Origin of the sequence: Enterobacter sp. PTB (genome assembly GCF_051130085.1) — a bacterium.
GTDB lineage: Bacteria > Pseudomonadota > Gammaproteobacteria > Enterobacterales > Enterobacteriaceae > Enterobacter > Enterobacter ludwigii.
The window spans coordinates 1-56364 of record NZ_JBDKEE010000005.1 but is presented as its reverse complement, the minus strand read 5'-3'; the positions used below and the strand labels follow the sequence as shown (position 1 = coordinate 56364).

General features: G+C 55.5%; 53 protein-coding genes, 1 pseudogene and 1 riboswitch (1 of these 55 only partly in view). Of the genes and pseudogenes, 29 read left to right on the top strand and 25 right to left on the bottom strand.

The features are described from left to right. Window positions 1-1538, top strand: partial view of a phosphoethanolamine transferase gene (locus AAIR21_RS08005; protein WP_183516516.1) — the 3' portion only. Its footprint begins 46 nt before the window's first position; only the last 1538 of its 1584 coding nucleotides appear in the window; its start codon lies off the left edge, out of view; the stop codon is at window positions 1536-1538. Between the two features lie 96 nt (window positions 1539-1634). Here the strand turns inward: AAIR21_RS08005 and ompX are convergent, their stop codons facing one another. Beyond that, entirely contained in the window at window positions 1635-2153 is a 519-nt protein-coding gene (gene ompX / locus AAIR21_RS08000; RefSeq protein WP_020884910.1) for an outer membrane protein OmpX, read from the bottom strand. A 354-nt stretch (window positions 2154-2507) separates the two neighbouring features. Between ompX and rhtA the strand changes: the two genes are divergently transcribed. The 6 genes from rhtA to ybiO all read left to right on the top strand — a co-directional run bounded on the left by rhtA (window position 2508) and on the right by ybiO (window position 9110). Then, window positions 2508-3395 carry a threonine/homoserine exporter RhtA gene (gene rhtA, locus AAIR21_RS07995; protein WP_020884911.1) on the top strand — a complete coding sequence of 296 codons (888 nt, stop codon included), beginning with the start codon at window positions 2508-2510 and terminating at the stop codon, window positions 3393-3395. Window positions 3396-3695: 300 nt separating this feature from the next. After that, entirely contained in the window at window positions 3696-4199 is a 504-nt protein-coding gene (gene dps / locus AAIR21_RS07990) for a DNA starvation/stationary phase protection protein Dps (protein ID WP_010428924.1), read from the top strand. A gap of 362 nt (window positions 4200-4561) precedes the next feature. Beyond that, window positions 4562-5305: a glutamine ABC transporter substrate-binding protein GlnH gene (gene glnH / locus AAIR21_RS07985; RefSeq protein ID WP_014883108.1), complete on the top strand. Its 744-nt coding sequence runs from the start codon at window positions 4562-4564 to the stop codon at window positions 5303-5305. Between the two features lie 84 nt (window positions 5306-5389). Continuing rightward, the gene (gene glnP, locus AAIR21_RS07980; RefSeq protein WP_014169254.1) at window positions 5390-6049 is read left to right on the top strand and encodes a glutamine ABC transporter permease GlnP; all 660 of its coding nucleotides are present in this window, start codon (window positions 5390-5392) and stop codon (window positions 6047-6049) included. Beyond that, window positions 6046-6768, top strand: a complete 723-nt coding sequence (gene glnQ / locus AAIR21_RS07975) for a glutamine ABC transporter ATP-binding protein GlnQ (RefSeq protein ID WP_014169252.1) — start codon at window positions 6046-6048, stop codon at window positions 6766-6768. Before glnP ends, glnQ begins: the two co-directional genes overlap by 4 nt. Window positions 6769-6899: 131 nt before the next feature. Then, on the top strand, window positions 6900-9110 hold the full coding sequence (gene ybiO, locus AAIR21_RS07970) for a mechanosensitive channel protein (RefSeq protein ID WP_047366371.1): 2211 nt from the start codon (window positions 6900-6902) through the stop codon (window positions 9108-9110). 46 nt (window positions 9111-9156) lie between these two features. On the opposite strand, the gene rlmF is transcribed toward ybiO, so the two are convergent. Beyond that, window positions 9157-10068, bottom strand: a complete 912-nt coding sequence (gene rlmF, locus AAIR21_RS07965; protein WP_020884914.1) for a 23S rRNA (adenine(1618)-N(6))-methyltransferase RlmF — start codon at window positions 10066-10068, stop codon at window positions 9157-9159. A gap of 243 nt (window positions 10069-10311) precedes the next feature. Here rlmF and mcbA point away from each other — a divergent pair, with 243 nt between their 5' ends. The 3 genes from mcbA to ybiJ all read left to right on the top strand — a co-directional run bounded on the left by mcbA (window position 10312) and on the right by ybiJ (window position 11507). Then, the gene (mcbA, locus tag AAIR21_RS07960; protein ID WP_032677729.1) at window positions 10312-10578 is read left to right on the top strand and encodes a DUF1471 family periplasmic protein McbA; all 267 of its coding nucleotides are present in this window, start codon (window positions 10312-10314) and stop codon (window positions 10576-10578) included. A gap of 116 nt (window positions 10579-10694) precedes the next feature. Beyond that, window positions 10695-10961 carry a DksA/TraR family C4-type zinc finger protein gene (locus AAIR21_RS07955; RefSeq protein WP_014169247.1) on the top strand — a complete coding sequence of 89 codons (267 nt, stop codon included), beginning with the start codon at window positions 10695-10697 and terminating at the stop codon, window positions 10959-10961. Between the two features lie 285 nt (window positions 10962-11246). Then, complete coding sequence (gene ybiJ / locus AAIR21_RS07950) at window positions 11247-11507, top strand: DUF1471 family protein YbiJ (protein ID WP_020884917.1); 261 nt, start codon at window positions 11247-11249, stop codon at window positions 11505-11507. Between the two features lie 115 nt (window positions 11508-11622). Here ybiJ and ybiB read toward each other — a convergent pair whose 3' ends face one another. After that, window positions 11623-12585 carry a DNA-binding protein YbiB gene (gene ybiB / locus AAIR21_RS07945; protein WP_073395792.1) on the bottom strand — a complete coding sequence of 321 codons (963 nt, stop codon included), beginning with the start codon at window positions 12583-12585 and terminating at the stop codon, window positions 11623-11625. Between the two features lie 256 nt (window positions 12586-12841). On the opposite strand from ybiB, the gene AAIR21_RS07940 reads away from it, so the two are divergent. The 5 genes from AAIR21_RS07940 (at window position 12842) to AAIR21_RS07920 (ending at window position 18212) form a co-directional block, all read left to right on the top strand. Then, window positions 12842-13378, top strand: a complete 537-nt coding sequence (locus AAIR21_RS07940) for a fimbrial protein (protein ID WP_079231247.1) — start codon at window positions 12842-12844, stop codon at window positions 13376-13378. Window positions 13379-13446: 68 nt separating this feature from the next. Next, window positions 13447-14121: a fimbrial biogenesis chaperone gene (locus AAIR21_RS07935; protein WP_032677726.1), complete on the top strand. Its 675-nt coding sequence runs from the start codon at window positions 13447-13449 to the stop codon at window positions 14119-14121. 26 nt (window positions 14122-14147) lie between these two features. Next, on the top strand, window positions 14148-16691 hold the full coding sequence (locus tag AAIR21_RS07930; RefSeq protein WP_410379974.1) for a fimbria/pilus outer membrane usher protein: 2544 nt from the start codon (window positions 14148-14150) through the stop codon (window positions 16689-16691). A 22-nt stretch (window positions 16692-16713) separates the two neighbouring features. After that, entirely contained in the window at window positions 16714-17703 is a 990-nt protein-coding gene (locus AAIR21_RS07925; RefSeq protein WP_044866821.1) for a fimbrial protein, read from the top strand. A 5-nt stretch (window positions 17704-17708) separates the two neighbouring features. After that, window positions 17709-18212: a fimbrial protein gene (locus AAIR21_RS07920; RefSeq protein WP_047366379.1), complete on the top strand. Its 504-nt coding sequence runs from the start codon at window positions 17709-17711 to the stop codon at window positions 18210-18212. Here AAIR21_RS07920 and dinG read toward each other — a convergent pair. Together dinG and rhlE are read right to left on the bottom strand one after the other, a co-directional pair. Continuing rightward, window positions 18199-20376, bottom strand: coding sequence for an ATP-dependent DNA helicase DinG (gene dinG, locus AAIR21_RS07915; RefSeq protein ID WP_183516518.1), 2178 nt, complete (start codon window positions 20374-20376; stop codon window positions 18199-18201). The genes AAIR21_RS07920 and dinG overlap by 14 nt on opposite strands. Before the next feature lie 96 nt (window positions 20377-20472). Next, on the bottom strand, window positions 20473-21858 hold the full coding sequence (rhlE, locus tag AAIR21_RS07910; protein WP_063934399.1) for an ATP-dependent RNA helicase RhlE: 1386 nt from the start codon (window positions 21856-21858) through the stop codon (window positions 20473-20475). A gap of 237 nt (window positions 21859-22095) precedes the next feature. On the opposite strand from rhlE, the gene cecR reads away from it, so the two are divergent. The 5 genes from cecR to AAIR21_RS07885 are packed head-to-tail and all read left to right on the top strand — an operon-like array spanning window position 22096 to window position 27736. Then, complete coding sequence (cecR, locus tag AAIR21_RS07905) at window positions 22096-22773, top strand: transcriptional regulator CecR (RefSeq protein ID WP_047743855.1); 678 nt, start codon at window positions 22096-22098, stop codon at window positions 22771-22773. Continuing rightward, window positions 22770-23765 (top strand): secretion protein HlyD, encoded by a 996-nt coding sequence (hlyD, locus tag AAIR21_RS07900; RefSeq protein WP_014169234.1) that lies wholly within the window; start codon window positions 22770-22772, stop codon window positions 23763-23765. The genes cecR and hlyD overlap by 4 nt, the downstream gene beginning before the upstream one ends. Continuing rightward, on the top strand, window positions 23758-25497 hold the full coding sequence (locus AAIR21_RS07895; protein WP_014169233.1) for an ATP-binding cassette domain-containing protein: 1740 nt from the start codon (window positions 23758-23760) through the stop codon (window positions 25495-25497). The genes hlyD and AAIR21_RS07895 overlap by 8 nt, the downstream gene beginning before the upstream one ends. Continuing rightward, complete coding sequence (locus AAIR21_RS07890) at window positions 25487-26620, top strand: ABC transporter permease (protein ID WP_020884927.1); 1134 nt, start codon at window positions 25487-25489, stop codon at window positions 26618-26620. Before AAIR21_RS07895 ends, AAIR21_RS07890 begins: the two co-directional genes overlap by 11 nt. Window positions 26621-26629: 9 nt before the next feature. After that, window positions 26630-27736: an ABC transporter permease gene (locus AAIR21_RS07885; protein WP_014169231.1), complete on the top strand. Its 1107-nt coding sequence runs from the start codon at window positions 26630-26632 to the stop codon at window positions 27734-27736. Here AAIR21_RS07885 and AAIR21_RS07880 read toward each other — a convergent pair. Beyond that, a complete protein-coding gene (locus AAIR21_RS07880) occupies window positions 27698-28108 on the bottom strand; it encodes a YbhQ family protein (RefSeq protein ID WP_014169230.1) in 411 nt (136 codons plus the stop codon). The two genes, AAIR21_RS07885 and AAIR21_RS07880, sit on opposite strands and share 39 nt — an antisense overlap. Window positions 28109-28241: 133 nt before the next feature. Between AAIR21_RS07880 and AAIR21_RS07875 the strand changes: the two genes are divergently transcribed. The 3 genes from AAIR21_RS07875 to AAIR21_RS07865 are packed head-to-tail and all read left to right on the top strand — an operon-like array spanning window position 28242 to window position 31203. Next, window positions 28242-29003 (top strand): endonuclease/exonuclease/phosphatase family protein, encoded by a 762-nt coding sequence (locus AAIR21_RS07875; protein ID WP_014169229.1) that lies wholly within the window; start codon window positions 28242-28244, stop codon window positions 29001-29003. After that, the gene (gene clsB, locus AAIR21_RS07870) at window positions 29000-30241 is read left to right on the top strand and encodes a cardiolipin synthase ClsB (protein WP_014169228.1); all 1242 of its coding nucleotides are present in this window, start codon (window positions 29000-29002) and stop codon (window positions 30239-30241) included. The genes AAIR21_RS07875 and clsB overlap by 4 nt, the downstream gene beginning before the upstream one ends. Then, window positions 30241-31203 carry a lysylphosphatidylglycerol synthase domain-containing protein gene (locus AAIR21_RS07865; RefSeq protein WP_014169227.1) on the top strand — a complete coding sequence of 321 codons (963 nt, stop codon included), beginning with the start codon at window positions 30241-30243 and terminating at the stop codon, window positions 31201-31203. Before clsB ends, AAIR21_RS07865 begins: the two co-directional genes overlap by 1 nt. 58 nt (window positions 31204-31261) lie before the next feature. On the opposite strand, the gene AAIR21_RS07860 is transcribed toward AAIR21_RS07865, so the two are convergent. From AAIR21_RS07860 to moaA, 6 genes are all read right to left on the bottom strand, one after another. Then, window positions 31262-31969 carry a Bax inhibitor-1/YccA family protein gene (locus tag AAIR21_RS07860; RefSeq protein WP_014169226.1) on the bottom strand — a complete coding sequence of 236 codons (708 nt, stop codon included), beginning with the start codon at window positions 31967-31969 and terminating at the stop codon, window positions 31262-31264. A 58-nt stretch (window positions 31970-32027) separates the two neighbouring features. Beyond that, window positions 32028-32480, bottom strand: a complete 453-nt coding sequence (moaE, locus tag AAIR21_RS07855; RefSeq protein WP_014169225.1) for a molybdopterin synthase catalytic subunit MoaE — start codon at window positions 32478-32480, stop codon at window positions 32028-32030. 1 nt (window position 32481) lies between these two features. Continuing rightward, a complete protein-coding gene (gene moaD / locus AAIR21_RS07850) occupies window positions 32482-32727 on the bottom strand; it encodes a molybdopterin synthase sulfur carrier subunit (RefSeq protein ID WP_134178951.1) in 246 nt (81 codons plus the stop codon). Then, complete coding sequence (gene moaC, locus AAIR21_RS07845) at window positions 32720-33205, bottom strand: cyclic pyranopterin monophosphate synthase MoaC (RefSeq protein WP_008501142.1); 486 nt, start codon at window positions 33203-33205, stop codon at window positions 32720-32722. The genes moaD and moaC overlap by 8 nt, the downstream gene beginning before the upstream one ends. 3 nt (window positions 33206-33208) lie before the next feature. Then, window positions 33209-33721 (bottom strand): molybdenum cofactor biosynthesis protein B, encoded by a 513-nt coding sequence (gene moaB / locus AAIR21_RS07840; protein WP_020884931.1) that lies wholly within the window; start codon window positions 33719-33721, stop codon window positions 33209-33211. A 24-nt stretch (window positions 33722-33745) separates the two neighbouring features. Beyond that, a complete protein-coding gene (gene moaA / locus AAIR21_RS07835) occupies window positions 33746-34735 on the bottom strand; it encodes a GTP 3',8-cyclase MoaA (protein ID WP_032677720.1) in 990 nt (329 codons plus the stop codon). Continuing rightward, window positions 34723-34857: riboswitch (molybdenum cofactor riboswitch) on the bottom strand. (Overlaps the previous gene by 13 nt.) Window positions 34858-35083: 226 nt before the next feature. On the opposite strand from moaA, the gene yvcK reads away from it, so the two are divergent. After that, window positions 35084-35992: a uridine diphosphate-N-acetylglucosamine-binding protein YvcK gene (gene yvcK / locus AAIR21_RS07830; RefSeq protein ID WP_434680585.1), complete on the top strand. Its 909-nt coding sequence runs from the start codon at window positions 35084-35086 to the stop codon at window positions 35990-35992. Window positions 35993-36078: 86 nt separating this feature from the next. Here yvcK and uvrB read toward each other — a convergent pair whose 3' ends face one another. Then, complete coding sequence (uvrB, locus tag AAIR21_RS07825) at window positions 36079-38094, bottom strand: excinuclease ABC subunit UvrB (protein ID WP_020884934.1); 2016 nt, start codon at window positions 38092-38094, stop codon at window positions 36079-36081. 751 nt (window positions 38095-38845) lie between these two features. Here uvrB and AAIR21_RS07820 point away from each other — a divergent pair. Beyond that, window positions 38846-39568, top strand: coding sequence for an ABC transporter ATP-binding protein (locus AAIR21_RS07820; protein ID WP_014169219.1), 723 nt, complete (start codon window positions 38846-38848; stop codon window positions 39566-39568). Here the strand turns inward: AAIR21_RS07820 and bioD are convergent. From bioD to bioB, 4 genes are read right to left on the bottom strand one after another with little or no spacing between them, the layout of a single operon-like run. Beyond that, window positions 39531-40232 carry a dethiobiotin synthase gene (bioD, locus tag AAIR21_RS07815; RefSeq protein WP_032670604.1) on the bottom strand — a complete coding sequence of 234 codons (702 nt, stop codon included), beginning with the start codon at window positions 40230-40232 and terminating at the stop codon, window positions 39531-39533. The two genes, AAIR21_RS07820 and bioD, sit on opposite strands and share 38 nt — an antisense overlap. After that, entirely contained in the window at window positions 40225-40980 is a 756-nt protein-coding gene (gene bioC / locus AAIR21_RS07810; RefSeq protein WP_063156240.1) for a malonyl-ACP O-methyltransferase BioC, read from the bottom strand. The genes bioD and bioC overlap by 8 nt, the downstream gene beginning before the upstream one ends. Continuing rightward, window positions 40964-42121: an 8-amino-7-oxononanoate synthase gene (gene bioF, locus AAIR21_RS07805; RefSeq protein WP_063156241.1), complete on the bottom strand. Its 1158-nt coding sequence runs from the start codon at window positions 42119-42121 to the stop codon at window positions 40964-40966. Before bioF ends, bioC begins: the two co-directional genes overlap by 17 nt. Beyond that, window positions 42118-43158, bottom strand: a complete 1041-nt coding sequence (bioB, locus tag AAIR21_RS07800; RefSeq protein ID WP_014169215.1) for a biotin synthase BioB — start codon at window positions 43156-43158, stop codon at window positions 42118-42120. Before bioB ends, bioF begins: the two co-directional genes overlap by 4 nt. A gap of 86 nt (window positions 43159-43244) precedes the next feature. Here bioB and bioA point away from each other — a divergent pair, with 86 nt between their 5' ends. Further along, on the top strand, window positions 43245-44534 hold the full coding sequence (gene bioA, locus AAIR21_RS07795) for an adenosylmethionine--8-amino-7-oxononanoate transaminase (RefSeq protein WP_032677717.1): 1290 nt from the start codon (window positions 43245-43247) through the stop codon (window positions 44532-44534). 72 nt (window positions 44535-44606) lie between these two features. Next, window positions 44607-45083: a kinase inhibitor gene (locus AAIR21_RS07790; protein ID WP_020884938.1), complete on the top strand. Its 477-nt coding sequence runs from the start codon at window positions 44607-44609 to the stop codon at window positions 45081-45083. Window positions 45084-45125: 42 nt separating this feature from the next. Here AAIR21_RS07790 and hutH read toward each other — a convergent pair whose 3' ends face one another. From hutH to hutI, 5 genes are all read right to left on the bottom strand, one after another. Then, window positions 45126-46646 (bottom strand): histidine ammonia-lyase, encoded by a 1521-nt coding sequence (gene hutH / locus AAIR21_RS07785; protein ID WP_183516519.1) that lies wholly within the window; start codon window positions 46644-46646, stop codon window positions 45126-45128. After that, window positions 46646-48331 carry a urocanate hydratase gene (gene hutU / locus AAIR21_RS07780; protein ID WP_183516520.1) on the bottom strand — a complete coding sequence of 562 codons (1686 nt, stop codon included), beginning with the start codon at window positions 48329-48331 and terminating at the stop codon, window positions 46646-46648. Before hutU ends, hutH begins: the two co-directional genes overlap by 1 nt. A 136-nt stretch (window positions 48332-48467) precedes the next feature. Beyond that, window positions 48468-49202, bottom strand: coding sequence for a histidine utilization repressor (locus AAIR21_RS07775; protein ID WP_047743874.1), 735 nt, complete (start codon window positions 49200-49202; stop codon window positions 48468-48470). 19 nt (window positions 49203-49221) lie between these two features. Then, window positions 49222-50160 (bottom strand): formimidoylglutamase, encoded by a 939-nt coding sequence (hutG, locus tag AAIR21_RS07770; RefSeq protein WP_106503846.1) that lies wholly within the window; start codon window positions 50158-50160, stop codon window positions 49222-49224. Further along, a complete protein-coding gene (hutI, locus tag AAIR21_RS07765) occupies window positions 50157-51380 on the bottom strand; it encodes an imidazolonepropionase (protein ID WP_032681397.1) in 1224 nt (407 codons plus the stop codon). Before hutI ends, hutG begins: the two co-directional genes overlap by 4 nt. A 224-nt stretch (window positions 51381-51604) precedes the next feature. Between hutI and AAIR21_RS07760 the strand changes: the two genes are divergently transcribed. Further along, window positions 51605-52888 (top strand): putative acyl-CoA thioester hydrolase, encoded by a 1284-nt coding sequence (locus tag AAIR21_RS07760; protein ID WP_014169207.1) that lies wholly within the window; start codon window positions 51605-51607, stop codon window positions 52886-52888. Between the two features lie 91 nt (window positions 52889-52979). Here the strand turns inward: AAIR21_RS07760 and pgl are convergent, their stop codons facing one another. Then, entirely contained in the window at window positions 52980-53975 is a 996-nt protein-coding gene (gene pgl / locus AAIR21_RS07755; RefSeq protein WP_050737375.1) for a 6-phosphogluconolactonase, read from the bottom strand. A gap of 765 nt (window positions 53976-54740) precedes the next feature. Here pgl and AAIR21_RS07750 point away from each other — a divergent pair. After that, entirely contained in the window at window positions 54741-55481 is a 741-nt protein-coding gene (locus AAIR21_RS07750; RefSeq protein WP_434680575.1) for a hypothetical protein, read from the top strand. A gap of 75 nt (window positions 55482-55556) precedes the next feature. Here AAIR21_RS07750 and AAIR21_RS07745 read toward each other — a convergent pair whose 3' ends face one another. Both AAIR21_RS07745 and AAIR21_RS07740 read right to left on the bottom strand, forming a co-directional pair. Further along, window positions 55557-56057: a tail fiber assembly protein gene (locus AAIR21_RS07745; protein WP_434680573.1), complete on the bottom strand. Its 501-nt coding sequence runs from the start codon at window positions 56055-56057 to the stop codon at window positions 55557-55559. A gap of 10 nt (window positions 56058-56067) precedes the next feature. Next, a pseudogene (locus tag AAIR21_RS07740) lies at window positions 56068-56364 on the bottom strand (hypothetical protein); the annotation flags it as partial.

Sequence of the window (56364 nt, the reverse complement as noted above, 5' to 3'; positions counted from 1 at the left end):
TAAGCCCGTGGACGGGATTTTACTTTTTGCAGTCATTACTGATTAACTTTGCGCTGGGCTATCCCTTTAGCCTGCTTTATGCCGTGGCCTTTACCTGCATATTGCATGTGCTGTGGCGAACGGCTCCGCGTGCGCAAAAAACGTTAGTCGGAATCTGTTCTCTGGTCGCTGCACTCTATTTCCCGTTTGGTCAGGCTTACGGCTCGCCGAACTTTAATACCCTGCTGGCGCTGCACTCGACCAATATGGAAGAGTCGACAGAGATCCTGACGATCTTCCCCTGGTACAGCTACGTGGTCGGCCTCTTTATCTTTGCCCTTGGCGTGATAGCCGTTCGCCGTAAAGCGGAAGAGAAAAAAACGTGGGGAAAAATTGAGCACCTGTGCCTGGCGTTCAGCGTGGTGACATTCTTTGTCGCACCAGTACAAAACCTGGCCTGGGGTGGGGTTTTCAAGCTGAAGGATACCGGCTATCCGGTGTTCCGTTTTGTGAAAGACGTCGTCGTTAACAATAAAGAGGTGCTCGACGAACAGGCACGTATGGCTGAGCTTTCAAATATGAAAGACACCTGGAACGTGCTGGCCGTGAAGCCCAAATATCACACCTATGTGGTGGTGATTGGTGAAAGTGCACGTCGCGACGCCATGGGAGCCTTTGGCGGACACTGGGACAACACGCCGTTCGCCAGTTCGGTCAAAGGCACCCTGTTTACCGATTATGTTGCGGCCAGCGGCTCAACGCAGAAATCTCTCGGCCTGACGCTGAACCGGGTGGTCGATGACAAACCCCAGTTTCAGGATAACTTTGTTACCCTGGCGAACCGCGCAGGTTTCCAGACCTGGTGGTTCTCCAATCAGGGGCAAATTGGCGAATACGATACGGCCATTGCCAGTATCGCCAGACGCGCCGACGAAGTGCAGTTCCTGAAGAACGGTGATTTTGAAGCGGACAAGAACACGAAAGATGAAGCGTTGCTGAAAATGACGGCGCAGGTCTTTGCCTCTCCGCGTACCCAGCCGCAGCTGATTGTTCTGCACCTGATGGGGTCTCACCCGCAGGCCTGCGATCGGACCGGCGGTAAATACGCAGAGTTTGTGCAATCCAAAGAGACCTCATGCTATCTCTACACCATGACGCAAACCGACGACCTGCTGAGCAAACTGTACGATCAGTTACGCAATACGGGTGACAGTTTCTCGATGGTCTACTTCTCGGATCACGGGCTGGCGTTTAAAGAGCGCGGTAAAGAGGTGCAGTATCTGGCGCACGACGACAAGTTCCAGCAGAACTTCCAGGTACCGTTTATGGTTGTGTCGAGTGATGATAAAACGCATCGCATTATTAAAGCGCGGCGTTCGGCCAATGATTTCCTGACCTTCTTCTCGCAGTGGACGGGGATTTCGGCACAGCAGATAAAAAATGCGTACCCGTTTGTCTCTAACAAGAAGGCTCCCCCAGTTTACGTTACCAACTTCAAGTTACAGAAAGTTGACTATAACCATCTGGGAACCGATATCTTCGATATTAAGAGTAAATAATCCGGGCAATCTGCTACCCTCTCCTGCAAGGCGAGGGATTAATGTAAAAAAAAATCCGCCACATTGGGCGGATTTTTTACTGGCTCACCGAAGTGATTAGAAGCGGTAACCTACGCCCGCGATCCAGGTGCCAACGTCAACGTTGCGGATACGGCTCTGCTCATAAGAGAAGTCCAGAGCGACGTCCTGGATTGGGTTGAACTGCAGACCCGCGCCATAGGAGAAGCCGTAGTCGCTGTTGCTTGCAGTGCGGTTCAGACCCTGGTTTTCGGTCTGCTGGAATTTACCGTAGCCAACACCTACAACACCGTAGATGCTTGCCCAGTCGTTCAGACGGTAAGCTGGACCAGCGGTGATGCCGTAGTACTGGCCTTTGTTGTATGCGCCGTTTTCAGAACGATCTTTCTCGGTGTAGGTGAAAGAACCGATCACGCCCAGTGGGTTGTTATCCTGCTCGTAACGATACTTCAGGTTGAAACCGTTAGCTTTGTTCATCACGCCCTGCATATCGCTCTGAGCGTAACCACCAGTTACAGTAGAAGTAGCAGCTACAGCGGTACCTGCGGAAACAGCCAGTACAGCGGCCAGTGCTGAAAGACATGCAATTTTTTTCATAACCACCTCAAATGTGCTTCAAGTAAGTCCGTAAGTTTTAAATATATCAAAAAAATTTGCGAAACTCTTTGTGATTCGTGATGTCTAACTGAACCTTTCCTGTAACAGAACATTTCCAGCGTCAGCTATCTCATTCAAATCACATACAATTTTCGCTATAAAACGCTCATACTGCGCGTCTGCGCAGTTACATTCATCCAGATTATTCCTAATCTGACAGGCGATAAATCCACCAGCGCTTAACCATTTTACGGAATTTACACGTTTTTTTTTCAACGGTCTCTCAACCGTTGCAGCTTATTTCCTTTACACTGCAACCTTTACTTCATTTGACATAAGTTGACAGGAGAAAGGATGCCTGGGTTATCCCGCTCGTCGTCGGTCTGGTTGCCGGTTGTCGTCATACTCATCGCCATGTTGTCCATTCAAAGCGGTGCCTCGCTGGCCAAATCCCTCTTTCCGCTGGTCGGTGCGCCTGGGGTCACGGCCCTGCGTATTGCCCTCGGAACCGCGATCCTGGTGGTGATTTTCAAACCCTGGCGTTTACGCTTTAAAAAAGAACAACGCTTACCGCTGCTTTTTTACGGGCTGTCCCTGGGAGCGATGAACTACATGTTCTATCTCTCCATCCAGACAATTCCGTTGGGGATTGCCGTGGCACTGGAGTTTACTGGCCCGCTGGCGGTAGCGCTTTTCTCGTCCCGTCGTCCCGTTGACTTTATCTGGGTAATTTTAGCCGTTCTTGGCCTGTGGTTCCTGCTGCCGCTGGGCCAGAGCGTCTCAGAGATCGATCTCACGGGCGCGGCGCTGGCTCTGGGGGCGGGTGCCTGCTGGGCTATCTATATAGTGACCGGACAGCGCGCCGGGGAAGAGCATGGCCCGGCGACGGTGGCAATCGGTTCATTGATTGCCGCTATCATCTTTGTGCCGGTGGGTATGGCTCAGGCCACCGAGTCCATCTGGCAATGGTCAGTCATGCCCATCGGGCTGGCGGTCGCCATTCTTTCCACAGCACTCCCCTACTCTTTAGAGATGATAGCCCTTACGCGCCTGCCGACGCGCATTTTCGGCACGCTAATGAGCATGGAGCCCGCGCTCGCCGCCCTGTCAGGGATGGTCTTCCTCGGGGAAACCCTGACCTTCACCCAGACGCTGGCCCTGTGTTCGATTATCGCCGCCTCAATGGGCTCAACGCTGACGATGCGCCCGGAACCTAAAGTTGAGAAAATTGACCTCAATTAGCGCCCTATATTCTGCGTGGCTTTATAGCCATGCAGAATAAAGGCCAGTTTCCCGTTTAAAATATTTTTTTACATACTTTGCACTCTTCGTGAAATATTTCCCCCGCTGTCGATAACGTTTTCCTGAATTAGGATTGATCTGCATCAATTTTAAATAATCCCTTTAATTTCATAGCATTGTAAACACAACGTCCTTCTCACTATTAAACTGATAGGCAGAGCATCCCCACAGTGAAAAAATCCGGTGCTATACTTAATCCCGCAATTACCTGGGACACAAACATCAAGAGGATATGAGATTATGAGTACCGCTAAACTGGTGAAAACGAAAGCGTCTAATCTGCTTTATACCCGTAACGATGTATCGGATAGCGACAAAAAAGCGACCATTGAGTTGCTGAATCGCCAGGTGATCCAGTTCATCGATCTTTCGCTGATCACCAAACAGGCCCACTGGAATATGCGCGGTGCAAACTTTATTGCCGTTCACGAAATGCTGGATGGCTTCCGCACAGCACTGGTTACCCACCTCGATACCATGGCCGAACGTGCCGTACAGTTAGGCGGTGTAGCACTGGGTACCACACAGGTGATTAACAGCAAGACGCCACTGAAAAGTTATCCGCTGGATATCCATACCGTTCAGGATCACCTGAAAGAGCTGGCAGACCGCTACGCGATAGTGGCTAATGATGTGCGTAAAGCTATCGGCGAAGCGAAAGACGAAGATACAGCCGATATCTTCACCGCCGCTTCCCGCGACCTGGATCAGTTCCTGTGGTTTATTGAGTCCAACATCGAATAATTCATAAGAATTTCCTATACAACCCTCGCCCTCCGGTGAGGGTTTTGCACATCTATGGTGCACGTTTTTGGCCTGAGACGCTGCAAAAGTGAAAAAATTGTAATAATCACCTCACACAACCGTTAACGGAAGATTGTTTTTTCGTCAGAATTTACGCTAAATAACGCTTCGTCTGTTGAGCCAAATGACGCGCACCAAAACGGTGCTCCACTTTGGTGCAATAAAAGTTCATTGCCCCGTTTTCTGTGCAATGCATGACATCATCCCCTTTGTAAAACAACAGCTTGTAAAGTTGGCACGATTTTTTCATTGTGCCACTCGTTCTCGCAGGGGATCGCCCCGTGGATATAAAAGGAAATGCTATGAAGTCTGTATTAAAAGTTTCACTGGCTGCACTTACCCTGGCTTTTGCGGTCTCTTCCCAGGCTGCCGACAAACTGGTTGTGGCGACCGACACGGCGTTCGTTCCGTTTGAATTCAAACAGGGTGATAAGTACGTTGGCTTTGATGTTGATCTGTGGGCTGCTATCGCAAAAGAACTCAAACTGGATTACACCCTGAAGCCAATGGACTTCAGCGGCATCATCCCGGCACTGCAAACGAAAAACGTTGATCTGGCCCTGGCCGGTATCACCATTACTGAAGAACGTAAAAAAGCGATCGACTTCTCTGACGGCTACTACAAAAGCGGCCTGCTGGTGATGGTGAAAGCCGATAATAACGACGTAAAAAGCGTGAAAGACCTCGACGGTAAAGTCGTCGCGGTGAAAGGCGGTACCGGTTCTGTTGATTACGCGAAAGCAAACATCAAAACCAAAGACCTGCGTCAGTTCCCGAACATCGATAACGCCTACATGGAGCTGGGTACCAACCGTGCTGACGCGGTGCTGCACGATACCCCTAACATCCTGTACTTCATCAAAACGGCGGGCAACGGCAAGTTCAAAGCCGTCGGTGATTCTCTGGAAGCCCAGCAGTACGGTATAGCGTTCCCGAAAGGCAGCGACGACCTGCGTACGAAAGTTAACGGCGCGCTGAAAACCCTGAAAGAGAACGGCACCTACAACGAAATCTATAAAAAATGGTTCGGTACCGAGCCTAAATAATAATTCTTAAAAATGACGTTCACTCGGGGGCGACCTTTCGCCCCTGCTATTTTAGAAACACGGTAACAGTAACAGGAAACTATCATGCAGTTTGACTGGAGCGCCATCTGGCCTGCCATTCCTATCTTGCTTGAAGGCGCTAAAATGACCCTGTGGATTTCGGTCCTCGGTCTGGTTGGTGGGTTGATTATCGGTCTTGTCGCCGGTTTCGCCCGCACCTACGGCGGCTGGATTGCAAACCACATCGCACTGGTTTTCATCGAAGTGATCCGCGGCACCCCAATTGTCGTTCAGGTCATGTTCATCTACTTCGCCCTGCCAATGGCTTTCACCGACCTGCGCATTGACCCGTTCAGCGCCGCTGTCGTGACCATTATGATCAACTCAGGTGCCTATATCGCGGAAATTACCCGTGGTGCGGTCCTGTCGATTCATAAAGGTTTCAGTGAAGCGGGTCTGGCGTTAGGCCTTTCTCGTCGCGAAACGATCCGCCACGTCATTCTGCCGTTGGCCCTGCGCCGCATGCTGCCACCGCTGGGGAACCAGTGGATCATCAGTATTAAGGATACGTCGCTGTTCATCGTTATCGGCGTTGCTGAGCTGACCCGTCAGGGCCAGGAGATCATTGCGGGCAACTTCCGTGCGCTGGAAATCTGGAGTGCGGTAGCCGTTGTCTACCTGATCATCACTCTGGTTCTGAGTTTCGTTCTGCGTCGTCTTGAAAGAAGGATGAAAATCCTGTGATTGAATTTAAAAACGTTTCCAAGCACTTTGGCCCAACCCAGGTGCTGCACAATATCGATCTGAACATCAAACAGGGTGAAGTGGTGGTAATTATCGGGCCATCCGGCTCCGGTAAATCGACCCTGCTGCGCTGCATCAACAAGCTGGAAGAGATCACCAGCGGCGATCTGATTGTCGATGGCCTGAAGGTGAATGACCCGAAAGTCGACGACCGTCTGATTCGTCAGGAAGCTGGCATGGTGTTCCAGCAGTTCTACCTGTTCCCGCACCTGACGGCGCTGGAAAACGTAATGTTTGGTCCACTGCGCGTACGTGGCGCCAGCAAAGCGGCGGCGGAAACGCTGGCTAAAGATCTGCTGGCTAAAGTCGGCCTCGCGGAACGTGCTCATCACTACCCATCTGAGTTGTCCGGTGGACAGCAGCAGCGTGTGGCTATCGCCCGCGCACTGGCGGTAAAACCGAAGATGATGCTGTTTGATGAGCCAACCTCGGCGCTTGACCCGGAACTGCGTCACGAAGTGCTGAAAGTCATGCAGGATCTGGCTGAAGAAGGGATGACAATGGTCATCGTGACCCACGAAATCGGCTTTGCTGAGAAAGTGGCTTCCCGCCTGATCTTTATTGATAAGGGCCGTATCGCTGAAGACGGTAACCCACAAGCGCTGATCGCCAATCCACCGAGCCAGCGCCTGCAGGAGTTCCTGCAGCACGTCTCCTGATAGCGCTTCAGCTACGCCATTCTGAGCCGGGCATGCCCGGCTTTTTTACGCCAGATTGTTCCCAAAAATCCTCCCGCGCGCCTCGCCCTCTATACTTATCTTTTTGTTCATTATTTTCACCGGAGGATGCCGTGCCGTGGATCTTGCTGTTGCTTAGCCTGTTTTGTGCGCCATCGTTCGCCGTTTCCATCCCCGGCGTCACCACCGGCACGACCGCCACACAGCAAACGACACCGCCCCCAGAGCCGGATGTTGAACAGAAAAAAGCCGCCTACAGTGCCCTTGCCGATGTGCTTGAAAACGATACCTCCCGGCAGGAGTTAATCGGACAGTTGCGAAAAGTCGCCGCCACGCCGCCGCAGGAACCGGTGCCGACAATTACCCCTCCGCAAGTGGAAGAACAAAAAACGGTGCTGGAAAATGTCACCGACGTGAGCCGTCACTATGGAAGCGAGCTCTCCTCGCGCTTTGCCCAACTCTATCGCAACCTGATTGGTTCGCCCCATAAACCGTTTAATCCCCATACGTTTACGACAGCCGCCACGCAGTTTTTGATGCTGGCGGGCGCTGTATTTCTGTTTTACTGGCTGGTACGCCTGTGCGCATGGCCGCTCTACCGTAAGATGGGGCAATGGGGACGCAAGAAGAACCAGCAGAAAAGCAGCTGGTTACACCTGCCGCTGATGATAGCGTCGGCATTTATCATCGATTTACTGCTGCTGGCGCTGACGCTGTTTATGGGCCAGGTCCTGGCCGACAGGCTTAACGCCGGCAATAAAACCATCGCTTTCCAGCAGGCGCTCTTCCTCAACGCCTTTGCGCTGATCGAGTTCTTTAAGGCGCTGCTGCGTTTGATATTTTGCCCGCACGTACCGGATCTTCGCCCCTTCTCAATTCGGGATGAGAGCGCCAGATACTGGGCGCTGCGCCTCAGCGTGCTCAGTGGATTGATTGGTTACGGTCTGCTGGTTGCCGTGCCGATCATCTCCAACCAGGTCAACGTGCAGTTTGGCGCCCTGGCGAATGTGCTGATTATGATCTGCATTACCGTCTGGGCGTTGTACCTTATCTTCCATAACAAAAAGACCATTACCCAAAGCTTGCTGCATCTGGCCGATCGTTCCCTGTCGTTTTTCAGTCTCTTTATCCGCGCCTTCGCGCTGGTGTGGCACTGGCTGGCGAGCGCCTACTTTATCGTGTTGTGCTTCTTCTCGCTGTTCGACCCGGGCAACAGCCTGAAATTTATGATGGGGGCGACGTTCAAGAGCCTGGCCATCATTGGCATTGCGGCATTTGTCTCTGGCCTGCTGTCGCGCTGGCTATCGAAAACCTTCACCCTCTCGCCACAGGTGCAGCGCAGTTATCCGGAACTGCAAAAAAGGGTCAACGGCTGGATCTCGGTATCACTGAAAGTGGCGCGCATTCTCACCGTCTGCGTGGCGATTATGCTGTTGCTTAACGCATGGGGATTGTTTGACTTCTGGAACTGGCTGCACAACGGCGCGGGCGAAAAGACCGTCGATATTTTAATTCGCATCGCGCTGATCCTCTTCTTCTCTGCGGTTGGCTGGACGTTGCTGGCGAGCCTTATCGAGAACCGTCTGGTGTCCGACATTCACGGCCGCCCCCTGCCCAGCGCCCGTGCCCGCACCCTGCTGACGCTGTTTCGCAATGCGCTGGCGGTTATTATCAGCACCATCACCATCATGATTGTGCTCTCGGAAATCGGCGTGAACATCGCGCCGCTGCTGGCAGGTGCCGGCGCGCTGGGGTTGGCTATCTCCTTTGGTTCGCAAACCCTGGTGAAGGATATAATCACCGGCGTCTTTATCCAGTTTGAGAACGGGATGAACACCGGGGATCTGGTCACGATTGGGCCGTTAACCGGCACGGTAGAACGCATGTCCATTCGTTCCGTCGGCGTGCGCCAGGACACCGGGGCGTACCACATAATTCCATGGTCATCGATAACCACCTTCGCTAACTTTGTCCGAGGCATTGGCTCGGTAGTGGCCAACTACGACGTTGACCGTCATGAAGATGCAGATAAAGCGAAACAGGCGCTACGGGACGCCGTGGAAGAGATGATGGCGATGGAGGATATTCGCGGGCTGGTGATTGGAGAGCCGTCGTTTGCCGGTATTGTCGGCCTGACGAACACGGCATTTACCCTGCGCGTGTCGTTCACCACGCAGCCACTGAAGCAGTGGACGGTGCGCTTTGCGCTCGACAGTATGGTGAAAAAACACTTTGACCTGGCCGCGGTGCGGATGCCGGTGCAGACCTATCAGGTATTGCCCTCACCGGCGTCCCCCACACCGCCACAGGAGCCCACCTTATAGCGTGGGGACCGGGTAACGGCGTCGCCTTACCCGGCCTGCCTGTGGGTTATTTACTGCGCTTGTTAGCGTCCATAAAAGACCAGGCGATAAAGCGGCTCTGCTTCTGGCCTTGCGCCATCTCTTTTTTCACCACGTTAACGGCGCCCACGTCGGTCAGTGCACGGTAGAGGGGGGGCAGGTTATCCCCACGGGATACCAGCGTCGTGAACCATTTAACCTGACGGCCAAATACTTTACTTTCCTCAATCATTCGCAGGATGAATGCCACTTCTCCCCCCTCGCACCACAGTTCCTGTTGCTGCCCCCCAAAGTTCAGCGCGGCATCTTCCGCCTGACCGAGATTGCGGCGTTTGCGCTCGCTGCCCGCACGGGCGGTGGCCGCGGAGTCATGGAACGGTGGGTTACACAGGGTGGCATCGTAGCTTTCGTTCTTGTGGATAATCCCGTTGAAGATCGATGCGGCATCTTTCTGCCGACGCAAGCGGACAGACCGGCTTAACCCAGGGTTGGCGTTGATAATCGCCTGTGCGCTGGAAAACGCCTCATTACCGATTTCACTGCCGGTAAAGCGCCAGTGATATTCATGAACGCCAATCAACGGATAAATCAGGTTCGCCCCGGTCCCGATATCAAGCACGGATGCTTGCTCAGGGATGACACCGTTGCGATCGTCAGCGAGAAGATCGGCAAGATGGTGGAGATAATCGGCCCGCCCCGGCACGGGTGGGCAGAGAAAGCCTTCCGGAATATCCCAGTGCGCCACACCGTAATAGTGTGCCAGCAGGGCTTTATTGAGCATTTTAACCGCCTGCGGATCGGCAAAGTTGACCGAAGGTTCACCGGCAGGTGTCTGCACAATGTAGTCCTGCAGCGAAGGACAGCTCTGACACAACGCATTCATGTCATAGCGGTTACGATGGCGATTTCGTGGGTGCAATCCCGGCTTTTGGGAAGTCATGGCTTTCTCCTTTAAACAGCGGCGTAAGATACCCTTTGCAGGCTCAACGGTAAATATTTCTCTGCGACGCTCAAAAACCCGTCATAAATCAAACACCTTTATGTCTATGATCTGTCAGTAAAACGTCAGTTTTTATCGTTCAAAAAATAAGCAGATCATCATCAAATTTTTGCGCTAAATCACACTCGCCAGGCTTCTAAACTTAAAGGGAATCACCTGTTGTTTCCTCATGAGGATGTGATTATGAAAAAATACCTGACCCTTGTTGTTCTCGCGGGTGCACTGGCTACCGCGTCATTCTCTGCCATGGCGGTACAGTCATTGACCGACAATACAGACACCAGCCAGCTTAAGCCTGCGGGCACCGTCTCGGTAAGCCGCGCAAGTAACCTTGACGATCTCCAGAATAAACTCGCCGAAAAAGCCCGCCAGGAAGGGGCTAAAGGTTTCGTGGTTAACGCCGCGGGCGGGGATAACCATATGTATGGCACGGCGACCATTTATAAATAACGTCTCTTTCTATAAACAAACTGCATCTGCCTGACAGATGCAGTTCCTTCTGCCTTGACTGCACGTTTTTTCACCCCATAGTAAAAACAGGGCTTAACAGATCCCAGGAGTAAACCATGGCTTCCGGTTGGGCGAATGATGACGCCGTTAACGAACAAATCAACAGTACAATTGAAGATGCGGTTGCGCGCGCTCGCGGTGAAATTCCGCGCGGTGAAAGTCTCTATGAATGTGAAGAGTGTGGAGAAGTGATCCCGGAAGCGCGGCGCAAAGCCATACCGGGCGTGCGGTTATGCATCGCCTGCCAGCAGGAGAAAGATTCGAAAAATAGCGCGCACTCAGGATATAATCGCAGAGGATCGAAAGACAGCCAGCTACGTTGACTTTCCTTTACCGAAGTTAACGGCGCAAGCGGTTACCTTTACGCTCACGGTTTTTTGTGAACCGCGTAGCAAAATGTGCCCTTCTCGTCGCTTCTGTAAAGCGCAGCTACAAGAAGTGTAAAGTCGTCCTCTGAATTTATTAATATTCAATAAGTTATTTGTCATTCAATTTTTTTGAGCAACCACGTCAATTCTCTTCGATTTTCTCTCGCATAAAAAAACGTGATACTTATCACATCGACGGAACATCGTCCCCTTAACAGAATCACCTGCGAGAGATTAATTATGAAAACCATCAAATATGCTGTTGCTGCTGTTGCCCTGTCCGCTCTGTCTTTCGGCGCTTTTGCTGCAGAACCTGTGTCTCCATCTCAGGCGCAGAGCATGAACAAACTCGGTGTGGTAAGTGCTGAAGGCGCGACCACTCTGGACGGTCTGGAAGCGAAACTGGCTGAGAAAGCTGCTGCTGCCGGTGCAAGCGGATACACCATCACCTCCGCGAACACCAATAACAAACTGAGCGGTACTGCGGTTATCTATAAGTAATTGACTGAATGCTCCACCCTCGCCATACCCTCTGGTGAGCTGCTCCAACCCTCATTGACCCTGTTGTTGTTACCCTTGCTTGCCCGTCCGCCACTGGACGGGCTTTTTTTTGGGCTTAAAACATCTCCCCGACGCGTTCCATCCCTGCCTCTACGGATTCAACTTCACCGGTCGCCAGCAGGCAACAGGCCATCTGCAACTTGATCGCGTGCGGTACCGGAACCTTTCCGGCCAGGCACTGCTCAATCCAGTGGGCGGTGGTATGCGGATCTTTTGCGTCAGGCAGGATCGCGTCGGAACGCTCTTCCCCTCGCTCGAGAATGGCGCGCGTGCCAGCGGAATCAATCAGCATCATCTGTGGGCAGCGCTGCGGGTTAGCATACACCTCGCCTTCCGTGCCGTGCATCAACAAGGCCCTGCCGCCTATGTCTTCAAAGAATTTCCCCACGCGCGTCACGTACTCCGGGTGAGAGACGCTGGAAAGACGCAGCGCCGCGTCTTCGCCAAACGGCGTAGCCAGTTTCGCCAGCGTATGCGCGCTGTTACGCACGCCCATGCGCCAGCGCATATCCAGCTGCTTCTCCAGCGGGGGGCAAAGGGCTCCGACAGGGATATAAACCGGCTGATGGCCATCAAGCTTCGCCTGTGCCTGGCCGGCATGCCGTGTGGGTTCGATACCCAGCATGCCGAAAATCGTTTCGGTCAGCACGCGGGTTGGATCTTCGCTTACACCATGCACCACCACCGGGAAGCCCAGCTTGTGCAATAAAATAGCGAGCAGCGGCGTCAGGTTGGCCTGCTTGCGTGCCCCGTTATAGCTCGGGATCACAATCGGCATCGGTTTTGCCACTGGCGCGTTTAAGCGCAGGGTCTGCGCCTGCATTGCTTCGTAGAAGCCACGCATCTCCGCTTCGCCTTCTCCTTTGATACGCAGCGCTATCAGGATACCGCCCATTTCAAGGTCGGGTACGTCACCGTTGAGCATATGCGTATAGAGCGCACGAGCGGTTTCATGGTCCAGATCGCGGGCATGATTTTTCCCTCGTCCTACCTCTTTGATAATTTTGCGATAATCCACGACATCTCTCCTGACAGCTTCATCTTGTTAACAATATAGCCCTGAAGAACGTCTGGCCGTTAGTGTTTTTGAACCGGATCATCCTTCTGTTTTTATGATGAAAAAAGAAACTCAAGCACTATTTCAATTATTTGTGATTGCCGTTGAAGATTCTTACCCCACCCGTTTCTGATTAAATAACCAACGGAAAATCATTTAAGGTCAACGGTGAAAACGTCCAGGCAACGTTCTCACCAGAAACATACCAGGATTTGTTATGAACAAGGTTGCTATAGGTTTATTTATCGCCACAACGGCAGGATGTTCTGCATCCGCATTTGCGGCAACAAACGGTGAAGGTCAGATTAACTTCACCGGTGAAATTATTGATTCTGCTTGTCAGGTAGTGAACGGGTTAAGTAATCCATTAAATGTTCAGTTAGGCAAAGTGTCTAAAACGGTATTTACCGGGGCTGGATCTACCAGCACATTAACCAAGTTTGATATTCAATTAAAGAATTGCCCGGAGACCGTGACTTCCGCCGCCATTAACTTCGGCGGCACGCCGGATCCGGATAACAACACTACGCTGGCATTAACGCCGGATGTAGATGCTGCAACAGGTGTCGCTATTCAACTGGTGGACGCGTCTGAGCAACCGGTGAGTTTGTATACGCCCTCTCAGCAATATCCGTTAGCCTCCGGTACGGCGGTCAATAACCTGGAGTTTGGAGCCCGTTATATTCAGACCCAGGCCGCAATCACCGCAGGACTGGCAAACGCCGTGTCGACCTTCACCGTTATTTATAACTGATATTATCCATCCTGAGATATTAGCTCTGTTCTGAGAGTTAATATCTCTTCTTTTATTGAGATACCTTTATGCGCCACGGTTATTTACTGAGTGCTCTTTTACTGGTAGCCGCCACTTCCCATGCCGGTGTCGTTATTAATGGCACACGCCTGGTCTATCAGGGCGACAAAAAGGAGTCGTCTCTGGGTCTTTCAAACCCAGATGCCACGGATTATCTGGTACAGTCCTGGGTTGATTCTGGCGGTAAAAACCCGGCTAAAGCCCCCTTCCTGATCACCCCACCGCTGTTTCGTCTCGATGCGAAAGAGGATAACGTCCTGCGTGTCGTGCGCACCGGCGGAAATTTGCCCGAGGATCGTGAATCTCTTTACTGGCTTAATATCAAAGCTATTCCCTCGTCAAAGCACGTCGAAGGGGTAAATACCCTGCAGATTGCCATTAATACACGCATTAAATTGTTGTATCGCCCGTCAGCAATAACAGGCAAACCCGAGGCTGTGGCGGACAAGCTTCAGTGGCATCGTGAAGGTCACGACCTGGTTGTGAATAACCCGACGCCTTTCTATATGAATTTCCAGACGGTGATGCTTAACGGCCATAAAGTGGATAAAGCCACCTGGGCAGTCCCCAAAACGGAAACGCACTTTGCCTTACCCGATAATGCCAGCGGGTCGACCGTCACCTACTCCATTATTACTGATTACGGCAGCATCAGTCAGACCTGGTCGGCATCCGTTCATTAACACCCACTCAGGCTATTAATATCATCATGTACAGCCATAAAAAGCCGTTCATCCATCGCCTTTCTTCAATGCTGGTCATTTTATGTGGCCTGGCACTGGCGATCTTTGCGCAGCAGGTTATGGCTGATGATTATTTCAACCCGGCATTACTGGATATTGATAATCCTCAACAGGGGAAAACCGACCTGTCTGTTTATGAAAAAGGACCGGGACAAGCCCCCGGGAAATATCAGGTCAACATTTTCATCAACAATAATAAAATTGATACCCGTGATGTCACGTTCAAATTAATAAAAGACGCGCAGGGCAATCATTCTCTTCAACCCTGCTTTAGCCTGGATGAGCTAAAAAACCTTGGGATCAAAACCCGGCAGTATCCCGCGCTGATGGCTAAAGGCCAGTGCGCCGATATAAGCGCCATTCCCGCGGCATCCGCAACGTTTCAGGTTCGACATCAGCAACTGTTGCTCAGTATTCCACAAACGGCGCTGGGCCAGGTCCCGCGCGGGTATATCGACCCGAAAACGTTCGACGAAGGGATCACCGCAGGTCTGCTGAACTACAGCGCCACCGCCAGCCAGAGCCATGCCCGTGTGCAGGGAGAGCAGGATAACAGCAGCCAGTACGTTAACCTGCGCCCGGGCCTCAATGTGGGGGCCTGGCGCATACGCAATTATTCCACGTGGAATCGCAGCACAACGGGCAACGAGGAAGAGCACAGGTTCTCCTCCGTCTACACCTATGCTCAACGCGATATCGTGGCGATGAAAAGCGATATGACCGTCGGGCAAAGCACCTCCCCGTCGGACGTTTTCGACAGCGTGCCCTATACCGGGGTTGAGCTGAAATCCGATACCGACATGCTCCCGGACAGTGAAAAAGGCTATGCGCCGATTATTCGCGGCACTGCCCACAGCAATGCGCTGGTGATGGTTCGTCAGAACGGTTACGTCATTTATCAGAACACGGTTGCACCCGGTGCGTTTGAAATTAACGATCTCTATCCCACCGGCAGCAGCGGCGATCTGCAGGTCACCGTGAAAGAGACCGACGGCAGCGAAAGTCACTTTGTCGTGCCTTACGCCTCGGTCCCGGTCCTGCAGCGTGAAAAGAATCTCCGCTACAGCGTGACCGCCGGGCGTTACCGGTCTTACGACAAGGACGTCGAACAAACCCCGTTTGCCGAGGGCAGCGCCATCTACGGCATGCCATTGGGTTTCACCGCCTACGGTGGTGCGCAGCAGAGTCGCCATTATCAGTCCCGGGCGCTGGGCGTCGGGAAAAACCTGGGCGATTTGGGTGCTTTCTCCCTTGATGTCACCCGCGCCAAAGCGCTGCTGAAAAAGCAGCAGGCCAGCAAAGGCCGCTCCTGGCGCGTTCGCTACAGCAAAGATTTTGTCGCCTCGGGCACTCACTTCTCCCTGGCGGGCTATCGCTACAACAGCAAAGGGTTTTACACCCTGGAAGACACGATGGAGTCTTACACCCGTTCAGACAACGGGTCTGCGCCGCAGCAGCGACGTGCCCGAACGGAAGCCACCGTCGACCAGACGCTGCCCGCGGGCTGGGGCTCTGTCACCCTGAGCCTGGTCAAAGAGACCTACTGGAGCCAGAGCCAGGATATGACCTCCATGAGCGTCAGCTACAACAACAGCTGGCACGGCGTCAGCTACAGCCTGAGCTACAGCATGAACAAAAACACCCAGGACAGCGATACGAACGGTGAGGATGTGATGAACGACAACCAGTTCTCGTTAAACGTCTCCGTTCCACTGGATCGCTGGATGCATAACACCTGGGCCACCTACAACCTCAACAACACCAAAGACGGTACGACGCAGAACATCGGCCTTAACGGTACCGCGCTGAAGGGAGACAACCTGAACTGGAATATTCAGGAGGGGCTGAGCAGCACCGGTAGCGGAAGCTCCACAAGCATGAACGCCGATTATAAAGCGACCTATGGCGAAGTGAGCGGCGGGGTAAGCCAGGATAAATATCAGCAAACCGTAAACGTCGGGCTGCAGGGTGGCGCGATCGTGCACGCCAACGGGATAACCCTGAGCCAGCCGCTCGGAGAGACCATTGCGCTGGTGAAAGCACCGGGAACACACGGTACCCATATCGCCAATCAGACGGGCGTTGAGACCGACTTCCGCGGCTATACCGTCGTGCCGTTTGTTACCCCTTATCGCCACAATACCATTGCGCTGGATACCGAAACCCTGCCCGACGAGGCCGACGTGACGCACGCAGCGTACGTTGTTACCCCGACACGCGGGGCCGTGGTGCGCGCCAGCTTTAATACCCGCGTGGGCAGCCGGGTCCTGATGACGCTGACGCACAACGGTAAACCGCTGCCCTTCGGTGCGACGGTAACAACGGAGGATAAGGACAGCGAATTTATTGTCGGCAATGACGGCCAGACCTATCTCTCCGGCCTGCCAAAGCAAGGGCATCTCGCCGTCACCTGGGGACAGGATGCGAGCGAGCACTGCGAGGCCGACTACGTCCTTACGGATGAGACAGAGAAAACCAACATCCTTAACGCTGCTGCGCAGTGCCACTGATTCACCGTTCAGGCAAACCATTATGCAAATGATTAAACAGTGCTTTTTCTTCCTGGTCCTGGGAACCGCCGCGTTATTTATGCCACATGCTAACGCGCTCTGTACCTCCTCCGATCTGCCAAAACAGATTAATGTGGCCTCCGTATCCGTCTCAAGCACGTTGCCGGTAGGTGCCACCATTCCGGGCACCGAGCAGACCGTTCACGTAGCGGGCAACTGCTATAACCCTTCTGACTTCGGGCTTCCGATTGTTGCGTGCTATTACGGCGCAGGTCTGGAGATCCCCGGTCTTTCTGGGGTGTATGAATCAGGGCTGGAAGGAATTGGCGTAGCGCTGATGAATGACAAAGGCCAGCGAATTACCGGTGCCGGGGGAATTTACTGTAATTCAAGCGGCACGCCGCTGGGCTATGTCTCCAACGACATTTCTGAGGCCTTTAACTTTAATGTCACGCTGGAACTGGTGAAAACGAGCAATACGGTCAAATCAGGTTCGCTTTCTCAGGCGGAGTCTAAATTTGGTGTCGGGGTTTATCAGCATGAAGGCATCAGCGATCCTAATACGATTTCCTATGCGGGCAATGTGAATCTCGAAACGGTTACCTGCTCTGTCCTGCCTAAAAATCTCACCGTGAACCTGGGCGATTTTCCCGTCAGTGATTTTATCAGTATCGGGTTGCTATCCAGCCCTGCACAAAACTTTGACGTCACGATTAATTGCGACAGCACCGTCCAGCCTGAGCTAAAGGTGACCAGCGCAAACGGCTACGAAACGGCATTCGAAGGGGTGATCAAATTGACTCAGCAGAACGGCATGGCAACCGGCGTGGGCGTGAGAATGCTCTTTGATGACCATCTCGCCACCTTTGACACCTATGTCAGTACCCGAAGCCAGGCCATCGCCAACGAAACCCTGCGAATACCGTTCGAGGTTCGTTACGAACAGGTCAGCAACGTGGTGACACCGGGGCCGGCCAATACCGTGGCGACGATCACTCTGGCTTATAAGTGACCAACATGAAAAAGACACTTGCGATCCTGATTCTCGGCTTGATTGTCCGGGCACAGGCGGACGATATTCAGATCCAGATGACAGGCAATATTTACGCCAACACCTGCATTATTGACAGCGCCAGCCGCAACCTGACGGTGGATTTAGGCCAGGCGGTAACAGGGGATTTTAAAAATGTGGGCGATACCGGCGCGTGGAAAGACTTTACGCTCTCGGTCTCACATTGCCCTCCCACACTTGCGCTGGCGACCGCCTTTTTCTATGGTCAGGCCGACAGTACGCACCCGACAAAATTCGCCAATATCGGCAGTGCGAAAGGGTTGGCTCTGGAACTGGCAGACCGCCAGGACAATATACTCATTGCCCCGCAGGCAGCCTTTAACGTTCCGGTTAACTCAGTGGACCACACGGCAACGTTTCCTCTGGCTGCCCGCTATTATGCCAGCGCATTGCCCGTCACCGCCGGAACGTTTAACAGCGTGGTCCAGGTGACCTTTACTTACCAGTAGGCCCGCGCCCCTTCGTACGGATGCTTTTACGCCGCCCGGCGGCAGGTTTTGCCGGACGTTTTTTAACGTCGGGCACGTCCGGCTGTTCAATCGGAAAAACAGGCAGAGCGTTGAGTAACCGCTGGCCGTAGTTTTTGGTGAGCAGACGTTTGTCATAAATCACCACCTCTCCCCAGCAGCTGTGGCTACGGATGAGACGCCCCACCTGCTGAATCAGATTAAACGATGCCGCGGGTAAGCTTTGGACCTCGAACGGATAGCGATTGAGGCTTTTGAGCCATTCACCTTCGGTGATGACGACCGGGCTGTCGATGGGCGGGAAGGCGATTTTATGGATATGCACCTGCGTCAGGTAATCCCCCTTCAGATCCAGCCCCTCCGCGAATGACTGCAGCCCGATCAGTACGCTACGTTCCCCGTTATCAATGCGTTTGCGGTGCAGCTCTACCAGCCGGTAGCGGGGCTGATCGCCCTGCACCAGCAACAGCAATCGCAGGTCGGTAACGTGCTCCAGAAAACGCTGCATCGCCCTTCCACTGGCAAACAGGACCAGCATGCCGGGATATTTTTCACTCTCCAGCTGCTCGCGGAAATACGCTGCCATTTCGGCAATGTGCTGTTCTTCGTTGTCGATAAGCGGCTCATACTTCATGCGCGGAATGACCAGCTTGCCCTGTTCACAGTGGTTAAACGGCGAATCCAGCGCCACAAAACGGTCGCCGGCTTTCTCTTTCAGCCCGCTCATCTCCTGTAAACGGGAGAAACTGTTCAGGGAACGCAACGTCGCGGAAGTCACTACCACGTGCGGCACGCTGCGCCAGATAAGCTTTTCCAGCTGATCGGCAACACGAATCCCCACGCAGTGGAAAAACAGGTGCGCCTGTCCGTCTTTCACGTCACGGGTTGCCCATTTGGTGACCGGCGCTCCGGACGCCTGCGCCATCGAGGCCAGACGCCAGAGCTTGCTCTGGGCTTCGAACATGCCCAACGCACGGTTCATCTGCAGCAGAATGCGGTGCAAACGCACCACGTCGTGGCTACCGGTTTTCTCACTGAGATCGTTTAAGAACATCTCCGCCAGCCCGCGCAGCTTTTCAAGGTGCTTCGCCAGCTGCTGGCAGATCTCCATCACCTCGTCGGGCAGCTCTCCCATCGCAAAGCGGTGCTCTGCGTCCTGGGTCGCCGGGAGATAAAGATTGAGGATGTTATTCAGGGAAGCAATAAGGCTGTAGACCGCTTCGCAATGTTCGCTCAGCCGCTCGGGCACCGCCAGCGGCGGCGTGGTTTTCGGGCGGAACTGCTCCATACAGGTCGCCACCAGCTTGCAGAACAGATCCAGCTGCAGGCGGAACCACGGCGCGGTGATTTCGGCGCTCATTTCCAGCGCATCCCGCGCCACATCCGGCAAATGGTGGCCTTCATCGAGCACCAGCAGCAGGTTTTTGGGCTCCGGCAGGACGGCCTCACTCTCCAGCGCGGCCATGACCAGCGCGTGGTTAGCGACAACCACCTCCGCTTCCTGAATCTCCCGCCGTGCGACAAAGAACGGGCACTCGCGGTAGTAGTGGCAGTTGCGGTTAAGGCAACTGGCTTTATCGGTGCTGAGCCTGCGCCATAAATCATCGCTGATGGCATGGCTGGTGTGATCGCGAAGGCCGTCCCACTTGTAGCTGTCGAGCTCGGTTTTTAGCTTCGCGCACTGCTCCTGTTCCGCTTTGTTGTTCGGCGTCAGTTCATCATCCAGGAAGGCCAGCAGATCCTGCTGAGAGGGCTCACTGCTGGCGAGAGCCGCGAGATTGCGCGGACACACATAACGCCCGCGGCCAAAGGCGGCTGTAAATCGCAGTTCAGGGATGATTTTGCGCAGCAGCGGCAGGTCTTTGCTGAAGATTTGATCCTGCAGGGCCACGTTAGCGGTGCTGACCACCAGCGTTTTTTGCTCTTCCCGCGCGATGGCAATGCCCGGGATTAAATACGAAAGGGTTTTCCCGACACCCGTCGGGGCTTCAATCGCCAGATGTCGTCCGTCGTCCCCGGAGAGCGTTTTTGCCACATCAGCAATCATCTGCCGCTGAGGCGCTCGGGGGATAAAATCGGGGATCTGCTGTTGTAGCGCCTTATACCAGGCGCCAATTTGCGCTTTGAGCGCCGCGGTTAAAGCCATCGGAGGACCTGAAATACTGTATAAACAGCCACTATTGTGGCACTTTCTTTCCGCTGCCGCAAAAGAAAAGCCCGGCTTTACGACCGGGCTTCCAGATTACTGCGGGTTAGCAGGTTTACGCGGGCGGCGTCGGCGCTGCCCTTCCCCTGCCGGTTTCCCCTCGCCGCTACGCCATGGGCTTTCACCGCCTGGCTTAGCCTCTGTATTACGACGCGGAGGTTTGCCCGCGGCTTTCGGTGCACCGCCTTCAGAACGACGCGGCTGCTGACTGCGCCCCCCGCCACCCTGACCACGACCGCCGCCGCCCTGACGGCCATTCTGAATAGGCTCCGCCTTGATGGACGGGTCCACGTCATAGCCCGGGGTTTCGATGCGCGGGATCTCTTTTCTTAGCAGGCGTTCGATATCACGCAGCAGTTTGTGTTCATCCACACACACCAGCGAGAGCGCTTCACCGGTTGCCGCCGCACGACCGGTACGACCGATACGGTGAACATAGTCTTCCGGTACGTTTGGCAGCTCGTAGTTGACGACGTGCGGCAGCTCTTCAATATCCAGACCGCGGGCAGCAATGTCGGTCGCAACCAGGACGCGAATGTCACCGGATTTAAATTCAGCCAGCGCGCGGGTACGTGCCCCCTGGCTTTTGTTGCCGTGGATCGCCGCGCTGCGGATACCGTCTTTATTCAGTTGTTCCGCCAGATGGTTAGCGCCGTGCTTGGTACGGGTAAAGACCAGCACCTGCTGCCAGTTGCCCTGACCAATCATATGGGAGAGCAGTTCCCGCTTACGTTTTTTATCAACGAAGTGCACGTGCTGGGTAATTTGCTCAGAGGCGGTGTTGCGGCGCGCCACTTCCACTTCCAGCGGGTTATGCAGCAGTTTTTCCGCCAGCGCCTTGATCTCATCAGAGAAGGTGGCAGAGAACAGCAGGTTCTGACGACGCGGTGGCAGCTTAGCCAGCACGCGACGAATGTCGTGGATAAAGCCCATATCCAGCATGCGGTCAGCTTCGTCCAGCACCAGGATTTCGATGCTATCAAGCTTCAGGGCATTCTGGTGCTCAAGATCCAACAGACGACCCGGCGTTGCCACCAGCACGTCCACGCCACCGCGCAGCTTCATCATCTGCGGGTTAATGCTTACTCCACCGAAAACCACCAGCGAGCGAATGTTGAGATAGCGGCTGTACTCACGCACGTTCTCACCAATCTGGGCCGCCAGCTCACGCGTTGGGGTGAGGATCAGGGCACGCACCGGACGACGTCCTTTGGCATGCGGCTGATTTTTTACCAGCAGCTCTAACAGCGGCAGGGTAAAACCCGCGGTCTTACCGGTACCGGTCTGGGCGCTGGCCATCAGGTCGCGGCCCTGCAGAACGGCCGGAATAGCCTGCTGCTGGATTGGGGTTGGCTCGACGTAGCCCTGCTCTGCGATAGCGCGCAAAATTTCAGGGTTCAGGCCAAGGGAATCAAAAGACATAAAAACTCCGAACCGCCCCGACCATCACAGGTGTAGTTTTCAGGGAGATATAACGAATAGGGAAGGACAAAAACCACAATGTCGTGAAGCAGCGGAGTGTAGCAGGTTTTGTGACGTGGCGCATAAAATATCCCGCGGCGCTGCGTTGACGAAAGATTTCCCACCGTGTGGTCACTGGACAAAATGGGCAACCGGGCATAATGTTAATCAATCGATTGATTAATTTTTAAAACCGCCATGAATACGACCCCAACGACATCGAAAGGTGAACAGGCCAGAAACCAGCTTATTGCCGCCGCGCTGGCGCAGTTTGGCGAATATGGTCTGCATGCCACCACGCGGGACATCGCGGCGCAGGCCGGGCAAAACATTGCGGCTATCACCTACTATTTTGGCTCAAAAGAGGATTTGTACCTCGCCTGTGCCCAGTGGATCGCCGACTTTATCGGTAACCATTTTCGGCCACACGTTGAAGAGGCCAGCGGGCTATTGAGCCAGCCGTCGCCGGATCGCGCCGCCATCAGGCAGCTGATTATCAGCGCCTGCGACAATATGATTCGCCTGCTGACCCACGACGAGACGCTGAGCCTGAGTAAGTTCATCTCCCGTGAGCAGCTCTCCCCTACGGCGGCTTACCAGCGAGTGCACGATCAGGTGATTGCTCCGATGCATACGCACCTGACCCGGCTGATCGCGGCCTATACCGGACGAGACGCCGACGATACCGAGACTATTTTGCATACCCACGCCCTGCTGGGTGAAATTCTCGCCTTCCGTCTTGGGCGCGAAACGATCCTGTTACGCACCGGCTGGACACAATTTGATGAGGATAAAGCCGCGCAGATTAGCCAGGTCATCACCTGTCATCTCGATCTGATCCTGCAAGGCTTAACGCAAAGGAGCCTGAAGTCATGAAAAAACCTGTCGCCATCATTCTGGTGGTCGTTGTTCTGCTTGCCGCAGGTATCGGCGGCTGGCTGTGGTATCAAAGTCACCAGGACAGAGGCCTGACGCTGTACGGTAACGTCGATATTCGCACCGTGAATATGAGTTTCCGCGTCGGGGGGCGCCTGGCCTCCCTCACCGTTGATGAAGGCGATACCATCAAAACCGGTCAGATGCTGGGGATGCTCGACAAGGCCCCGTACGAGAACGCGCTGATGCAGGCGAAAGCAGGCGTTTCCGTGGCGCAGGCGCAATATGACCTGATGCTGGCCGGCTACCGTGACGAAGAGATTGCTCAGGCCGCCGCCGCGGTCAAACAGGCGCAGGCCGCCTATGACTACGCACAAAACTTCTATGCCCGCCAGCAGGGGCTGTGGAAAAGCCGCACCATTTCCGCCAACGACCTGGAAAACGCCCGCTCCTCCCGCGACCAGGCCCAGGCGACGCTGAAATCCGCCCAGGATAAATTAAGCCAGTACCACACCGGTAATCGCCCGCAGGACATCGCCCAGGCAAAAGCCAGCCTGGAACAGGCGCAGGCGCAGCTGGCACAGGCGGAACTGGATCTGCACGATACCACGCTCATTGCCCCGTCTGACGGCACGCTGATGACCCGCGCCGTGGAGCCGGGCAGCATGTTAAGCGCGGGGAGCACCGTCCTGACGCTTTCTCTGACGCGTCCGGTATGGGTGCGCGCCTACATTGATGAGCCTAATCTCGGCCAGATGCAGCCGGGCCGCGAGCTGCTGCTCTACACCGACGGTCGGCCGGATAAACCGTATCATGGCAAAGTTGGCTTTGTGTCACCGACGGCTGAATTCACCCCCAAAACGGTTGAAACGCCGGATCTGCGTACCGACCTGGTTTATCGCCTGCGCATCATCGTGACCGATGCCGACGACGCGCTGCGTCAGGGCATGCCTGTCACCGTAAAAGTCAGCGACGGGGAACGACATGAATGACGCGGTTATTCAGCTCAACAATCTGGTCAAACGCTTCGCGGGAATGGAAAAACCTGCCGTCGCCCCTCTGAACTGTACCATTCAGAAAGGCTATGTGACCGGGCTGGTTGGCCCGGACGGCGCAGGCAAAACGACGCTGATGCGGATGCTGGCGGGTTTGTTAAAGCCCGATGAAGGAACCGCCAGCGTGCTCGGACTCGACCCGATTAAAGACGATGGCGCGCTCCATGCCATGCTGGGCTATATGCCGCAGAAGTTTGGTCTGTATGAAGACCTGACGGTGATGGAAAATCTCAATCTGTATGCTGACCTGCGCAGCGTCACTGGCGAAGCCCGTCAGAAGACCTTTGCCCGTTTGCTGGAATTTACCTCGCTTGGCCCCTTCACCGACCGGCTGGCGGGCAAGCTCTCCGGCGGGATGAAACAAAAGCTGGGGCTGGCCTGTACGCTGGTGGGCGAGCCGAAAGTTCTCTTGCTCGATGAACCCGGCGTGGGCGTCGACCCGATTTCGCGCCGCGAGCTGTGGCAGATGGTGCATGAGTTAGCCGGCGATGGGATGCTGATCCTCTGGAGCACCTCGTACCTTGATGAAGCGGAACAGTGCCGTGACGTTCTGCTGATGAACGAAGGTGAGCTGCTTTATCAGGGAGAGCCGACCACGCTGACGCAGAGCATGGCTGGTCGCAGCTTCCTGTTGCACAGCGCCCAGGCCTCCAACCGTCAGCTGCTGCAGCGGGTGCTAAAGCTACCTCAGGTCAGCGATGGAATGATTCAGGGCCGTTCGGTGCGCGTGATCCTCACGAAAGAGGCGACCGCGGACGATATACGCCGTGCACCGGGTATGCCTGAAATTGAGATGGAGGAGACCGCGCCCCGCTTTGAAGATGCGTTTATCGATCTGCTCGGCGGCGCAGGGACATCAGAATCCCCCCTCGCCGCGATCCTGCACACGGTTGAAGGTACGCCGGGTGAAACGGTGATTGAGGCCAAATCCCTCACCAAAAAATTTGGGGATTTTGCCGCCACCGATAACGTCAATTTCGCGGTGAAACGCGGTGAGATTTTTGGCCTGCTCGGGCCAAACGGCGCCGGGAAATCGACCACCTTTAAGATGATGTGCGGCCTGCTGGTACCGACCTCGGGGAAAGCGCTGGTGCTTGACATGGACCTGAAGGTCAGCTCCGGCAAGGCGCGTCAGCATCTGGGCTATATGGCGCAGAAATTCTCGCTGTATGGCAACCTGACGGTCGAGCAGAACCTGCGCTTTTTCTCCGGCGTGTACGGCCTGCGGGGCCGCGCGCAGAACGAGAAAATCCACCGCATGAGCGAGGCCTTTGGCCTGACGGGCATTGCTTCCCATGCCACCGACGAACTGCCGCTCGGCTTCAAGCAGCGGCTGGCGCTGGCCTGCTCATTAATGCATGAGCCCGATATCCTGTTTCTCGATGAGCCGACGTCCGGCGTTGACCCCCTCACCCGCCGCGAGTTCTGGCTGCATATTAACAGCATGGTGGAGAAAGGGGTCACGGTCATGGTAACCACCCACTTTATGGATGAGGCGGAATACTGCGACCGCATCGGGCTGGTGTATCGCGGCAAGCTGATTGCCCACGGTACGCCGGACGACCTGAAAGAACAGGCCGCCGATGATGAGGTGCCGGACCCGACCATGGAACAGGCGTTTATTACCCTCATCCACGACTGGGATAAGGAGAATGCCCATGCGCAATAACGCCATTTCGTGGCGCAGGGTGCGTGCGTTGTGTATCAAAGAGACGCGCCAGATCGTGCGTGACCCCAGCAGCTGGCTGATCGCTGTGGTGATCCCCCTGCTGCTGCTCTTTATCTTTGGCTACGGGATCAACCTCGACTCCAGCAAACTGCGGGTCGGGATTTTGCTGGAGCAGCAGAGCGAAGAGGCGCTTGATTTCACCCACACCATGACCGGCTCCCCTTACATCGACGCCACCATCAGCGACAACCGGCAGGCGTTAATCCAGATGATGCAGGCCGGGAAGATACGCGGGCTGGTGGTGATCCCGGTGGATTTTGCCGCCAACATGGCGCGCACCGATGCCAGTGCGCCGGTGCAGGTGATCACCGACGGCAGCGAGCCAAACACCGCGAATTTTGTACAAGGCTATGTGGAGGGCATCTGGCAGCTGTGGCAAATGCAGCGCGCCGAAGATCGCGGGGAAACCTTCGAACCGCTGATCGACGTGCAGACGCGCTACTGGTTTAACCCTGCGGCCATTAGCCAGCATTTTATTATCCCGGGTGCAGTGACCATCATCATGACGGTTATTGGCGCCATTTTGACCTCGCTGGTGATTGCCCGCGAGTGGGAACGCGGCACCATGGAAGCGCTGCTGTCTACCGAGGTCACACGGGTTGAACTGCTGCTCTGTAAGCTTATCCCCTACTACTTCCTCGGCATGCTGGCGATGCTGCTCTGCATGCTGGTCTCGGTGTTTATCCTCGGCGTGCCGTACCGCGGATCGCTGGTGGTGCTGTTCTTTATCACCAGTCTGTTTTTACTGAGCACCCTCGGGATGGGGCTGCTTATCTCCACCATCACCCGTAATCAGTTCAACGCCGCGCAGGTGGCCCTGAACGCCGCCTTTTTACCGTCGATTATGCTGTCCGGGTTTATTTTCCAGATAGACAGCATGCCCGCCGTGATCCGTGCCGTGACCTACATTATTCCGGCGCGTTACTTCGTGAGTACGCTGCAAAGCCTGTTCCTGGCGGGGAATATTCCGGTGGTGCTGATCATCAACACGCTGTTTTTGCTGGCATCGGCAACGATGTTTATTGGGCTGACGTGGATAAAGACCAAACGGCGTCTGGATTAAGGAGCGAACATGTTTCACCGTTTATGGACATTGATACGCAAAGAGCTGCAGTCGCTGCTGCGCGAGCCGCAGACGCGCGCCATTCTGGTATTACCGGTGTTGCTTCAGGTGTTGCTCTTCCCGTTTGCCGCCACGCTGGAGGTGACTAACGCCACCATTGCTATCTACAACGAAGATAACGGCAAACATTCTGTCGAATTGACGCAGCGTTTCGCCCGCGCGAAGGCTTTTACCCACATCCTGCTACTGAAAAGCCCGCAGGAGATCCAGCCCACCATCGATACGCAAAAAGCGTTATTGCTGGTGCGTTTTCCGGCCGATTTTTCCCGCAACCTGGATACCTTCCAGACGGCACCAATGCAGTTAATCCTCGACGGGCGCAACTCCAACAGCGCCCAGATTGCAGCCAACTATCTTCAGCAGGTGGTGAAAGATTACCAACAGGAGTTGATGGACGGGAAACCGAAACCCAACAACAGCGAGCTGGTGGTGCGCAACTGGTATAACCCGAATCTGGATTACAAATGGTTCGTGGTGCCATCGCTGATCGCCATGATCACCACCATCGGAGTGATGATCGTAACGTCGCTCTCCGTCGCCCGTGAGCGCGAACAGGGGACGCTCGATCAGCTGCTGGTTTCCCCGCTCGCAACATGGCAAATTTTCGTCGGCAAAGCGGTTCCGGCGCTGATTGTCGCGACCTTCCAGGCCACCATCGTGCTGGGCGTGGGAATATGGGCCTACCAGATCCCGTTCGCCGGTTCGCTGGCGCTGTTCTACTTCACGATGGTGATTTACGGGCTGTCGCTGGTCGGGTTTGGACTGCTGATTTCCGCGCTCTGCTCTACCCAGCAGCAGGCATTTATTGGCGTGTTCGTCTTTATGATGCCGGCGATTTTGCTTTCGGGCTACGTCTCGCCCGTCGAGAACATGCCGGTATGGTTACAGGATTTGACGTGGATAAACCCGATTCGGCACTTCACGGATATCACCAAGCAGATCTATCTGAAGGATGCGAGTCTGGACATTGTCTGGGGAAGTTTGTGGCCGCTACTGATCATAGCGGCCACGACGGGCTCAGTGGCGTACGTGATGTTTAGACGAAACATCGCGTAGCTTTTTCTCTTTGGTCAGTAACGAGACCACGGCAGGCCCTGCGAGGATTGCCAGACCGGCCAGGGCCAGCAGCAGGTTGTTTTGCAGCACACGCGACAGCAACCAAAGCACAATCATCGCCGCACCAAAGTACCAGGTGGTGGTGAGCTCTTCGAGCACATCACCCACCTCACGCCAGCGTGCTTCGTGGTGGCGCTGTAAAAACAGCATCGACAGTACGGTGACGCCATAGAGGACGCATAGCCCTAAGCCGACCCGCACCAGCGTGCCGCTCATCCAGCCCATCACCAGTACGGCCACGACCAGTAAATGCAACATTATCTGCCAGCAACTCAGGCCAGTTGCGACACGAACGCGTTGTTGCCACTTCATGGCTTCTCTCCTGAAGGATTTTTCTCTGCTTAATCAGACTACCGCACTTTACGGAAAATTCCGTAACACCGCATCTTTTTGTGACGCCTACTACACTTTATTTTCATCGGGATAGTCACCCTGGAAGGAACGTATGACCAAAAAAATGCAGCATTTCTCGCTTAAAGTGCTGACGATAAACATTCATAAAGGCTTCACAGCATTTAACCGCCGCTTCATTTTACCGGAGCTACGCGACGCGGTTCGCACCGTCAGCGCGGACATTGTCTGTCTTCAGGAAGTCATGGGCGCGCACGAAGTGCATCCGCTTCACTTTGAAAACTGGCCGGACACCCCGCACTACGAATTCCTGGCCGACACCATGTGGAGTGATTACGCCTACGGGCGCAACGCGGTGTACCCGGAAGGGCATCACGGTAATGCGGTGCTGTCACGTTTTCCCATCGAACATTACGAGAACCGCGACGTCTCTGTGGGTGAAAGTGAAAAACGCGGGCTGCTTTACTGCCGTATCGCCCCGCCGGACCTGGCGTTCCCGGTGCACGTGGGCTGTGTTCATCTGGGCCTGCGCGAAGCCCATCGCCAGGCACAGCTAAAAATGCTGGCCGAATGGACCAATGCCCTGCCCGAAGGTGAACCTGTGGTCGTGGCCGGTGATTTCAACGACTGGCGGCAGCGGGCTAACCATCCGTTGAAGGTTGATGCCGGACTTGAGGAGATTTTCACCCGTGCAAACGGCAGGCCTGCACGCACCTTTCCGGTACGGTTCCCGTTTTTGCGACTCGACAGAATCTACGTGAAAAACGCCCATGCCAGCAGCCCGACCGCACTGGCGTTACTTAACTGGCGACATCTTTCCGACCATGCGCCGCTCAGCGCGGAGATCCACTTATGAAATGTTCATGGCAGGAAGGCAACCGGATCACGCTGCTGGTCAACGGGGATGAATATTACCCCGCGGTGTTTGACGCGATTGACCACGCAAAGCAGAAAGTGATCCTTGAAACGTTTATCTGGTTCGAAGACGACGTCGGTAAGCAGTTGCACAGCGTGCTGCTGCGTGCTGCCCTGCGTGGCGTCAAAATCGAAGTGCTGCTGGATGGCTATGGCTCACCGGACCTCAGCGATGCGTTCGTCAATGAGCTCACCTCAGCAGGCGTCGTGTTCCGTTATTACGATCCTGGTCCTCGCCTTTTCGGCATGCGTACCAATCTTTTCCGCCGGATGCACCGCAAAATTGTGGTGGTGGATGAGACGGTAGCGTTTGTTGGCGGCATTAACTACTCCGCTGAACATATGTCCGATTACGGCCCGGAAGCCAAGCAGGATTACGCGATTCGCATTGAAGGACCGGTGGTGCAGGATATCCTGCTCTTTGAGCTGGAAAACCTGCCCGGTAAAGAGGCTGCCCGCCGCTGGTGGCAGCGCCGCCATCATCGTCCGGAAGAGAACCGTCACCCCGGTGAAGCGCAGGCGCTGTTTGTCTGGCGGGATAACGGTGAGCACCGGGACGACATTGAGCGGCATTACCTGAAGATGCTGGCGAATGCGAAGCGCGAAGTGATCATCGCCAACGCTTACTTTTTCCCGGGCTATCGCCTGCTGCATGCCATGCGCAATGCGGCCCGACGCGGCGTGCGCGTGAAGCTCATTGTTCAGGGCGAGCCGGACATGCAGATTGTCAAAATCGGTGCCCGGCTGCTGTACAACTATCTGGTGAAAGGTGGCGTACAAATTTACGAATATCGCCGCCGGCCGCTGCACGGCAAAGTTGCCCTGATGGACGATCACTGGGCCACCGTGGGCTCCAGCAATCTCGATCCGCTGAGTTTGTCACTGAACCTTGAAGCTAACCTGATCATCCACGATCGCCAGTTCAACCAGACTCTGAGGGATAACCTGCAGGCGTTGATCGTGAACGACTGCGTGCGCGTGGACGAATCCATGGTGCCCAAACGCACCTGGTGGAATCTGGGCATTAGCGTGGTGGTGTTCCACTTCCTGCGTCATTTCCCGGCGATGGTGGGCTGGCTGCCGGCGCACACGCCAAAACTTGCGCTGGTGGATCCGCCTGTCCAGCCCGAAATGGAAACCCAGGACCGCGTTGAAGCGGAAGATGGAGGGAAAACCTGATGTCGAAATCACATCCACGCTGGCGGCTGGCTAAAAAGATCCTCACCTGGCTGTTTTTCATCGCCGTCGCGGTTCTGCTGGTGGTTTACGCCCAGAAAGTTGACTGGGAAGAGGTGTGGAAAGTTATCCGCAACTATAACCGGCTGGTGCTGCTGGGCGCGGTGGGGCTGGTGATTGTAAGCTACCTCATGTACGGCTGCTATGACCTGCTGGGCCGCGCCTACTGCGGCCATAAGCTCGCGAAGCGCCAGGTCATGCTGGTGTCGTTTATCTGCTACGCCTTTAACCTGACATTAAGTACCTGGGTGGGCGGGATCGGCATGCGCTATCGCCTTTACTCGCGCCTCGGCCTGCCGGGCGGGACCATTACGCGCATTTTTTCCCTCAGCATCACCACCAACTGGCTGGGTTACATTCTGCTCGGCGGAGTGATTTTCACCATCGGCGTGGTGCAATTGCCTGCGCACTGGTACATCGATGAAACCACGCTGCGGATTTTAGGCTTTGCATTACTGCTCATCATTGCGCTCTATCTTTGGGCCTGCGCCTTTGCCAAACGCCGACACATGACCATCAAGGGGCAAAAACTGGTGCTGCCTTCGTGGAAATTCGCGGTCCTGCAGATGGCCGTGTCCAGCGCCAACTGGATGGCGATGGGGGCGATTATCTGGATGCTCATTGGTGAAGATGTGAATTACTTCTTTGTGCTGGGCGTGCTGCTGGTCAGCAGCATTGCCGGCGTGATCGTGCATATTCCGGCGGGGATTGGGGTGCTGGAGGCGGTATTTATCGCCTTGCTCGCCGGAGAGCATGTTTCACAGGGTACGATTATTGCCGCCCTGCTGGCCTACCGTATGCTCTATTACTTCCTGCCGCTGGCGCTGGCAACGGTGTGTTATCTGGTGCTGGAGAGTCGGGCGAAGAAACTGCGGGCGAAGAATGAGAAAGCGTTAGCGAAGTGAGGTCTGGCGAGGGAACTTACCCGGCCTGCGCAACGCAGGTCGGGTAAGGGAAATACCCTTAACGACGGTTGCCTAAAATACGCAGCAACATCAGGAACAGGTTGATAAAGTCCAGATACAGCGTCAGGGCGCCCAGAATCGCGTATTTGCGCAGGTTTGAGCTGTCGCGTACGTCAATCTGTTCGCCAATATTTTTCAGCTTCTGAGTGTCGTAGGCCGTCAAACCGACGAAGATCACCACCCCGATATAGGTCACCGCCCACATCAGCGCTTCACTCTTCAGCCACAGGTTCACCAGCGACGCCAGCACAATCCCAATCAGCCCCATAAACAGCATGCTGCCGAAACCGCTCAGGTCACGCTTCGTGGTGTAGCCGTAGAGGCTCATCGCACCAAACATCCCGCCAGCGACCACAAACGTGCTGGCGATGGAGGAATAGGTATACACGATGAAGATGCTGGAGAGCGTTAGCCCCGTCAGTGCCGAGTAGAGCATAAACAGCGTGGTCGCCATTCCGGCGCTCAGCTTCTGCACCAGGCCGGAGAGAACAAAGACCAGCGCCAGTTGCGCGATGATCAGCCCAAAGAAGGTGATTTTGCTTGAGAAGATAAACATCATCAGCTCAGGCGTGTTGGCTGCATACCATGCGATAAAGGCGGTCAGCAGTAAACCGACCGTCATCCAGCCATAAACCTGAGCCATATACGTCTGCAGCCCGGTACGGGTCTGCTGTACTATTGAATCGGAACGCGGAAATCGGTCCATGATTCACTCCTGATTAAGTAGACACACACGTTAAGACTAACACATTCACGCAAACCGACTACCAACGACTGGCGGCTTCTTTGTCGCTGTCACGCGACTCAACCCACCTGTCGCCTTCCGGCGTCGCTTCACGTTTCCAGAATGGCGCTTTGGTTTTGAGGTAATCCATAATGAACTCCCCTGCTGCAAACGCACTACTACGGTGGGCACTGGTCACGCCGACAAAAACGATTTCCTCACCAGGCCACATTTCACCAATACGGTGGATAACCGTCACTCGCCCGAGCGGCCAGCGGCCACGCGCCTGTTCAACGATCTCCGCGAGGGATTTCTCCGTCATGCCCGGATAGTGTTCCAGCGTCAGCGCCTTTACGCTGTCGCCGAGATTATGGTTACGCACTTTGCCGGTGAAGGTGACAACCGCACCGTCTTCGTCACGCTCTGCCAGCCAGTCATATTCTGTACCAACGCTGAAACGGTCATGACCTACCAGAATTCGGGTTTCAGCCATCTTAGCCCCCTGTCACCGGCGGGAAGAAGGCCACTTCATCCCCGGCCGTCAGCGGATGGGTCAGCTCCACCAGCGTCTGGTTAACCGCGGCCAGCAGCTTGCCTTCATCCAGCGCCAGCGCCCAGCGGTCGCTTTGCGCGGCAAGATGCGCACGCAGGTCGGCAACGGTATCAAAGGGGACATCAAGCGTCAGGCTGTCGGTGCCCACCAGCTCGCGGACCTGAGCAAAAAAGAGCACCTTAATCATGGCTGTCCACCTTAAAATCACCGGATTTACCACCGCTTTTCGCCAGCAAACGAACCGGGCCAATCACCATATCTTTCTGTACCGCTTTGCACATGTCATAGATAGTCAACGCGGCGACAGAGGCCGCCGTCAAGGCTTCCATCTCAACCCCGGTTTTCCCGGTTAAGCGGCAGAGCGACTCGATGCGCACGCGGTTATGCTCCGGCTGCGCCTGCAGGTTAACTTCCACCTTGCTCAGCATCAGCGGGTGGCAGAGCGGAATTAAGTCCCAGGTGCGTTTCGCAGCCTGGATCCCGGCGATGCGGGCGGTGGCAAAGACGTCGCCTTTGTGATGGCTGCCGTCAATAATCATCGCCAGGGTCTCTGGCAACATGGTCACGAAGGCTTCAGCACGCGCTTCACGCACGGTTTCGGCTTTGGCGGAGACATCCACCATATGTGCTTCGCCAGCGGCGTTAATGTGGGTCAGTTGCGACATAACTTATTTCTTTAAATGGGGATGGAAATTACACGGACGAGTACGGGCATCCAGCTGCGGCGCAATAATATTTTCCCACGCGGTGCGACACGCTTTTGTCGAGCCGGGCATGGCAAAAATCAACGTGCCGTTCGCCACACCGGCCACCGCACGCGACTGCAGCGTGGAGGTGCCAATCTCTTCAAACGAGAGCATGCGGAACACTTCACCAAAGCCTTCCACTTCCCGGTCAAACAGCGGGACGAGCGCCTCGGGAGCCTGGTCGCCTGTGGTAAAGCCGGTGCCACCGGTGATCAGCACCACCTGCACCTCATCGCTGGCAATCCACTGAGAGACCCTGGCACGAATGGCATAACGGTTCTCTTTCACGATCGCCTTATCAACAATACTGTGCCCGGCATCATGTGCCGCATCGCGCAGCCAGTGGCCGGAGGTGTCATCCTCTTCACCGCGGCGGTCGGAAACGGTAAGAATAGCAATGCGTGTCGGGATAAATTCCGCGCTAACCTGACTCATCTTCTGGTTCCTTCTTAAGCCTGATTACCCGCCAATGTAGGACAGGTTCTGAGTAATGCCGGTGTTGCCCTGATGCAGGAAGTGGGTCTGTTTTTTGTGCGTCAGAGCTTCAGAAATCCGCGCTTCAAGCGCGGCCTGTTGGGCGTCTTCCGCCAGCAGATCGCGAAGGTCGACACCGCCATCCCCGAACAGGCACAGATGCAGCTTACCAACGGAGGAGACGCGAAGACGGTTACAGCTGGCACAGAAGTCTTTCTCATACGGCATGATAAGCCCGATTTCCCCTTCGTAATCCGGGTGACAAAAGACCTGCGCCGGGCCGTCGCTGCGCTGGCGGATCTGGTGGATCCAGCCGCGTTTCAGCAGCTCATCACGCAACACCATCCCGGAGATGTGATGCCGACGGAACAGCTCACTGCCCTCGCCGGTTTCCATCAGCTCGATAAAACGCAACTGGATGGGGCGGGATTTGATCCACGCCAGGAAGGTATCAAGCTGGTGATGGTTGACGTCACGCATTAGCACCGTATTGACTTTGACCTTCTGGAACCCGGCACTGAACGCCGCGTCAATTCCGTCCATCACCTGGCGGAATTTATCCTGGCCGGTAATGGCATGAAACTGGCGGGCATCGAGGCTGTCCACGCTGACGTTGATGGCGGTTAAGCCCGCGTCGCGCCAGGCCGCAACGTCGCGTGCCATGCGGTACCCGTTGGTGGTGACCGCAATCTGACGGATACGATCGTTCTCACGCACCGCAGCAATGATATCGGGGAAATCACGACGCAGAGAGGGTTCCCCTCCGGTCAGGCGGACCTTTTCCGTGCCGAGTTCAGAGAATGCGCGCGTAACGCGGCGCACTTCGTCCACGGAGAGAAAGCCGTTATTGGTGACGCTGCCCGGTTTGTAGCCATCGGGCAGACAGTAGGTGCAACGGAAGTTGCACACATCGGTAATCGACAGACGTAAGTAAAAAAACTTACGCGCGAATGCATCAGTAAGTTGTGAAGCCATGTACACCTTTCCAGAGACGGGAGGCACAGTCATTTCTTTCTGTACCCTGGTGGCATATTCGCCACGGCCAGGACGCCATATCTTTCGACACAGGCGCCAGGGCTCGAGTGTATGTTTTCAAATTTGAAAACGTGGTTATGGCGATAGTAGCGCGGAAATCTTCCCTTCGCCATTATCACTTAACGCTATATAACCATGTACATAACGACATAATCGTGTATTTTCGCTACAGAATACCTAAAAACAGCATATTCACATTGATATACGTCATTTTGCGCCGGGTGAGGCATCGTCTTTTAGGGGTAGTTAGGGTAGTGTTACGCAGATCGAACGTGATAAGGGATGTGTATGCGCAATCGCACTTTTGCGGATCTTGACCGTGTTGTCGCTCTTGGCGGAGGCCATGGTCTGGGGCGAGTGATGTCTTCTCTGTCCTCACTTGGCTCAAGGCTGACAGGGATAGTGACAACCACGGATAATGGCGGCTCCACCGGGCGTATTCGACGCGCGGAAGGGGGTATCGCCTGGGGCGATATGCGTAATTGTCTGAACCAGTTAATTACCGAGCCGAGCGTCGCTTCGGCGCTGTTTGAGTACCGTTTTGGCGGTAACGGCGAACTTTCCGGCCATAACCTTGGAAATTTGATGCTTAAAGCGCTGGATCACCTGTCAGTGCGCCCGCTGGAAGCCATCAATTTGATCCGAAACCTGCTCAAGGTTGACGCGTTCCTGATCCCAATGTCCGAACAACCGGTCGATTTAATGGCGATCGATGCGGAAGGGCACGAGGTTTATGGCGAAGTAAACATCGACCAGCTTACCGTGCCGCCAAAAGAGCTGATGACCTACCCAAGCGTGCCCGCCACGCGTGAAGCCATTGAGGCCATCGGCGAAGCGGATTTGATTTTGATTGGGCCGGGCAGTTTTTACACCAGTCTGATGCCCATTTTACTGGTCAAAGAGCTGGCACAGGCCCTGCGCAGAACGCCAGCCCCCATGGTTTACATCGGCAATTTAGGCCGTGAGCTGAGCCCGGCGGCGGCCAGCCTGTCGCTGGCGGACAAACTGAATCTGATGGAGCAGTACGTCGGGAAGAAAATCATCGATGGCGTGGTGGTCGGCCCGAAAGTTGATGTATCAGGGATTGGCGATCGCGTGGTGGTGCAGGAGCCGCTGGAAGCGAGCGATATCAAATATCGCCACGACCGTCACCTGCTGCGTGAAGCGCTGGAGAAGGCGATTCAGGACCTGGGATAGAGATTATGCCTTCACCCAACTTCTCTCCCACGGGAGAGAGCAACCACTAAAAAAATGACAGCCTGTGGCTGTCATTTTGCTTTTACCTAGGAGGCGGCGATAAACAGATCGCGCAGCTGATGCAGCTGGTCGCGGATTTGCGCGGCCTCTTCGAATTCGAGGTTCTGCGCATGCTGCATCATCTGCCCTTCCAGTTCGTGGATTTTCTGCTGCAGCGCTTTTGGCGTCAGCTCGACGGTATCCGGCTCAACCACTGAACGCGCCTTCCCGCGCCCTTTCGCTTTGGTCTTCGCAATGTTCTGACCCAGCGCCAGAATATCCACCACTTTCTTGTTCAGGCCCTGCGGCGTAATGCCGTGCTCTTCGTTGTAACGCTGCTGTTTCTCACGACGACGCTCCGTTTCGCCAATTGCTTTCGCCATTGACGGGGTAATTTTGTCACCGTAAAGGATCGCTTTACCGTTAACGTTACGCGCGGCACGGCCAATGGTCTGGATCAGGGAGCGTTCAGAGCGCAGGAAGCCCTCTTTGTCGGCATCCAGAATCGCCACCAGCGAGACTTCTGGCATATCCAGGCCTTCTCGCAGCAGGTTGATACCCACCAGCACGTCAAACTCGCCCAGACGCAGGTCGCGGATGATCTCCATACGCTCGACGGTATCGATATCCGAGTGCAGATAACGCACCCGCTCACCGTGCTCCTCAAGATACTCGGTGAGATCTTCCGCCATACGCTTGGTCAACGTCGTTACCAGCACACGCTCGTTGATGGCCGCGCGGATACGGATTTCTGACAGCAGATCGTCAACCTGAGTGGCGACCGGACGCACCTCGATAATCGGATCCAGCAGCCCGGTCGGACGCACGACCTGGTCAACCACCTCATCGCCCGATTTTTCGAGCTCGTAGTTGCCCGGCGTAGCCGAGACGTAGATGGTTTGCGGTGCCAGCGCCTCAAATTCTTCAAACTTCATGGGACGGTTATCCAGCGCAGATGGCAGACGGAAACCATACTCCACCAGCGTCTCTTTACGCGCCCGGTCACCGCGATACATCCCGCCAATTTGCGGGATAGTCACGTGAGATTCGTCGATCACCAACAGACCGTCTGCCGGCAGATAGTCAAACAGCGTCGGCGGTGGCTCGCCCGGACCACGCCCGGAGAGGAAACGTGAGTAGTTTTCGATACCGGAGCAGTAGCCCAGCTCGTTCATCATCTCCAAGTCAAACTGGGTGCGCTGGCTCAGGCGTTGCTCTTCCAGCAGCTTATTATTCGCCAGAAGCACCTTACGGCGGTCTGCCAGCTCAACTTTGATCTCTTCCATCGCCTGCACGATACGCTCACGTGGCGTCACGTAGTGCGTTTTCGGGTAGATGGTATAGCGCTGAACGACCGACTCGACGTGGCCGGTCAGCGGGTCAAACAGCGACAGGCGTTCAACCTCTTCGTCAAACAGCTCAACGCGCAGGGCGATATCGTCCGACTCTGCCGGGAAGATATCAATCACCTCGCCGCGCACGCGGAAGGTACCGCGCTGGAACGCCTGATCGTTACGGGTGTACTGCAGCTCTGTCAGACGGCGTAAAATAGCGCGCTGATCGATGATCATCCCCTGGGTCAGGTGCAGCATCATCTTCAGATAGAGATCCGGATCGCCCAGACCGTAGATAGCCGACACTGACGCCACCACCACCACATCGCGACGCTCAAGGAGCGCCTTCGTCGCCGACAGACGCATCTGCTCAATGTGTTCGTTCACCGAGGCATCTTTCTCAATGAAGGTGTCAGAGCTCGGGACATACGCTTCAGGCTGGTAGTAATCGTAGTAGGAGACAAAATATTCCACGGCGTTATCCGGGAAGAACTCTTTCATCTCGCCGTAAAGCTGAGCGGCCAGGGTTTTGTTTGGGGCCAGCACCATCGTGGGGCGCTGCAGATCGGCGATAACGTTAGCAATGGTAAACGTTTTGCCCGAACCGGTTACCCCCAGCAGCGTCTGGTGCGCCAGCCCATCTTCCAGCCCCTCTTCGAGACGTCGGATCGCCTCAGGCTGATCGCCGGAAGGACGGAATGCAGAATTCAATTTGAACGGTTTACTCATGGGCGACAACCTGATGACGTTATAAGCGGCAGGTGAGTAATTTTACTCGTTGCTGCCAGGAATGCCAGTAAAAAACACTGGATGAAAAACCAGTAGCATGTCAGGATATTTAGAGTACCGGCAGGGTGATTAGCGCGATAGCGGTCAAAATTTGGACCGTGACAACATAAAACACCAGTCAGGACGGGTTATCCCCAGAACTTTTTCTTTTTTAACATTTGTCAAGCCAGGTAATGATAGTTTTATGGCAACAGGTGACACTTTCATTACGGCAATTGCTTTTATCTAACCAATTAAATATTAAGCGATATTTTCTAAAGCCGCGTTTCGCGCCAATTTGGTCGTAACCCGCGTCTTCTCTCGCTTATCGCGTGTTTTCTAACTCTAATGCACATGGTTATCCACAGGAATAGTGGATAACTGCTTCCAGCCCGTGCAGACCGCCGCTCAGCAAATTCCCGACTTTTCCCACGAAACGGCAGCAAAAATTTTTTATAGCTATTTTTTGCTGATAAACAGTTGTGTCATTCATAACCAACCGATGCGATCTTGCTCACATTTCCACCATTTTAACCCTGCACCACAACTCATCACGTCCGGCACCGCAGATGTGCAAAGGGGGTAATCACACACCGCTTATCCAGGACAAATTCCTAAAAAAGTCTCTTTTTTAATCAATTTAGGGTTTCTGGCAGGAGTTTTGCACATCCCACAATGAGCCTCATCCACACAGATTTTTAAGGAGAGAAAGATGTTGAGTCTGCGTGCAGTTAACCAGTTTTACGGAAGCCAACATACGCTATGGAACGTGGATTTAGATTTTCCCAAAGGCATGTGTACAGGCGTTGTTGGCCTGCCGGGGATGGGCAAAACGACCCTGATGAATTGCATCGCCGGGAAAGTGCCTGTCGACAGCGGCACCATCATCTGGCACGAAGCCGGTGCACCGCCGCGAGATTTGCTTAGCCAGACGCCAGAACCCTTCGCTGGCCCGGGAATAGGCTATGTCCCGCAGGACAGGCGGATTTTCTCCCAGCTAACCATTGATGAAAATCTGCATATCGCCATGCGGGCGACAGGGAAACCTGACCCTGAAGCGAAAAGTGACGTTTACGACCTCTTTCCGGAACTCTATGCGCTGCGACAAACCCGGGCCAACACGCTTTCGCCAGACGACCAGTATCAGCTGGCGCTGGCCAATGCGCTGGTCATCCGTCCGCGGATGCTGATTCTGGATGAACCGATGCATGGCGCGGGCCACAGCTTCGCCCAGAAGCTGAGCCAGCTGCTGGTGCGGTTAAACCGGGAACTGGGAATGACGGTGTTGTTAGCTGAGCAGCAGCTGTCGTTTATCCGCCGGGTCGCGGAGCGCTTTTGTATGCTGTATCGCGGGCGTAACGTGGCCCAGGGCCACGTTAACGAGCTGGATGACGAGCTTATCGCCCACTGGATGTCGCTGGAGGCAAGACGCTGAGATCGAGGTAATGCCCGGTTTCAGCGCACCCGGCCGTGTCAGCCAGCCACGGGATCTCCCCAAGAAACGGCGCAGGAAGCACCCGCTTCAGCGTTGCCAGATACTCCTGATGTCGCCTGCCCGGCGCAACCACGTCGTTGGCTATCCAGCCGGCCAGGCGCAGCCCGGCCTGCTGAACGGCCTGGGCAGTCAGCATCGCATGGTTGATACAGCCGAGTTTGACCCCTACCACCAGAATTACCGGCAGCTGCTCGATTTGCACCCAGTCAGCAAAGGTCTGGTCCGCCGAAAGTGGCGTAAACCAGCCACCGGCGCCCTCCACCAGCACCCAGTCAGCCTGGCGTTCAAGGGCGCGTAACCCGGCAGAAAGCACGGCAAAATCAATCGGGCGACCTTCATCGGCGCTGATAATATGCGGCGAGGTGGGCTCGGCAAAGGTGTACGGATTCACCGCTGAATAGGCAAGTTCAAGCGTGCTGTTGCGCTGGAGCGCCAGCGCGTCGGTATTGCGTAACCCGTGCGCGGTCATCTCGCTGCCGGAGGCGACAGGCTTATATCCGGCGGTGGTTTTGCCCTGCATGCGCGCCGCCTGCAGCAGCGCTGAGCTGGCAACCGTCTTGCCCACTTCGGTATCTGTTCCGGTGACAAAATAACGTTCAGTCACGTTCAATAATCCCATGAAAAAGTTGATATGAGAGCGGGAACTGCCCCCGCTGCTGCGGCCACGCCAGCTCCAGACGCTGTAACTGGCCGCGGGTAAGAGGTTTCTTTTCACGCCCCGCATGCAGATGGGTCGCGCCAATGCCCTTCAGGGAGCGCATGGCGCTGAAGGCATCGTCGAAATTCAGCGTAATGGTCTGCTCAGCACAGCGATAGCGCCATCCCGCCAGCACGTGGATGACCTGCTCGTGCGGCAAAAAACGGTTAGCGTGAGGTTGTTCATCCACCGCTTTCCACGCCTGATTGAGCTCCGGTAAAGAGCTTTCCAGCAGCGTGGTGAAGGCCACGCATCCACCCGGGCGCGCCACGCGATAAAGCTCGTTTAATGCCTGCGGGAGACTACTGCACCACTGTACCGCCAGATGGCTCCAGACCAGATCAAACCGCGCATCCGGCAGCGGAATGGACTCAATATCGGCAACCAGATAGTGGTGCGCGGCCTGCTGCTGACGGGCCTCCTCGAGCATATCGGGCGACAGGTCGATGGCCGTCACCTCGCTGCCGGCCGCACGCCAGTGTCGGCTATTGGCACCCGGCCCACACCCGGCGTCCAGCACCTGAGGGAACCGGGTCTCGTTGAGTAAAGCAAGCAGCCCCTGCGCGCTCTGACGCTGGAGTTCATCGTGCTGCGAATAGCTGCGCGCGGCCCGGCCAAATGCCGCCGCGATCGCCTGTTTATTCACGGGTGTCATGCAGCGCCTCCAGAAGTGCCTCGATATCCTCTGCTTCGTGCGCCGCCGTGAGCGTCAGACGCAGTCGGGCAGTGCCGGGCGGTACGGTTGGTGGACGAATAGCCGTCACCCATATCCCCCGCTCGCGAAGCGTCTGCGCCAGCGTGAGAGCCAGACCGTTTTCCCCCACCATCACCGGCTGGATTGCGCTCTGCGAATCGGTGCTCTGGAACGGGAGATGGCGTACCCCCTGGCGAAAACGACGGATATGTTCCGCCAGACGCGCCCGTCGTTCCGCACCTTCAGCGCTGCGGATCACCGCCAGTGATGCAGACAGCGCCACGGCCTGTGCGGGCGGCATACTGGTGCTGTAAATGAGATGACGGGCGAACTGCAGCAGATAGTCGGCGACAGACTCGCTGCACAACACGGCCGCCCCGCTCACGCCAAAACCTTTCCCGAAAGTCACCACCAGCAGTTCCGGCTTCACGTTTTGCTGATAGACGCTACCGCGCCCTTCCTCACCCATCACGCCAATACCATGCGCATCATCAACCAGCAGCCAGGCGTTTTGTCGCTGCGCCGTCTCATGCAGCGGACGCAGCGGTGCGCTGTCGCCGTCCATGCTGAACACCCCTTCTGTGACCACCAGCTGCTGTCCGGTGCAGGGCTTATCGAGCAGGCCAGCAAGCTGAGCCGCATCGTTATGGGCAAAGCGGCGGAGCTGCGCAGGGCTTAAACTTGCCGCTTCCAGCAGCGAGGCGTGACTTAAGCGGTCGGCAACAATGCGGTCGTCCTTGCCCATTAGCGCGGTGATGACCGCCTGGTTGGCGGCAAAACCTGAAATGAACAGCAACGCACGCGGATACCCCAGCCAGTCGGCAAGGGCCTCCTCCAGCGCCTGATGCGCCGTGGTGTAGCCGCTGACATGCCCCGAACCGCCGCTGCCGACGCCAAACCGCTCCGCCCCCTGCTGCCAGGCGCGGACGATTGCCGGGTGCTGGCTCAGCCCGAGATAATCATTGCTGGAGAAATTGCAAAACTGCCGACCCTCGCGGGTGAGAAAACGGCCTGCGCCGTTTTCTACCACGTTGCGAACGCGAAAGGCATCTGCCGCCCGCCGTTCTTCGAGCGCAGAATGGATACGTGCCTGCCAGGTCATACGGTTGCCGCGTTGTAGAACTGGTCAGTATCGGCGTTGAAAATCTGCTGCTCCAGCTGCTGCTGTTGCTCGTTATCCCCCGTCAGGACGTCTGTCTGATGCGGGTTCAGCCCCAGCTTGCGGAACAACTGGACGTCTTTGTCCTCTTCCGGGTTCGGGGTGGTCAGCAGTTTGCAGCCGTAGAAGATGGAATTGGCCCCGGCCATAAAGCACATCGCCTGCGTCTGTTCGCTCATCTGTTCACGACCCGCCGAGAGGCGCACGTAGGAGGTCGGCATCATGATACGCGCCACCGCAATGGTGCGGATAAAATCAAATGCATCCACGTCTTCGTTATCCGCCAGTGGCGTACCTTTAACTTTCACCAGCATGTTGATCGGCACGCTTTCCGGCGGCGTGGGCAGGTTCGCCAGCTGCAGCAGAAGACCCGCACGGTCTTTCACCGTTTCGCCCAGTCCCACAATCCCGCCTGAACAGACTTTGATGCCGGCGTCACGCACTTTATCCAGCGTATCGAGACGCTCCTGATAGGTCCGCGTGGTGATGATATTGCCGTAAAATTCAGGGGAGGTGTCGAGGTTGTGGTTGTAGTAATCCAGCCCTGCCGCGGAAAGGCGTTGCGCCTGCTCTTCGTTCAGCGTGCCAAGGGTCATGCAGGCTTCCAGCCCCATCTCTTTCACCCCTTTCACCATCTGCTCCAGATACGGCATGTCGCGATCGTGCGGGTTTTTCCATGCCGCGCCCATACAGAATCGGGTTGAGCCTGCATTTTTCGCCTTACGGGCAGAGTCGAGCACCTGCTCCACTTCCATCAGACGTTCAGATTCAAGCCCGGTTTTATAGCGCGCACTCTGCGGGCAGTATTTGCAATCTTCTGGGCATGCGCCGGTCTTGATCGACAGCAGCGTACTGACCTGCACATGGCGTGGATCGAAGTGCTGACGATGCACCTGTTGGGCTTCAAACATCAGCTCAAGGAAAGGTTTATTGAATAATTCAGTAACTTGCGACATCGTCCAGCGTGCGTGGTGAGCCATGGGGCTTCTCCAAAGGGTTTTGTTAATTTTCAGATCGGTTTATACTCGTAAACCTAAAACTTTTCAAAATGGTTTACAAGTCGATTATGACCCAGGACGATCTCGCCTTCGACAAGCAGCATATCTGGCACCCATACACTTCCACTACCCGCCCCCTCCCCGTTTACCCGGTCGCCTCGGCTCACGGGTGCGAACTGACCCTGAGCAGCGGTGAGTCGCTTGTGGACGGCATGTCATCCTGGTGGGCGGCTATTCACGGGTATAACCACCCGCGTCTGAATGCGGCGATGAAAGCGCAGATTGACCAGATGTCGCACGTGATGTTTGGCGGTATCACCCATCAGCCTGCGGTTGACCTGTGCCGGCGTCTGGTCGCGATGACCCCGGCCCCGCTGGAGTGCGTTTTCCTTGCAGATTCCGGCTCTGTTGCCGTGGAAGTGGCGATGAAAATGGCGCTGCAGTACTGGCACGCCAGAGGTGAGACCCGCCAGCGGTTCCTCACCTTCCGCAACGGCTATCACGGCGACACGTTCGGCGCGATGTCGGTGTGCGATCCGGATAACTCCATGCACAGCCTGTGGAAGGGCTATCTGCCAGAGAACCTCTTTGCCCCGGCACCGCAAAGCCGTTTTGACGGGGAGTGGGATGAAATGGACATGGTCGGTTTTGCGCGGCTGATGGCTGCCCACCGCCATGAGATTGCCGCCGTTATTCTTGAGCCGGTTGTGCAGGGTGCAGGCGGGATGCGGATGTACCACCCGGCGTGGCTGACGCGCATTCGTAAGATGTGCGATCGCGAGGGCATTCTGCTGATTGCCGATGAGATCGCCACCGGCTTTGGCCGCACCGGCAAGCTGTTCGCCTGCGAGCATGCGGGGATCGCACCGGATATTCTGTGTCTGGGTAAAGCGCTGACCGGCGGCACCATGACGTTGTCCGCCACGCTGACAACGCGCCACGTTGCCGACACCATCAGCGATGGCGACGCGGGCTGCTTTATGCACGGCCCAACGTTTATGGGCAACCCGCTGGCCTGCGCGGTGGCGAGCGAAAGCCTGGCCATTCTCGAGAGCGGCGAGTGGCAAACGCAGGTCGCGACGATTGAAGCGCAGCTTCGCCAGGAGCTGAGCGCAGCGTCAGCGGCTGAATTCGTGGCGGATGTGCGCGTGCTGGGTGCCATCGGCGTGATTGAGACCACCCATCCGGTTAACATGGCGGCGCTGCAGCGTTTCTTCGTGGAACGGGGAGTGTGGGTGCGTCCTTTCGGCAAGCTTATCTATCTGATGCCGCCTTATGTTATCTCGCCGGCTCAGCTACGTCAGTTAACGGCTGCGGTAGTTGACGCTGTTAACATTCCCGCACATTTTGCGATTTAACCCTGAGCGTTAACGTCGGTACTCTGTTTATGCATTACACTTTTTGCATAATCGGGTACCGAGGTAAATCGTATGAAAATCATCAGTAAAGATCTGCGCGACGGGGAAAAACTGCCTGAACGCCACGTTTTTAACGGCATGGGTTATCAGGGGGATAATATCTCTCCGCATCTGGCGTGGGACGATGTTCCGGCGGGAACCAAAAGCTTTGTTGTCACCTGCTATGACCCGGATGCCCCTACAGGCTCAGGGTGGTGGCACTGGATAGTGGCGAACCTGCCTGCGGATACGCGCGTTCTGCCGCAAGGTTCCGGCTCTGACCTGGTGGCGCTGCCTGAAGGCGCTATCCAGACCCGAACCGATTTTGGCAAAGCGGGTTACGGTGGCGCCGCGCCGCCAAAAGGGGAAACGCACCGCTATATCTTCACGGTTCACGCGCTGGATGTGGACACGATTGAGGTGGATGAGGGCGCGAGTGGCGCAATGGTCGGCTTTAACGTCCATTTTCATTCGCTGGGTAGCGCATCGATCACGGCAATGTATTCGTAAAAAAACCGGTGGCCTGTACGTGTCCGGGCCACCGGGCAAATCTTAGAGCACCGAAGGCAGCAAGCCCACCAGGCTTCCCTTCTCAAGCAGCGCGATCGCTTTATCAATATCCGGCGCAAAGAAACGGTCATCATCGTAATGCGCGACCTGTTCACGCAGCAGATGACGCGCCTGTTCCAGCAGCGGGCTGGATGTCAGACCCTCACGCAGATCAACGCCCTGACATGCGGCCAGCCATTCCACCGCCAGCACGCCGCGGGTGTTGGCGGCCATCTCCCACAGACGACGTCCTGCGGCCGGGGCCATCGAGACATGATCCTCCTGGTTCGCTGATGTTGGCAGACTGTCCACGCTGTGCGGATGCGACAGGGCCTTGTTCTCGCTCGCCAGCGCCGCGGCCGTCACCTGGGCAATCATAAATCCGGAGTTAACCCCGCCGTTGCGGACCAGGAACGGCGGCAGCTGGGACATATGTTTATCCATCATCAGCGCGATGCGACGTTCGGATAAGGCCCCCACTTCCGCAATCGCCAGCGCGATATTATCCGCCACCATCGCCACAGGCTCGGCGTGGAAATTCCCCCCGGAGACCACTTCGTTTTCCTGAGCGAACACCAGCGGGTTATCAGACACCGCATTCGCCTCCACCAGCAGCACTTCTGCCGCGTGGCGCAGCTGCGTCAGACAGGCTCCCATCACCTGGGGCTGACAGCGAAGCGAATAGGGATCCTGTACCTTGTCACAGTTATGGTGAGAGTCTGCAATATCGCTGGTCTCGGTCAGCAGGTGACGGTACATCGCCGCGGCGTCAATCTGCCCGCGCTGGCCGCGCACCTCGTGGATACGGGCGTCAAACGGACGACGTGAGCCAAGCACCGCCTCGGTGGTCAGCGCACCGCACACGACCGCGGAGGCGAAAAGATCTTCGGCTTCAAACAGACCACGTAACGCAAACGCCGTCGAGGCCTGGGTCCCGTTAAGCAGCGCCAGTCCCTCTTTCGCCGCCAGCGTTATCGGGGTCAATCCGGCTTTTTTCAGCGCCTCTTTCGCGGGGAGCCACTCGCCCTTCCAGCGAGCCTGACCTTCACCGAGCAGCAGCAGCGACATATGAGCCAGCGGCGCAAGATCGCCGGATGCACCGACGGAACCTTTTGCCGGGATCCACGGATAGACTTCCGCATTCACCAGCGCCATCAGCGCCTCGATCACGCTGAGGCGAATTCCGGAGAACCCACGCGCCAGACTGTTGATTTTGAGCACCATCATCAGGCGGACAATGTCATCATCCAGCGGTTGTCCGACACCCGCCGCATGCGAAAGCACCAGCGAGCGCTGTAAATTTTCCAGATCGTGCGTGGCGATACGCGTCTGCGCCAGCAGACCAAATCCGGTGTTGATGCCGTAGGCGGTACGTCCTTCGGCAATAATGGCTTCAACGCAGGCAACGCTGTCGTTAATCGCGGCGTGGGCGCTTTCATCAAGTGAGAGCGTGACCGGTTGACGCCAGACGTTACGCAGCTGTTTGAGCGTCAGTGAGCCGGGAATGAGGGTTAAGGCGTTCATTAATGCTTTCCTTGTGTGGCAGGGATCATCGGCAGGTTCAGGCCCTGCTCTTTGGCACATTCAATCGCAATCTCGTAACCGGCATCCGCGTGGCGCATTACGCCGGTTGCCGGGTCGTTATGCAGCACGCGAGCGATACGCGCTGCCGCTTCATCCGTACCATCACACACGATGACCATTCCCGAGTGCTGGGAAAAGCCCATTCCTACGCCACCACCGTGATGCAGCGACACCCAGGTCGCCCCGCTGGCGGTATTCAGTAAGGCATTCAGCAGTGGCCAGTCGGAGACGGCATCGGAGCCGTCGCGCATGGCTTCGGTTTCACGGTTCGGGCTGGCAACAGAGCCCGAGTCGAGATGGTCGCGTCCGATAACAATCGGCGCGGAGACTTCACCGCTGCGCACCATTTCGTTAAAGGCCAGACCCAGTTTTTGTCGCCACTCCAGCCCGACCCAGCAGATCCGCGCCGGCAAGCCCTGAAAGTTAATGCGCTCGCGAGCCATATCCAGCCAGTGGTGCAGATGTTCGTCGTCGGCGACGATCTCCTTCACTTTGGCGTCGGTTTTGTAGATATCTTCCGGGTCGCCGGACAGGGCCACCCAGCGGAACGGGCCAATACCGCGACAGAACAGCGGACGAATATAGGCAGGCACAAACCCCGGGAAGTCGAAGGCGTTACTCACGCCCATCTCTTTCGCCATCTGGCGAATATTGTTGCCGTAATCAAATGTCGGAATGCCCATCTGGCTAAAGGCCAGCATGGCGTTCACGTGCTCCGCCATGGAACGTTTAGCGGCGAGCACCGTGCCTTCCGGGTCACTTTCGGCGTTTTGCTGATACGCTTCCCACGTCCAGCCCGATGGCAGGTAGCCGTGAAGGGGGTCGTGCGCGCTGGTCTGGTCGGTGACGAGATCCGGGCGTACGCCACGGGCCACCAGTGCAGGGAGAATGTCAGCCGCGTTGCCGCAGAGCGCAATCGACATCGCTTTGCCTTCTGACGTGTATTTTTTGATGCGTGCCAGCGCGTCATCCAGGTTATCAGCCTGTTCATCGACGTAACGGGTACGCAGACGGAAATCAATGCGGCTCTGCTGACATTCGATGTTCAGGGAGCAGGCACCGGCAAGTGTCGCGGCCAGCGGCTGTGCGCCCCCCATTCCCCCCAGACCGGCGGTCAGTACCCAGCGACCTTTCAGCGAACCGTTATAGTGCTGACGACCGGCTTCCACGAAGGTTTCGTAGGTGCCCTGCACAATCCCCTGACTGCCGATGTAGATCCAGCTTCCCGCCGTCATCTGGCCATACATCGCCAGCCCTTTGGCGTCCAGCTCGTTAAAGTGTTCCCAGGTCGCCCAGTGCGGGACAAGGTTAGAGTTGGCGATCAGCACGCGCGGTGCATTCTTGTGGGTTTTGAACACGCCGACCGGTTTGCCGGATTGCACCAGCAGGGTTTCGTCATGTTCCAGATGAGTCAGGGATTCAACAATCGCGTCATAGCACTCCCAGTTGCGCGCGGCGCGGCCTATGCCGCCATACACCACCAGCTCGTGGGGGTTCTCCGCGACCTCAGGATCGAGGTTATTCATCAACATGCGCAGCGGGGCTTCGGTGAGCCAGCTTTTGGCGGTAAGTGTGGTGCCGCGCGCGGCGCGGACATCCTGCTGGCGGTATTTACCTGACGACATTGTGTGCTCCTCATACGGGACAGATGATGTATTCAGATATACTTGTATAGACAAGCACACACAAGGTCAGATTTAACAAAAAAGATACAATTTTGTTATATTGCGTTAGCTATCACGCTTTTAAAACGTATGACCCTTACGACATGAAATGGCCCTGCAACCGGTATCGATTTCCCGGGAACAGCAGTCTGGCATGCGACACAATATGCGACGAAGACCAGGTACGGCGACGAATGAGCAGGCAAGGATCGTGCTCTTTGATCCGCAACAGTTCGCACTCCTGCGGCGTAGCGCGAACGGCTTCCACGATGTGCTCCCCTTCCGTCAGCGGCGCGATGAGCGAAAGATAGGCATGCGGCGTGGTCTGGGTGTAATCCTGATCCAGGTACTCGGGCACCCGATCGGCATTCACGCAGCGATCTTCAATCTGCACCGGGATGTCGTTTTCATAATGCACCATCACGGAATGAAAGATGCGGCTTCCCTCTTTGACATTCAGCTCCACGGCCTGCTCGGCGCTGGCCTGTGTCTCTTCGAGCACCAACACTTCACAGTGGTGCTGATGGTTACGCGAGGCTATCTCATCGGCAATACTTCTGATCTCAAACAGTGCCGATTGCCCTTTCGGCTCCGCGACGAAGGTCCCGACCCCCTGCAGACGCACCAGAAGGCCCTCATCGGTCAGCTCGCGCAGCGCCCGGTTGATGGTCATTCGGCTAAAACCAAACTGTGCGACCAGTTCGGCCTCGGACGGAATGCGATCGTGCGGCCGCCAGACGCCGGTTGCGATTTTTTCGCTGATGGCCTGCTTCACCTTTTCATAGAAAGGCGCGGGAGGGCTGGACTGCGGCAGCGGTGAGCGTGAAAACATCCTGACTCCTTAAACGTTGTTATGCCCACCAGTGAGCAATTTGCCAGGCCAGACGGGCGGCAAGCTTTGCCCCCTGTCCGTCCCGATCGTACTGCGGGTTAAATTCTACCAGATCGGCAGCCTGCAGTTTTCCACTGCGGCAGATGTGTTCAATCACCGGCAGAAGATCCAGCGCGGGTACCCCTAACGCCGCGGGCGCTGAGACGGCTGGCATTTCGCCAGCAGGCAAAACATCGAGGTCAATGGTGAGGTAAACGCGGTCGGCCTGGGCGAGGACCTTGTCCAGAGCCGATAACGCATCTCGCCTGAAATGAAGGTCTTCCACCAGTGTGACGTTTAGTCGCTCAGCTTCATCCCACAGCGCCTGCGTGTTCGCCGCCCGGCTGACGCCCAGGCAGGCATACTGAAAATCGCGCGCCTGTTCCGCACAGTAGTGTGCCAGCTGACGAAACGGCGTGCCGGAGGTCGCGTGGTCCGCCTTGCGCAGGTCAAGGTGTGCATCCAGATTTATCACCACCACGCGCGCGTTCGGGAAAGCATCCAGAACCCCGCGGCCATGCGCCCAGGCGGTCTCGTGTCCCCCGCCAAAAACCAGCGTACGCATGCCGGACTGCTGGCAGGCCTGCACGGCATCGCTTAACGCCCGCTGAGCCGCTTCCAGATTATCGCCCTCGACATACACCGACCCCATATCTACCAGCCGGTCATGTCCATGATGACTTGCCATGTTCGCCAGCGCTTTGCGAAGCACCTCCGGGGCCTGTACGGCGCCGGGCCTGCCCTGATTGCGTTTTACCCCTTCATCACATTCAAATCCTATCAAAGCGATGCCGGACGACTGAGGGGTAAATACCGGCATCTGTCGCAGGGTCTGAAAAATACGTTTTGCATTGCTGGCCTCGGCGCTGTCGTCACGCCCCTGCCAGACGGTCTCGGCAACCGGCCGCCAGAGTCTCATACGCTCTCCCCACGGAAAATACGTTGATACAACGGATTGCGTCCCGGCTCGTAGACCATTTCGACCGGGTGATGTGCATCCCAGACGACAAAGTCAGCCACGAATCCAGCCTGCAGCTGCCCGTGCGTGGCCCCGCGTCCCAGCGCCTGGGCAGCATGTCGCGTCACGCCAGCCCAGGCCTCTTCAGGCGTCAGGCCAAACTGCACGCAGGCCATATTCATCGCGAGATGAATACTCGCGAACGGGCTGGTGCCGGGGTTATAGTCGGTGGCGACAGCCATGGGAACGCCCTCTTTTCTGAGCTGTTCAACCGGCGGACGCTGACGTTCCTGAAGAAAATAGAACGCCCCCGGCAGTAATACCGCAACCGTGCCGTTGTGCGCCATCGCCTGAACACCGGCGTCGTCGAGATATTCAATATGATCGGCGGAAAGCCCCTTAAAGCGGCTGACCAGCGCCGCGCCGCCAAGATTTGAAAGCTGTTCCACGTGTCCTTTGACCGGAATCCCCAGGGCAGTGGCAGCGCGGAAAAGCCGCTCGGTTTGCGCTGGCGTGAAGCCGACGTTTTCGCAAAACACATCCACGGCTTCGAATAAGCCTTTTTGCCACAGCGTGGGCATCATCTGCTCGCACACCCTGGTGAGATACGCGTCCGCGTCGTGGCGGTATTCCGCCGGAACCGCATGCGCAGCCAGAAGCGTTGGGCTGATCTCTACCGGATTGTTCTGGCCCAGCTGGCGGGCGACCTGCAGCATCTTCTCTTCCGCTTCGGCGTTGAGACCATATCCCGACTTGATTTCAACCGTGGTCACCCCTTCATCGATCAGCCGCTGCAGACGCTGTTGCGCCAGCCTGAGCAGGGTCTCGGGCGAACTGCTCCGCGTCGCCGTCACGGTCGCGTTAATCCCGCCCCCCTGCGCGCTGATGGTTTGATAAGAGACGCCGTTCAAACGCTGCTCCCACTCTGCCGCACGATCGCCACCGAACACCAGGTGGGTATGGCAGTCAATCAGCCCGGGCGTGACCAGACGACCGTGCAGATCGACACAGTGACGGTGGCCGGAAGGGATGTCGGATTCGGGAATAACGGCCAGAATCGTCTGGCCGCGCACCACCAGGGCGTGCTGCGCTTTCAGGCCATAAGGCGTGCTGTCGTCCGGGATCATTGTCGCCAGTCGCGCATTGCGCCATATTACATCGTCGGGATGAAGCTGCTGCATGGGCATTCCACTTGTCATGGGTTGTATAGACATTTATTTTCATCTGCCCCCTGCTGTCAACCGCTCTGGCGGAAAATGTTATTTATTTGTGATGACTTTCCCGCCTCCCGCGGGTAAAAAATGCATCTTTTACCCTTTTTATCTTCCCGTTTCGCTCAACTTAGTATAAAAAAGCAGGCTATTTCGTCTATCCCGTTAAGACTTGCATACCCAGGAGCTTTACCTTGAACATTTCCAGGATTTCCCGTCTGGCGTTAGCGCTCGCCTTTGGCGTGACATTATCCGCATGCAGTTCTACCCCACCGGACCAGCAGCCTTCTGAGCAGGTTGCACCGGGTACCGCCTCTCGCCCGATTTTGTCCGCTGATGAAGCGAAGAACTTTGACCGTGCACACTACTTCTCGGCGATGGACCCTAACGCTGCGCCGTGGACACCGTCTTCTATTAACCTGCCGAAACAACCTGACTTCGTTGTCGGTCCGGCAGGCACGCAGGGCGTGACGCACACGACGATTCAGGCTGCGGTTGACGCGGCTATCACCAAACACAGCGCCTCTCGCCAGTACATCGCGATCCTGCCTGGGGAATATGAAGGCACCGTTTACGTTCCGGCAGCACCGGGCAGCATCACCCTCTACGGGACAGGCGAGAAAGCGGTCGACGTGAAAATTGGTCTGGCGATTGATTCTGAAATCGACAGCAACACCTGGCGTCGCCTGGTCAACCCGGCGGGTAAATACATGCCAGGCAAACCGGCGTGGTACATGTTTGACAACTGCCAGAGCAAGCGTGCAGCTACCATCGGCGTGATGTGTTCTGCGGTCGTCTGGTCTCAGAATAATGGCCTGCAGCTGCAGAACCTGACCATTCAGAATACCCTGGGCGATAGCGTTGATGCCGGTAACCACCAGGCCGTTGCACTGCGTAGCGATGGCGATAAAGTGCAGATCAACAACGTGAATATTCTCGGCCGTCAGAACACCTTCTTCGTGACGAACAGCGGTGTTCAGAACACGCTGCAGAATAACCGTCTGACCCGTACGCTGGTCACTAACAGCTACGTTGAAGGTGACGTGGATCTGGTCTCCGGTCGCGGCGCGGTGGTGTTTGAGAACACCGATTTCCGCGTGGTGAATTCACGCACTCAGCAGGAAGGTTATGTGTTTGCCCCTGCCACGCAATCTAACCTGTTCTACGGCTTCCTGGCGGTTAACAGCCGCTTTAACGCGTCCGGTGACGGCGTCGCGCAGCTGGGCCGCTCGCTGGATGTGGACTCTGCCACCAACGGTCAGGTTGTTATTCGTGACAGCGTGATCAACGAAGGTTTCAACATGGCTAAGCCATGGGCCGATGCCGCTATCTCCAAACGTCCTTTCTCCGGCAATACCGGTAGCGTGGATGATAAAGGTAACGTGCAGCGCAACCTGAATGACGCTAACTTCAACCGCATGTGGGAATACAACAACCGCGGTCTGGGTAGCAAAGTGGTTGCTGAGCCTAAGCAATAAAAGAATGCGTTGATGTCTTTTGCTATACTCGCCCGGTGCCCACCGGGCATAAAAAAACCTCGCATTTGCGAGGTTTTTTGTTTTAAGCCTTTTAGTGTGCGTTTACCACCACCCACATTGGCCCCTGGCCGACGGCGTAACGCCCTTTCTCTTCCAGCAGCCCCTGCGCACCTTTGATTTCGTATAGCGCGATGTGGTGGGATTTTTGCCCCGCCGCAATCAGGTATTTACCGCTGTGATCGATATTAAACCCGCGTGGCTGGGTTTCGGTAGGCTGGAAACCTTCAATCGCCAGCACACTACCGTCTTCGGAAACGCTGAATACCGTAATCAGGCTGGAGGTACGGTCGCAGGCATACAGATGACGCCCATCCGGTGTGATGTGAATATCAGCCGCCCAGCGGGTGTCAGAGAAGTCAGACGGCATCATATCCAGCGTCTGCACGCACTCAATCTTGCCGTTAGGATCTTTCAGTTCCCATACGTCCACAGAACTGTTTAGCTCGTTCACCACATAGGCGTACTGCTGGTTCGGGTGGAACACCAGATGGCGCGGGCCCGCGCCCTCAACGGTGGTCACTTCTGCAGGATTCTGCGCCACCAGGTGACCGTCATCGCTCAGGGTAAACAGGCAGATACGATCCTGTTTCAGCGCAGGGACCCACAGCGTACGGTTATCCGGAGAAATATTCGCCGAGTGGCAACCTTCCAGCCCTTCAACCACCTCCACGGTTTCAACCGGTAGGCCCGCTTCCAGACGCGTTACGCTGACACAGCCCGCATTGTAAGAGCCGCTGAAGATGAAGTTGCCTTTGCGATCGGTGGAGATATGCGTTGGGCTGCCCGGTAAAGGTGCTTCCGCAGTGTAAGTCAGCGCGCCGTCGTCCGGCGAGATGCGGTAGGCCAGCACGCGAAACTCCGGGCGCACACCCACGTACAAGAAACGTTTATCCGGGCTGATAACCATCGGCTGCACCTGACCTGGCACATCAACAACCTGAACCAGCGTGAGGGTACCCTCGGTATTTAAACGCCAGACGTGGATCTGCTGGCTTTCAGGACTGGCGGTATAAACGGTTTGTTTCATAAATACACCTCAAACATTATAATTTCATTATTTATCAAAAACTTAACTATATTTACAGTTCATAAAATAGACGACAAATAACAATAAAATGCGACATCACGCTACAATCAAATCAACAATTTAGCACATCATTTCGAACGATGAAGCACCTTCTACAATGCATGAAGTAAACTTTTTGGGGTTAATATTCTCCTCGTCACCATCTTTCCTATTGACACCGGGTTGATCCCATTAACACTCTTCTAGAGTTCAGTCGCGATCCTGAACATGGTGGTGCCGTCTAAACCTTTATCCTCTAAGATTTTGGTTTTCTCATGGTCGGCACCACCAACTACTACCAGTAGGGTATTCTCTATCCACGGCGGCGCACCCGGAAGCATCATTTTGTGCCGCCGTTTTTTTCTCCGGCTTATCCGATCACTCCCTATACTAAATTTGCTATATTTCTCCCAGGCTTCAAGGCGGAACTATACGGACTCCTGTTTCCATCGTTATCGTCATTCTGGTTAGCGCCGCCACCAATTCTTTCTTGCCACGAAAAACTCCCGTTGTGAGTATCGTTTTTTCCGGTTCCTTTACCAGTTTGCCGGACACGGCTTAACAATTTTGCTGTCATAGGCTATTGGGCTAACTTCGTTTGCGCTGCTCCATGGTTGTTAAACCCTCATATCACTATTGTTAGAGGAAAACATCTGCCAAGGCTGAACTTTGACCACCACCATTTAATTAATACTTTTATGAAACAAATGTGAAAGGATGTGAAAAATGAAATCTAATGATTCACCTGTCGACTTTGTTAAAACCGTCAATGGCATTTCACCCGACAGTGATGGAAGAATTGAAGATGGACCATTAGTTTATGTTTCAAATTCGACAGCTAGTGTTACTGAGCGGTTCCCGTCGGGAACCACTTGGATATTTGAGAATCTAAGTATGAAAGGAGCACTTGACTTATTCCCAAATAGAACAACCCCTACCCCCGAGGGCATAATACCCAAAGGAACAAGGGTAAACATCATAAATAATTCCTCCTTCCCCGTGGACATTTACACCAATCCTGCTCTGCGATCCGAGAATTCTATTGCTATAATAACAACGTTAGATAAATATTCCAGCATTTCACTTGTATATGAAGGGAAGTACTGGTATGAGACTTTGGCACCATCTGGTTCAATAGGACCTCCAGGACCTGCAGGCCCTCAGGGGGACTGGTCTTCCGCGAAAGCACGTGTATATACAGGTGTTCCTGGTACTGAAATCATAACCAGTAATGATTATATCGTAGAACTACGTCTAACCCTCCCCCCAAATGGTCTTACATTGAATTTATCTGACGGCGATGTCGTTGAGATTTGGAATATTTCAGGTAGTAAATCAAAAGTTATTGATCCGATATTTGGATATAACGCTGAATTACCAGAATATTCCTGCAATCGTATTCTGATGGCTGGGGGGCTAACATTTTATATGGCAACACAACGCCTAACGAACTGTATTCCAGTGTAGGAAAAGTAACATTTCATTTCCAATCATTATGAGGAGGTGTAATATTCAAGGCACCTCCATTTCATTTTTATAAATTTACTCCGGCTTATCCGGCCACTTCGGTTTCTCCGGATTCACCCTGCTCACCAGTACGCTGTATTTCTCCCAGGCTGCAAGGCGGAGCTTTTCTTCTTCGGTTGCCATATCGTGCTTAACCGCCAGCGCAAGAGGAAAGATGATTCTTTCCGCTTCAGCCAGCAGACGGGACCTGGTACCACTGGAGATAATGACCCTGTCCAGTATATAGACGCCATCAATGATTTTAGCGTTATAGCCTTCCGTGAGAATGCCTTCCGGCGCTTCATCAGCAGGGATTTCCCAGACGGTCATATCGGCAGGAAACATGGCGCTGCCGTCATCCGTGACGCAAACAATATTCCCCTCTGCATCCGTACCTGCAAAAATATTGCCCGTGATACGCTCTTTATCCCAGGCGATGGAGTACCAGTCGGTGCCGTCGGCGTTTTTGATGTAAGCTGCCCCTGGAATCTCCGGTGACTCCGGGGTGTAGCGCTTGAATGTTCCTAAGTTGTTCACGGTTTTATCCTTATGCGAAGTTGACCCAGTTGCCGTTAATCAGGTACTGGGGATAAGCGTAATAAGCGTCAGTGATGCGGTCATTGCCTTCTGTCAGGGAAGCGATGTTAACAGCGCCCTGGGGGATTTTGCTGGACCAGTCACCCACACTGGTAAGCCCCGTGATTTTCGTTCTTGCGCCAGTTCTGTGGCCTGTGGGATAGCGGGCATCAGACTGCGCTTTCGTATACGCCTCCCCCTCAGGGGTGTAGCTGCATATTCGCACGGTGATCGATCGCCAGTTCGCACCGTAGCCGATCATGATTTC

What these genes read in the sequence shown, in the direction of transcription:
- hutU (WP_183516520.1), bottom strand. Translation starts at nt 48,331, where the DNA reads ATGTCGTCAGGTAAATACCGCCAGCAGGATGTCCGCGCCGCGCGCGGC.
- moaD (WP_134178951.1), bottom strand. Translation starts at nt 32,727, where the DNA reads ATGATTAAGGTGCTCTTTTTTGCTCAGGTCCGCGAGCTGGTGGGCACC.
- bioF (WP_063156241.1), bottom strand. Translation starts at nt 42,121, where the DNA reads ATGACCTGGCAGGCACGTATCCATTCTGCGCTCGAAGAACGGCGGGCG.
- AAIR21_RS07820 (WP_014169219.1), top strand. Translation starts at nt 38,846, where the DNA reads ATGTTGAGTCTGCGTGCAGTTAACCAGTTTTACGGAAGCCAACATACG.
- AAIR21_RS07930 (WP_410379974.1), top strand. Translation starts at nt 14,148, where the DNA reads ATGTACAGCCATAAAAAGCCGTTCATCCATCGCCTTTCTTCAATGCTG.
- AAIR21_RS07875 (WP_014169229.1), top strand. Translation starts at nt 28,242, where the DNA reads ATGACCAAAAAAATGCAGCATTTCTCGCTTAAAGTGCTGACGATAAAC.
- moaC (WP_008501142.1), bottom strand. Translation starts at nt 33,205, where the DNA reads ATGTCGCAACTGACCCACATTAACGCCGCTGGCGAAGCACATATGGTG.
- hutH (WP_183516519.1), bottom strand. Translation starts at nt 46,646, where the DNA reads ATGAACGCCTTAACCCTCATTCCCGGCTCACTGACGCTCAAACAGCTG.
- bioB (WP_014169215.1), bottom strand. Translation starts at nt 43,158, where the DNA reads ATGGCTCACCACGCACGCTGGACGATGTCGCAAGTTACTGAATTATTC.
- AAIR21_RS07750 (WP_434680575.1), top strand. Translation starts at nt 54,741, where the DNA reads ATGAAATCTAATGATTCACCTGTCGACTTTGTTAAAACCGTCAATGGC.
- rlmF (WP_020884914.1), bottom strand. Translation starts at nt 10,068, where the DNA reads ATGACTTCCCAAAAGCCGGGATTGCACCCACGAAATCGCCATCGTAAC.
- bioA (WP_032677717.1), top strand. Translation starts at nt 43,245, where the DNA reads ATGACCCAGGACGATCTCGCCTTCGACAAGCAGCATATCTGGCACCCA.
- glnP (WP_014169254.1), top strand. Translation starts at nt 5,390, where the DNA reads ATGCAGTTTGACTGGAGCGCCATCTGGCCTGCCATTCCTATCTTGCTT.
- rhtA (WP_020884911.1), top strand. Translation starts at nt 2,508, where the DNA reads ATGCCTGGGTTATCCCGCTCGTCGTCGGTCTGGTTGCCGGTTGTCGTC.
- hutG (WP_106503846.1), bottom strand. Translation starts at nt 50,160, where the DNA reads ATGAGACTCTGGCGGCCGGTTGCCGAGACCGTCTGGCAGGGGCGTGAC.
- AAIR21_RS07940 (WP_079231247.1), top strand. Translation starts at nt 12,842, where the DNA reads ATGAACAAGGTTGCTATAGGTTTATTTATCGCCACAACGGCAGGATGT.
- dps (WP_010428924.1), top strand. Translation starts at nt 3,696, where the DNA reads ATGAGTACCGCTAAACTGGTGAAAACGAAAGCGTCTAATCTGCTTTAT.
- pgl (WP_050737375.1), bottom strand. Translation starts at nt 53,975, where the DNA reads ATGAAACAAACCGTTTATACCGCCAGTCCTGAAAGCCAGCAGATCCAC.
- AAIR21_RS07880 (WP_014169230.1), bottom strand. Translation starts at nt 28,108, where the DNA reads ATGAAGTGGCAACAACGCGTTCGTGTCGCAACTGGCCTGAGTTGCTGG.
- AAIR21_RS07925 (WP_044866821.1), top strand. Translation starts at nt 16,714, where the DNA reads ATGCAAATGATTAAACAGTGCTTTTTCTTCCTGGTCCTGGGAACCGCC.
- ybiJ (WP_020884917.1), top strand. Translation starts at nt 11,247, where the DNA reads ATGAAAACCATCAAATATGCTGTTGCTGCTGTTGCCCTGTCCGCTCTG.
- AAIR21_RS07775 (WP_047743874.1), bottom strand. Translation starts at nt 49,202, where the DNA reads ATGTTTTCACGCTCACCGCTGCCGCAGTCCAGCCCTCCCGCGCCTTTC.
- hlyD (WP_014169234.1), top strand. Translation starts at nt 22,770, where the DNA reads ATGAAAAAACCTGTCGCCATCATTCTGGTGGTCGTTGTTCTGCTTGCC.
- clsB (WP_014169228.1), top strand. Translation starts at nt 29,000, where the DNA reads ATGAAATGTTCATGGCAGGAAGGCAACCGGATCACGCTGCTGGTCAAC.
- AAIR21_RS07890 (WP_020884927.1), top strand. Translation starts at nt 25,487, where the DNA reads ATGCGCAATAACGCCATTTCGTGGCGCAGGGTGCGTGCGTTGTGTATC.
- AAIR21_RS07860 (WP_014169226.1), bottom strand. Translation starts at nt 31,969, where the DNA reads ATGGACCGATTTCCGCGTTCCGATTCAATAGTACAGCAGACCCGTACC.
- mcbA (WP_032677729.1), top strand. Translation starts at nt 10,312, where the DNA reads ATGAAAAAATACCTGACCCTTGTTGTTCTCGCGGGTGCACTGGCTACC.
- AAIR21_RS07920 (WP_047366379.1), top strand. Translation starts at nt 17,709, where the DNA reads ATGAAAAAGACACTTGCGATCCTGATTCTCGGCTTGATTGTCCGGGCA.
- ompX (WP_020884910.1), bottom strand. Translation starts at nt 2,153, where the DNA reads ATGAAAAAAATTGCATGTCTTTCAGCACTGGCCGCTGTACTGGCTGTT.
- AAIR21_RS07865 (WP_014169227.1), top strand. Translation starts at nt 30,241, where the DNA reads ATGTCGAAATCACATCCACGCTGGCGGCTGGCTAAAAAGATCCTCACC.
- rhlE (WP_063934399.1), bottom strand. Translation starts at nt 21,858, where the DNA reads ATGTCTTTTGATTCCCTTGGCCTGAACCCTGAAATTTTGCGCGCTATC.
- moaE (WP_014169225.1), bottom strand. Translation starts at nt 32,480, where the DNA reads ATGGCTGAAACCCGAATTCTGGTAGGTCATGACCGTTTCAGCGTTGGT.
- moaA (WP_032677720.1), bottom strand. Translation starts at nt 34,735, where the DNA reads ATGGCTTCACAACTTACTGATGCATTCGCGCGTAAGTTTTTTTACTTA.
- yvcK (WP_434680585.1), top strand. Translation starts at nt 35,084, where the DNA reads ATGCGCAATCGCACTTTTGCGGATCTTGACCGTGTTGTCGCTCTTGGC.
- uvrB (WP_020884934.1), bottom strand. Translation starts at nt 38,094, where the DNA reads ATGAGTAAACCGTTCAAATTGAATTCTGCATTCCGTCCTTCCGGCGAT.
- bioC (WP_063156240.1), bottom strand. Translation starts at nt 40,980, where the DNA reads ATGACACCCGTGAATAAACAGGCGATCGCGGCGGCATTTGGCCGGGCC.
- AAIR21_RS07790 (WP_020884938.1), top strand. Translation starts at nt 44,607, where the DNA reads ATGAAAATCATCAGTAAAGATCTGCGCGACGGGGAAAAACTGCCTGAA.
- glnH (WP_014883108.1), top strand. Translation starts at nt 4,562, where the DNA reads ATGAAGTCTGTATTAAAAGTTTCACTGGCTGCACTTACCCTGGCTTTT.
- AAIR21_RS07895 (WP_014169233.1), top strand. Translation starts at nt 23,758, where the DNA reads ATGAATGACGCGGTTATTCAGCTCAACAATCTGGTCAAACGCTTCGCG.
- dinG (WP_183516518.1), bottom strand. Translation starts at nt 20,376, where the DNA reads ATGGCTTTAACCGCGGCGCTCAAAGCGCAAATTGGCGCCTGGTATAAG.
- moaB (WP_020884931.1), bottom strand. Translation starts at nt 33,721, where the DNA reads ATGAGTCAGGTTAGCGCGGAATTTATCCCGACACGCATTGCTATTCTT.
- hutI (WP_032681397.1), bottom strand. Translation starts at nt 51,380, where the DNA reads ATGCAGCAGCTTCATCCCGACGATGTAATATGGCGCAATGCGCGACTG.
- AAIR21_RS07955 (WP_014169247.1), top strand. Translation starts at nt 10,695, where the DNA reads ATGGCTTCCGGTTGGGCGAATGATGACGCCGTTAACGAACAAATCAAC.
- cecR (WP_047743855.1), top strand. Translation starts at nt 22,096, where the DNA reads ATGAATACGACCCCAACGACATCGAAAGGTGAACAGGCCAGAAACCAG.
- AAIR21_RS07935 (WP_032677726.1), top strand. Translation starts at nt 13,447, where the DNA reads ATGCGCCACGGTTATTTACTGAGTGCTCTTTTACTGGTAGCCGCCACT.
- AAIR21_RS07885 (WP_014169231.1), top strand. Translation starts at nt 26,630, where the DNA reads ATGTTTCACCGTTTATGGACATTGATACGCAAAGAGCTGCAGTCGCTG.